Origin of the sequence: Gordonia sp. IITR100, from assembly GCF_002009645.1 — a bacterium.
GTDB lineage: Bacteria > Actinomycetota > Actinomycetes > Mycobacteriales > Mycobacteriaceae > Gordonia > Gordonia hongkongensis.
Genome location: NZ_MVKV01000010.1, coordinates 1 through 57,671, shown reverse-complemented (window position 1 = coordinate 57,671; position 57,671 = coordinate 1). Strand labels below are relative to the sequence as shown.

At 69.5% G+C, this 57,671-nt stretch carries 27 protein-coding genes and 1 rRNA gene (1 of these 28 running past the window's edge); 22 read left to right on the top strand and 6 right to left on the bottom strand.

The features are described from left to right. A protein-coding gene (locus B1818_RS14885) for a non-ribosomal peptide synthetase (RefSeq protein WP_078113166.1) crosses the window boundary here: on the top strand, nt 1-23,746 show its 3' portion. 2,609 nt of this gene lie to the left of the window's left edge; the window shows 23,746 of its 26,355 coding nt (coding positions 2,610-26,355); its start codon lies off the left edge, out of view; its stop codon occupies nt 23,744-23,746. 474 nt (nt 23,747-24,220) lie between these two features. Here B1818_RS14885 and B1818_RS14880 read toward each other — a convergent pair whose 3' ends face one another. The 4 genes from B1818_RS14880 to B1818_RS14865 all read right to left on the bottom strand — a co-directional run bounded on the left by B1818_RS14880 (nt 24,221) and on the right by B1818_RS14865 (nt 29,392). Then, a complete protein-coding gene (locus B1818_RS14880) occupies nt 24,221-26,569 on the bottom strand; it encodes an AAA family ATPase (RefSeq protein WP_078113165.1) in 2,349 nt (782 codons plus the stop codon). Then, a complete protein-coding gene (locus B1818_RS14875; RefSeq protein WP_176455927.1) occupies nt 26,566-27,255 on the bottom strand; it encodes a hypothetical protein in 690 nt (229 codons plus the stop codon). Before B1818_RS14875 ends, B1818_RS14880 begins: the two co-directional genes overlap by 4 nt. A gap of 106 nt (nt 27,256-27,361) precedes the next feature. After that, nucleotides 27,362-28,456, bottom strand: coding sequence for a DoxX family protein (locus B1818_RS14870; protein WP_068971017.1), 1,095 nt, complete (start codon nt 28,454-28,456; stop codon nt 27,362-27,364). Between the two features lie 237 nt (nt 28,457-28,693). Further along, on the bottom strand, nt 28,694-29,392 hold the full coding sequence (locus B1818_RS14865; RefSeq protein WP_078113164.1) for an MBL fold metallo-hydrolase: 699 nt from the start codon (nt 29,390-29,392) through the stop codon (nt 28,694-28,696). Nucleotides 29,393-29,633: 241 nt separating this feature from the next. Between B1818_RS14865 and uvrA the strand changes: the two genes are divergently transcribed. Continuing rightward, the gene (gene uvrA, locus B1818_RS14860; RefSeq protein WP_068971019.1) at nt 29,634-32,516 is read left to right on the top strand and encodes an excinuclease ABC subunit UvrA; all 2,883 of its coding nucleotides are present in this window, start codon (nt 29,634-29,636) and stop codon (nt 32,514-32,516) included. A 113-nt stretch (nt 32,517-32,629) separates the two neighbouring features. Here uvrA and B1818_RS14855 read toward each other — a convergent pair whose 3' ends face one another. Further along, nucleotides 32,630-32,917 carry a PspA domain-containing protein gene (locus B1818_RS14855; RefSeq protein WP_078113163.1) on the bottom strand — a complete coding sequence of 96 codons (288 nt, stop codon included), beginning with the start codon at nt 32,915-32,917 and terminating at the stop codon, nt 32,630-32,632. A 73-nt stretch (nt 32,918-32,990) separates the two neighbouring features. Further along, nucleotides 32,991-33,416: a DUF1844 domain-containing protein gene (locus B1818_RS14850; protein WP_058253854.1), complete on the bottom strand. Its 426-nt coding sequence runs from the start codon at nt 33,414-33,416 to the stop codon at nt 32,991-32,993. 265 nt (nt 33,417-33,681) lie between these two features. On the opposite strand from B1818_RS14850, the gene infC reads away from it, so the two are divergent. From infC to B1818_RS14750, 20 genes are all read left to right on the top strand, one after another. Continuing rightward, nucleotides 33,682-34,323: a translation initiation factor IF-3 gene (gene infC, locus B1818_RS14845; protein ID WP_162540013.1), complete on the top strand. Its 642-nt coding sequence runs from the start codon at nt 33,682-33,684 to the stop codon at nt 34,321-34,323. Nucleotides 34,324-34,469: 146 nt separating this feature from the next. Beyond that, nucleotides 34,470-34,664 carry a 50S ribosomal protein L35 gene (gene rpmI / locus B1818_RS14840; protein WP_012834577.1) on the top strand — a complete coding sequence of 65 codons (195 nt, stop codon included), beginning with the start codon at nt 34,470-34,472 and terminating at the stop codon, nt 34,662-34,664. Between the two features lie 43 nt (nt 34,665-34,707). Further along, a complete protein-coding gene (gene rplT / locus B1818_RS14835; protein ID WP_010844357.1) occupies nt 34,708-35,088 on the top strand; it encodes a 50S ribosomal protein L20 in 381 nt (126 codons plus the stop codon). Between the two features lie 47 nt (nt 35,089-35,135). Continuing rightward, nucleotides 35,136-35,945 (top strand): RNA methyltransferase, encoded by an 810-nt coding sequence (locus tag B1818_RS14830; protein ID WP_078113161.1) that lies wholly within the window; start codon nt 35,136-35,138, stop codon nt 35,943-35,945. A gap of 46 nt (nt 35,946-35,991) precedes the next feature. Then, nucleotides 35,992-38,472 (top strand): Tex family protein, encoded by a 2,481-nt coding sequence (locus tag B1818_RS14825; RefSeq protein WP_078113160.1) that lies wholly within the window; start codon nt 35,992-35,994, stop codon nt 38,470-38,472. Between the two features lie 110 nt (nt 38,473-38,582). Continuing rightward, a complete protein-coding gene (locus tag B1818_RS14820) occupies nt 38,583-39,977 on the top strand; it encodes an acyltransferase family protein (protein ID WP_078113159.1) in 1,395 nt (464 codons plus the stop codon). Between the two features lie 124 nt (nt 39,978-40,101). Continuing rightward, complete coding sequence (pheS, locus tag B1818_RS14815) at nt 40,102-41,154, top strand: phenylalanine--tRNA ligase subunit alpha (protein WP_078113158.1); 1,053 nt, start codon at nt 40,102-40,104, stop codon at nt 41,152-41,154. A 63-nt stretch (nt 41,155-41,217) separates the two neighbouring features. Further along, complete coding sequence (gene pheT / locus B1818_RS14810; RefSeq protein ID WP_078113157.1) at nt 41,218-43,695, top strand: phenylalanine--tRNA ligase subunit beta; 2,478 nt, start codon at nt 41,218-41,220, stop codon at nt 43,693-43,695. A gap of 58 nt (nt 43,696-43,753) precedes the next feature. Then, nucleotides 43,754-44,803 (top strand): N-acetyl-gamma-glutamyl-phosphate reductase, encoded by a 1,050-nt coding sequence (gene argC / locus B1818_RS14805; RefSeq protein WP_078113156.1) that lies wholly within the window; start codon nt 43,754-43,756, stop codon nt 44,801-44,803. Continuing rightward, nucleotides 44,800-46,062, top strand: a complete 1,263-nt coding sequence (argJ, locus tag B1818_RS14800) for a bifunctional glutamate N-acetyltransferase/amino-acid acetyltransferase ArgJ (RefSeq protein ID WP_078113155.1) — start codon at nt 44,800-44,802, stop codon at nt 46,060-46,062. The genes argC and argJ overlap by 4 nt, the downstream gene beginning before the upstream one ends. Then, the gene (gene argB / locus B1818_RS14795) at nt 46,059-46,976 is read left to right on the top strand and encodes an acetylglutamate kinase (RefSeq protein ID WP_078113154.1); all 918 of its coding nucleotides are present in this window, start codon (nt 46,059-46,061) and stop codon (nt 46,974-46,976) included. Before argJ ends, argB begins: the two co-directional genes overlap by 4 nt. Then, nucleotides 46,973-48,166, top strand: coding sequence for an acetylornithine transaminase (locus B1818_RS14790; protein WP_058253844.1), 1,194 nt, complete (start codon nt 46,973-46,975; stop codon nt 48,164-48,166). The genes argB and B1818_RS14790 overlap by 4 nt, the downstream gene beginning before the upstream one ends. Beyond that, a complete protein-coding gene (gene argF, locus B1818_RS14785; RefSeq protein ID WP_078113153.1) occupies nt 48,163-49,086 on the top strand; it encodes an ornithine carbamoyltransferase in 924 nt (307 codons plus the stop codon). The genes B1818_RS14790 and argF overlap by 4 nt, the downstream gene beginning before the upstream one ends. Nucleotides 49,087-49,099: 13 nt before the next feature. Then, a complete protein-coding gene (locus tag B1818_RS14780; protein WP_010844368.1) occupies nt 49,100-49,606 on the top strand; it encodes an arginine repressor in 507 nt (168 codons plus the stop codon). 159 nt (nt 49,607-49,765) lie between these two features. After that, entirely contained in the window at nt 49,766-50,965 is a 1,200-nt protein-coding gene (locus B1818_RS14775; RefSeq protein ID WP_058253842.1) for an argininosuccinate synthase, read from the top strand. Further along, a complete protein-coding gene (argH, locus tag B1818_RS14770; RefSeq protein WP_058253841.1) occupies nt 50,962-52,434 on the top strand; it encodes an argininosuccinate lyase in 1,473 nt (490 codons plus the stop codon). The genes B1818_RS14775 and argH overlap by 4 nt, the downstream gene beginning before the upstream one ends. A 95-nt stretch (nt 52,435-52,529) precedes the next feature. Continuing rightward, nucleotides 52,530-55,526, top strand: a complete 2,997-nt coding sequence (locus tag B1818_RS14765; RefSeq protein WP_078113152.1) for an AMP-binding protein — start codon at nt 52,530-52,532, stop codon at nt 55,524-55,526. A gap of 5 nt (nt 55,527-55,531) precedes the next feature. Next, entirely contained in the window at nt 55,532-55,753 is a 222-nt protein-coding gene (locus B1818_RS14760; RefSeq protein WP_078113151.1) for a Trm112 family protein, read from the top strand. A 59-nt stretch (nt 55,754-55,812) separates the two neighbouring features. Beyond that, nucleotides 55,813-57,147 (top strand): tyrosine--tRNA ligase, encoded by a 1,335-nt coding sequence (gene tyrS, locus B1818_RS14755; protein WP_078113150.1) that lies wholly within the window; start codon nt 55,813-55,815, stop codon nt 57,145-57,147. Between the two features lie 451 nt (nt 57,148-57,598). Then, nucleotides 57,599-57,671, top strand: a 16S ribosomal RNA gene (locus B1818_RS14750); the annotation flags it as partial.

Below are 57,671 nucleotides of genomic sequence, written 5' to 3'. Positions count from 1 at the left end.
CAGTCGTGGTTTCGATCTCGAAGCCGGTGCGCCTGTTCGGGCCCGCCTGATCCGCGTCGCCGACGACGCCGTGATCCTGGTCCTGGTGGTGCACCACATCATCAGCGACGGTGGCTCCGTCGCGCCGATGGTCACCGACTTCGTCACCGCATACGAGGCGCGCGCGGCCGGCCGCGAACCCAGCTGGGCGCCCCTGCCGGTTCAGTACGTCGACTACTCGGTGTGGCAGCACCTTCGGCTCGGGGACGCCGCCGACCCCACGTCTCTCGCAGCACGTCAGCTCGACCACTGGCGAACCCGTCTCGCCGGGGTGCCGGCACTCATCGAGTTGCCGGTGGACCGGCCGCGCACCGCGGTCCGGGACGACTCGGGTGCCGAGCTGTCGGCGACGTTCGACGCCGCCACCTGGAACGCTCTGGGAGACCTCGCCGGTCGGCACGGCGCGACGATGTTCATGGCCGTCCACGCCCTGCTCGCGGTCACTCTTGTCCGGTCCGGCGCCGACGAGGACGTCGTCATCGGGACCCCGGTCGCGGGTCGGGGCGAGCGCGATCTGGACCCATTGATCGGGATGTTCGTCAACACGCTGGCGCTGCGCAGCCGGGTGCGTCGAGCGGCCTCGTTCACCGATCTGCTGGACGACATCCGCGAGATCGACGTGACCGCACTCGATCACGCCGACCTGCCGTTCGAGACTGTCGTCGACGAGGTCGTCGCGGTACGCGACACCGCGCACCCGCCGCTGGTCCAGGTCGCTCTGGCATTCCAGAACGCCGCACGGCCGACCGTCGAGTTGCCGGGGCTCGTCGTCTCCGAGATCGAGGCCCCGGTCACCACCGCGAAGGTCGACCTGCAGATCACGGTCCTCGACGAGCCGGGCCGCAGCCCGGCCGACGACACGCGCGTGATCGTCACCTATGCCACCGCCCTCTTCGACGCCGGCACGGTGGACGCGTTCGTCCGTCGGATGACCGCCATCGCGCGAGCGGTGGTGGACGAGCCGCACACGCCGGTCGGCGACCTGTCCACCGGAGACGATCACTTGGATGCGGTGATCGCGGCACCGGGTCTCGCGTCGGCGAGGTCGACGCTCGCCGACCTGCTGGACGCCGCGATCGCCGTGAATCCCGACGGCATCGCGGTCACCGAGAACGGGCAGCACCTGACGTACACCGAGCTCGACCTCCGTACGCGCCGGCTGGCCGACGTACTCCGTGCGCGTGGCGCCGGGCCGGACGCCGTGATCGCCCTCGCCACACCGAGATCTCTCGAAGGCACGGTCGGGTTCTGGGCGATCGCGCGCACGGGCGCGGCGGTGGCGCCCGTCGACCCCGGCCTGCCCGGGGAGCGCCTGCGCTACATGCTGGACACCGTCGACGCGCGTCTCGGGGTCACCTCGTCCGAGGTCGTCGCCGGGCTGCGACCGGCGGCTGCGGCGGTGGACTGGGTTGTCGCCGAACAGCCCGGCGATCCGGACGAGACCGGAGTCGCGTCCGCCCGACGTCCGCGCCCCGACGAGACGGCCTATGTCATCTTCACGTCCGGCTCGACCGGCCGGCCGAAAGGCGTCGCGGTCACCCACCGCGGGCTGGCCGATCTGATCGCCGATGCCCGTGCGAGATTCGGGCTCACGCCGGCGGCGCGCGTACTCCGCTTCGCGGCACCGGGTTTCGACGCCGCGGTGTTCGAGACGCTGGTCGCGGTGGCGGCCGCGTCGACCATGGTCGTGGTGCCCGGCGGGGTCACGGGCGGCACCGAACTCGCGGCGATCCTGCGGCGGGAGCGTATCACCCACGCGACGATCACCCCGACCGCCCTCGCCACGGTGTCCGAGGCGGTCACCGAATCGGGCGCGGCGACCGGCACCGGGTTCCCCGATCTCGAGGTCATCTCCGTCGCCGGTGACGTCTGTTCGCCGGAACTGGTCCGGGCCTGGTCCGCCGGTCGCTCGATGCACAATCTCTACGGTCCCACCGAGACCACCATCTGGGCGACATCGTCGGCACCGATGCGGCCCGACTCCGCGGTCACCATCGGTGGTCCGATCGCCGGTGTCACCGCCGCAGTTCTCGATCCCCGCCTGCATCCCGTTCCCGCCGGCGTGGCCGGGGAACTGTATCTGGCGGGTTCCGCCCTCGCCGTCGGCTACGTCGGCCAGACCGCGTTGACCGCCGAGCGCTTCGTCGCGGCACCGTTCGGCGCGCCGGGCGAGCGGATGTACCGGACCGGTGATCTCGTACGATGGCGCCGACGGAGCGGCCGCTGGACGCTGGACTTCCTGGGCCGCAGCGACTTCCAGGTCAAGATCCGGGGTTTCCGGATCGAGCTCGGTGAGATCGACGCCGTTCTCGGCGAGCACCCGGGGGTGGACTTCTCGACGACCGCCGGAATCGAGCACCCGACCTCGGGTGAGACGGTCCTCGTGTCCTGGGTCCATGGTGTCGTCGGCGCTGCGCCCGACACCGCAGACGTCGCGACCCACGCGGCTCGACGGCTCCCCGCCCACATGGTGCCCACCGTGATCGTGCCGATCGACGACATCCCGCTGACGGACACCGGAAAGCTCGACAGCAGGGCGTTGCCCACACCGCGTTTCGGTGCACACGTCCACGTCCGTCCGTCGACGGCAACCGAGCAGGCGGTCGCTGCGGTCTACGCAGAGGTCCTCGGACTCGATGCCGCGGAGGAGGTGTCGGCCGAGGCGTCGTTCTTCGATCTCGGCGGCACCTCGCTGTCGGCGACCCGGGTGGTGGCCCGCCTGGGTGGCTCGCTCGGTGTGGAGATCGGAGTCCGCGCGCTGTTCGAGACGCCGACGGTCCGGGCGCTGGCCGCCGCCGTCGATGCGGGGGAACACGGTCGCGGTGCCGATCTGCCCGCGCTCGAGGCGATCAGCCGGCCGGACCCGGTACCCCTCTCGTACGCCCAGCGTCGGATGTGGTTCCTGAACCAGTTCGATCCGCACTCCGCCGCCTACGTGATCCCCATCGTGGTCCGTCTGCGCGGGGACCTCGACGTGTCCGCGATGCGGGCGGCCATCCTCGACGTCGTCGACCGCCACGAGGTGCTGCGCACGATCTACCCGACGACGACGCCCGACGGCGACACCGGCGCGGAATCCATCGCGGCCGGGTCCGCGTCGGCCGAAACGGGCGCTCGCGCCGTCGAACCCGTGGCGCATGCGCCCGACGACTGGGCCGGGCGCATCAAGATCGGGCACACCGTGGTCCCGCCGCGGGCCGCCGCATCATCCGACGAGGTCGTCGACCAGGAGATCCAGGAACTCGTCACGACCACGTTCGACGTGACGACGGACCTACCGGTACGGGTGCGCGTCATCACCGCGTCGGCGGATCACCACGTACTCGTCATCGCGCTGCACCACATCGCCGCCGACGGTGAGTCGGCACCGGTGCTGGCGGCCGAGATCGCGCGGGCGTACGCGGCCCGGCGGTCGGGCCGCGCACCGGACTGGCCGGCCCTGCGCTTCCAGTACGCGGATTACGCGGTGTGGCAACGGCATCGGCTCGGTGACCCCGCGGACGCCGACTCCCTGATCGCGCGCCAGTTGCGGTTCTGGGTCGAGCGGTTGACCGGCCTGCCCGACATCCTCCCGCTGCCGATCGACCGCCCGCGCCCCGCCGACACCGATGGACGCGCGGCCACCGTGCGGTGGTCATTGCCCGCGGCCGTGGTGTCGCGACTGCGCCGACGCGCCGCCGCCCGCCGTGCCACCCTGTTCATGGTCGCGCACACGGCCACCGCCGCGGTCCTCGCGCGCCTGACGTCGACGAACCGGATCGCCGTGGCCACACCCGTCGCGGGACGAGGCCGACGCGAGATCGACCAGCTGATCGGCATGTTCGTCAACACCGTCATCCTGTCGGTCGACGTCGAGCCGCACCTCACCGTCGGCGCGTTGCTCGAGCAGGTCAAGAACGCCGACCTCGCGGCGTTCGACAACGCCGACGTGCCGTTCGAGCGGGTGATCGACGCGGTGAACCCGCAGCGCATCGAGAACGTGGAGCCGCTCGCCCAGGTGCTGCTCGTCCACTCCACGAGCCGCGGACCGGCGCTCGGCACACTGGCCGATCTCGACACCGAGTTCGTCGAGATCGAGGACACCGCCGCGAAATTCGACCTCACCATCGGTTTCCGCGAGACCGCCGACGGTGGGCTGACCGGCTCGATCGCCTATGCCACTGCGCTGTTCGACCCGGCGACCGCGGAGATGATCTCCGCGGCGTTGTCCGCGGCACTCAGCTCGCTCGCCGACGACGCCGACCTGCCGGTCGCCGACCTCCCGATCCTCACCGCAGCCGAAGCCGATGCGCAACAACAGCTCTCGGTCGGTCCCGCGGTCGTCCTGCCCGACCTCACGATCCCGGCCGCGATCGCGGCCGCCGACCATCTGCGAGCGTCGGAGGCGGTTGCGGTGCGTTTCGGGGACCGCACTCTCACCCAGCGCGAGTTCGCGGCGCGGGTGGCCACCCTCGCGCGGGAACTCATCGCGCTCGGGATCGGCCCGGAGGACTGCGTCGCGGTGTGCATGCCGCGGTCGATCGAACTGGTCATCGCGGTCCACGCGGTACTCGCCGCCGGCGGTCAGTACATGCCGGTGGCACCCGACGCTCCCTCCGACCGCGTTCGCCACATGGTCGACACCGCGCACGCGAGGATCGCGCTGATCTGCGACGACCGGGCGCCCGCGGCGCAAGTTGTCGCCCGCGCGATCGTTGTGGACGCCGCGAACCCTGTCGACCTCGACACTGTCCCGGTCGCCGCCGACGAACGTCTGTCGATACTGCGCCCCGACCACGCGGCGTACACCATCTTCACGTCGGGGTCCACCGGCCGACCCAAGGGCGTCACGGTGTCCCATCGCGCCGTACTCAACCGATTGCGATGGGGAGTCGACGAATTCGGGATCGGACCGCACGACTCGATCCTCCTGAAGACGCCCTTCACCTTCGACGTGTCGGTGCCCGAACTGCTGACCCCGGCGCTGACCGGCGCCCGGTTGGTCATCGCGCCCGACGACGCCCATCTCGATCCGCATTCGATGGCTCGGCTGATCGACGCCGAGCAGATCACCACGGTGCACTTCGTACCGTCACTGCTCGCCGTGTTCATCGACGAAATCCGGCCCGTTCGCTCCGCTCCCGACGCCGGTGACATTCGGCCCGCTCGCTCCGCTCCCGGCGCCTGTGACATTCGGCCCGCTCGCTCCGCTCCCGGCGCCGGTGACATTCGCGACGATGCGAGTTCGCCGCTACCGAGCCTGCGACACCTCTACTGTTCCGGTGAGGCCCTGCCACCGGCGACACTGCGGGCGACGCGCGCGGCGCTCCCACGCGTACGCGTCTCCAACCTGTTCGGTCCCACCGAAGCCGCCGTCGAGGTCGCCGTCGCGACTCCGGACCCCGGCGCGGACGTGGTGCCCATCGGGCGGCCGGTGTGGAACACCCAGACGTTCGTCTTCGACGCACGCTTGCGTCCCGTGCCGGCGGGCGTCACCGGCGAGTTGTATCTGGGAGGCGTCCAGCTCGCCCGCGGATATGCGGCACGGCCGGACCTCACCGCCGAACGCTTCGTCGCCGATCCCGCAGGCGGCGGCCGACGCCTGTACCGCACCGGCGACCTCGTCCGGCGTAACCGTGCGGGCGACCTGGAGTATCTGGGACGCAGGGACTTCCAGGTCAAACTCCGCGGACAGCGGATCGAACTCGGTGAGATCGAGGCGGTCCTGTCCGACATCGACGGCGTACGCCAGGCCGTGGTCACCGTCGCGAGCGCCCCGGGCGGTTCGGACCACCTGGTGGGATATCTCATCGGACCCGGCGGCGGTGGACCGGACGGGGACGAGTTCATCGCACGCGCGCGGGAGGCGGTGACCGCGTCGTTGCCGGTGTACATGCGGCCGACACTGTGGGTGCCGCTGACCGAAGCGCCGCTCGGCAGCACCGGCAAACTGGACCGGAAATCGCTGCCGGCGCCGCGCTTCGACCCGTTGTCGGAAGCCGTCCACGCCGACGCCGCACCCGCCGACGACGCGGAACGGACCGTCGCCGCAATCGTTGCATCACTCCTCGGGGTCGAGGACGTCCCGGTGACCCGGTCGTTCTTCGAACTCGGCGGGGACTCCATCGCATCCATCCGCCTCGCGTCGATGCTGCGCGCCGCGGGGCTCCATCTGACCCCGCGCGAGGTGTTCGCGGCGTCGACCATCCGTGAGCTGGCCCGTCGTGCACAGACGGAGGCGATCCGGAAACTCGACGAAATACCGGGCGGGGCAGTCGGTCCGGTTGGGATGACCCCGGGCCTGGCGTGGATGCTCGACCTCGCCGACGACCCGGACGACCTCGCGGACTTCTCGCAGAGCACGGTGCTTGCGCTGCCGGTCGAGGCGGACGAGGCCGCCGTCCGCGCGGTGGTGACCGCGGTCGTCGCGGCCCATCCGATGCTGACGGCATCGCTGCGGACCGACTCCGTCGGGGGTCCGGTCGTCGTGGCGGGCGACGGCGACCCGGGTGACATCACGGTCGAGATCCTCGACCGCTCGGACATCTCGACATCGAGCCGGCCATCGACGCCGGCGCGCTCCGTCGACAGCGCCATCCGGGCAGCCCATGCGCGCGCCCTCGCGACCTTGTCGCCGGCCGACGGACGACTGGTCGCGGCGATCGGCGTCCGCTTCGCCGACGGCACCGGCCGACTCGTCGTCGCCGCCCATCATCTCGGCGTCGACGCCGTGTCGTGGCCGACCATCGTGGCGGGTCTGGGACGCGCGTGGTGGCAGTACCGCAACGGGGAGACGCCGGGCCTCGCGGCCGCGGGTACCTCGTTCCGGCGCTGGTCGGGTGTGCTGGCGGGACTCGCCGATCGCGCAGAGGAGATTGAGTGGTGGTCGCGCCAGCTGCCGCCGACCCCGGCGGAGTGGGAGATCGACCGGGCCCGGGACCGTCTCGCGACCACGATCTCGGTGTCCCGCACCGTCGGAGCCGGCCTGGCAGAGCGGGTCTTGGGCACGGTCGCCGAGACGTTCGGTGCGCGCCCGGACACCGTGGTGGCCGCGGCCGTGGCATTCGCGCTGCGGGATCCGGTCACGGCGTCCGGTCCGGTGTCGATGGTGATCGAGAACCACGGCCGCGAAGAGGGCATCGCACCCGGCGCCGACCTGACCGAGACGGTCGGATGGTTCACCTCGTTCGTACCCGTGAGCGTCGACGTCCCCGGGCCGGTGGAGGCGACCGCCCCGGCAGCACGAGGTGAGGCCGCCGCGGAGGCCACCCCCGGTCATCGTCTGGCGACGATGGTCAAGGCGCTCAAGGACACTCAGTCGCGAATGCCGGACAACGGCATCGCGTTCGGGCCGCTGCGATGGCTGCGTCCCGGCTCGCCGCTGCGAAACCGGCCCCTCCCGCCGATCACGGTCAATTACCTGGGTCTGCTCGGGGGCGGAGGCATCGACGACACCGATTCGACGGCAACGGATTTCGTGCCGATCGGTGACGCGCCGCCGCTTCCGCCGTCGGTTCGGGGAGACATGATCGCGTTGGCGGCGCTGACCGTGACGGCCGCCTCGGTGGCGACCGCGGGTGGTCGGGAGTTGCGAGTGGACCTCACGGCACCCGAGGGGTTGTTGGACGAGCCCGCGCTGGGCGGGATCGCCGATCGCTGGGAATCTGCACTGTCCTCGCTCGCCGCGTATGTGGATGCCGTGGGCGACCCGGGTCCGAGCGAGACCGACGTGATCGGCGGGCTCGACCAGACGGACATCGACCACGTGCTCGCCACCCGGACACGCGCAGCACGGACGCGCGGTCGCTACGCGATCTGGCCGCCGACGCCGCTCCAACAGGGGCTCTTCTACGAAGCCCAGCGGCTGGTCGGCGTCGATCCCTATGTGACCCAGTCGGTCATCGAGTTCGACGGAGCTCACCCCGCCGACATGCTCCTGCCGGCCGTCCGTGAGCTGTTGACCAGGCAACGTGTACTGCGCTCGGGGTTCACCCGCACGCCGTCGGGTCGACTGGTCGTGGTGGTACCCCCGGCCGATCATCCCGCGGTGACCGAGCCCGACTTCCGCGGCGTGGACCTCACCGGTCTGAGCACGGCCGACGCGGCCTCGCGGATCGTGCAGATCGCCGACGAGGACCTACGACGCCCATTTGTCCTGGACGACCCGCCGCTCATCCGGTTCTCCGCGGTGTCCCACGACACGGTGACGGGCCCCGCGTGCACACTGGTCATCACCGCACACCACATCATCCTGGACGGATGGTCGGGGCCGATTCTCGTCGCCGACCTCCTCGCGGCCCACCTCGGCCGCCCGGCGATCACGCCGGCACGTGACTTCGAGTCCTACCTCGATTGGCTCGACCGACGCGACGCCGCGACCACGATCACCGCCTGGCGCGAGCATCTCGCCGACATCGTTCCGACGCTGGTCCGTCCACAGGTGCACCCCGGTGCCGACCGCGAGCCCCGGCGGCACGAGGTGACGGCGCGGGTGTCCGCGACCACCCGGGCCGCCCTCGAACGGACGGTGCGGACGCTGGGCACGACGACGAGCACCGTGCTGAATGCGGCATGGTCGATCGTGTTGTCCCGCTTCACCGGCGAGCAACGAGTCGTCTTCGGTGAGACGGTGTCGGGGCGGCCCGCCGACCTCGACGGTGCCGACGGCATGATCGGCCTGTTCATCAACACCGTGCCGGTCGTTGCCGACGTCGCACCGGGTCGATCGCTGGCAGCTCTCATCGGTGAACTGCACCATGCCCGCGCCCGCATGCTCGACCACCAGTTCGTCGGACTCGGCGACATCACCGCGGCGACCGGCCACCCGCGCCTGTTCGACACCCTCGTGGTCTTCGAGTCGTATCCGGTCGACGTGGACACGGTCGTGGCGGGGTCGCGGACCTCGGGCCTCGAGATCCGCGACGTGAGCACGTCCGACGCCACGCACTATCCGCTCGCGCTCATCGCCGCACCGGAGGGCGACGACCTCTGCCTCACGGTCAAGACGGATCTGTCCGTCGTCGGCGAGGGTGTCGCCGAGACGGTCGCCGCCATGCTGACCGACCTGCTCGACGCGGTGATCGACGACCCGTCCCTGCCGGTGGCCGCGCTCGACCCGATGCCGACTGCCCTGCGCCCGACGGTCGAGGGTTGGTCGCGTGGTGTGGAGGTGGGGTTGGGGTGGTCGGGTCGTTCGGTGGGGTCGGTGGTTGCTGAGCGGGTGGGGTTGTCGGTGGGTTCGGTGGCGGTGCGGGTGGGTGGTCGGGTGGTGTCGTATGGGGAGTTCGGTGGGTTGGTGGGGGGTGTTGCGCGGGAGTTGTCGGGGTTGGGTGTGGGTGTGGATTCGGCTGTGGGTGTGGTGATGTCGCGGTCGTTGGAGTTGTTGGTGGCGGTGCATGCGGTGGTGGCTGTGGGTGGTCGGTATGTGCCGGTGGAGGTGGATGCGCCTGCGGAGCGGGTGGGGTTCATGTTGTCGACGGCGGGTGTGGGTGTGGTGTTGGTGCGGGCGGGGGATGTGGGTGGGGGGAGTGTTGTTTCGGGGGTTGGGGGTGTGCGGCGTGTGGTGGTGGATTGTGGTGAGGGGGTGGGTGTTTCGGTTGATGGTGTGGTGGTTGGTGAGGGGTTGGGTGTGGGTTTGTTGGGTGAGGTGGTGTCGGGTGTGGGGGAGGTGCCGGGTGGTGCGGGTGTGTACACGTTGTTCACGTCTGGGTCGACGGGTCGGCCGAAGGGTGTGACGGTGTCGCAGGCTGCGGTGGTGAATCGGTTGGGGTGGATGCAGTCGTTGTTCGGGTTGCAGGGGCGGGATGTGGTGTTGTGGAAGACGCCGGTGTCGTTTGATGTGTCGGTGTGGGAGTTGTTCTGGCCGTTGATGGTTGGTGCTTCGGTGGTGGTGGCGGAGCCGGGTGGTCATCGGGATCCGTGGTATGTGGCGTCGGTGGTGGAGCGGTTCGGGGTGTCGGTGTGTCATTTTGTGCCGTCGATGTTGTCGGTGTTTGTGGATGCTCTCGGGGAGTCGGTGCCGCAGGAGTCGGTGCTGCCGGGTTCGGGCGGGTTGGGTTCGGGGTTGGGGTCGTTGCGTCAGGTGTTTTGTTCGGGTGAGGCGTTGGGTGTGGGTGCGGTGGAGGGGTTGCGGGGGTTGGTGCCGGGGGTGCGGGTGGTGAATTTGTATGGGCCGACGGAGGCGGCGGTGGATGTGACGTCGTATGTGGTGTCGGGTGGTGAGGTGGTGGTGCCGATTGGTCGGGCGGTGCCGAATGTGTCGGTGTGGGTGTTGGATTCGCGGTTGCGTCCGGTGCCGGTGGGTGTGGTGGGTGAGTTGTATCTGGGTGGTGTGCAGGTGGCGCGGGGGTATGCGTCGCGGGCGGGGTTGACTGCGGAGCGGTTTGTGGCGGATCCGTTTGGTGGGGTGGGTGTGCGGTTGTATCGGACGGGTGATCGGGTGCGGTGGAGTGGTGTGGGTGAGTTGGAGTATGTGGGTCGTGTTGATTTTCAGGTGAAGTTGCGGGGGCAGCGGATCGAGTTGGGGGAGATCGAAACCGTCCTCGCGAGCGCCGACGACGTGGTCTCGGCAGTCGCGGTGGTGCACGACGACCGGTTGGTCGCGTACGTCACCGGACCCGACGAGTCGGCGGTGTCGCGGCTACGAGACCATGCCGCCCGCAGGCTCGCGTCGTACATGGTTCCCGACACCGTCATGGTGCTCGACGCGTTGCCGCTGAACACCGCGGGCAAGGTCGACCGAAAAGCCCTGCCCGCACCGGATCTCTTCTCCACTCGACGGGTGGAACCGGACACGGACACCGAGCGCGCGATCGCCGGCATGGTCGTCGAGGTGCTCGGCCGTGGTGGGGACGCCACGGCGATCTCGGTGACGGACAGCTTCTTCGAGATCGGCGGACATTCACTGTCGGCCACTCGGGTGGCGGCGCGGGTCGCTCACGTGTTCGGTGTGCTGTTCGGCGTTCGTGAACTCTTCGATGCACCGAGCGTGCGCGCGATGGCTGCTCTCGTCGACGCGACCCGTCGCACCGACAGCGGTTCACCCGCCGAGACAGCAGACCTCGGTTCGATCCCGCGTCCTGCCCGCCTCCCGTTGTCGCCGGCGCAGCAACGCATGTGGTTCATCAACCAGTTCGATCCGGGGTCATCGGCCTACAACATCCCGTTCGCCCTACGGGTGCGTGGTCGTCTCGACGTCGTCGCCTTGCGCGCGGCACTCGCCGATGTGATCGACCGGCACGAGGTGCTGAGGACGCGTTACCCACAGGGCCCGGATGGCCGGCCGTGGCAGGACATCGCCGCGGCTGACGACGTCACCGTCGATCAGTGGTGGCGGACCGCCAGGGTGGAGACGCTGTCCGCGGAACCGTTCGACGTCACCCGCGACCTCCCGATCCGTTCGGGCATTCTCGGATCCGATCCCGACGACCACGGTGCACACGACCACGTGCTGGTCGTCGTGCTGCACCACATCGCCGCCGACGGCGAGTCACTGGCGCCCCTGGTCGACGATCTCCTGCACGCGTACCGGTCCCGCGTCGAGGGTCGCGCGCCTGTCCGTCCTCCGCTGCCGGTGCACTACGCGGACGTCGCGCTCTGGCAGGAGCGCGCCCTGGGCTCGATCGACGACCCGGACTCCGAACTCGGCAGGCAGTCGCGCTGGTGGCGCGATCACCTCGCCGGCCTGCCCGAGGTCCTCGAGTTGCCCACCGACCGACCCCGTCCGCCGGTGGCGTCCCTCCGCGGGGCGGTGGTGGACCTCGACCTGCCCGAGGGTCTCGCACCCCGCATCGAGTCGTTCGCCCGCGCACACGGCGTGACCGTGTTCATGGTCGTGCACGCGTCGGTCGCGGTGGTGCTGTCCCGGTTGTCGGGGACATCGGACATCGCGGTCGGTTCACCGGTGGCCGGCCGTGGCCGTGCCGAACTCGACGCCCTGATCGGCATGTTCGTCAACACTCTGGTCCTACGCACGGAGGTCGACGCCTCGGCCACCTTCGAGCAACTGGTCCGGTTGGTGCGCGACACCGACCTCGATGCGTTCGCCGCTGCCGACGTGCCCTTCGAGTACCTCGTCGATGCCCTCGCCCCGGCGCGCAGCGAGGCGTTCGCGCCGCTGACCCAGGTGCTGCTGACCCTAGAACAGACCTCCGTGGGGGAGTTGTCCGCGCCGGGACTGACGATCACGCCCGTCGAGGCCGGTGCGCCCGCTGCCCGGTTCGACCTCATGATCGGGATGTCCGCCGATCGGGACGACGCCGGTGCCCTCGCCGGCCTGGCCGGCCGGATCGTGTACGCCACCGACCTCTTCGACGAGCCTACGGTGCGACGCATCGGTGCGCGGATCGTCGACGTCCTCGACGCGGGCCTCGCCGATCCCGACGTGATCGTCGGCGACATCGACCTCGTCGACGCCATCGAGCGCGCCGCCATCGAGGGTTGGTCGCGTGGTGTGGAGGTGGGGTTGGGGTGGTCGGGTCGTTCGGTGGGGTCGGTGGTTGCTGAGCGGGTGGGGTTGTCGGTGGGTTCGGTGGCGGTGCGGGTGGGTGGTCGGGTGGTGTCGTATGGGGAGTTCGGTGGGTTGGTGGGGGGTGTTGCGCGGGAGTTGTCGGGGTTGGGTGTGGGTGTGGATTCGGCTGTGGGTGTGGTGATGTCGCGGTCGTTGGAGTTGTTGGTGGCGGTGCATGCGGTGGTGGCTGTGGGTGGTCGGTATGTGCCGGTGGAGGTGGATGCGCCTGCGGAGCGGGTGGGGTTCATGTTGTCGACGGCGGGTGTGGGTGTGGTGTTGGTGCGGGCGGGGGATGTGGGTGGGGGGAGTGTTGTTTCGGGGGTTGGGGGTGTGCGGCGTGTGGTGGTGGATTGTGGTGAGGGGGTGGGTGTTTCGGTTGATGGTGTGGTGGTTGGTGAGGGGTTGGGTGTGGGTTTGTTGGGTGAGGTGGTGTCGGGTGTGGGGGAGGTGCCGGGTGGTGCGGGTGTGTACACGTTGTTCACGTCTGGGTCGACGGGTCGGCCGAAGGGTGTGACGGTGTCGCAGGCTGCGGTGGTGAATCGGTTGGGGTGGATGCAGTCGTTGTTCGGGTTGCAGGGGCGGGATGTGGTGTTGTGGAAGACGCCGGTGTCGTTTGATGTGTCGGTGTGGGAGTTGTTCTGGCCGTTGATGGTTGGTGCTTCGGTGGTGGTGGCGGAGCCGGGTGGTCATCGGGATCCGTGGTATGTGGCGTCGGTGGTGGAGCGGTTCGGGGTGTCGGTGTGTCATTTTGTGCCGTCGATGTTGTCGGTGTTTGTGGATGCTCTCGGGGAGTCGGTGCCGCAGGAGTCGGTGCTGCCGGGTTCGGGCGGGTTGGGTTCGGGGTTGGGGTCGTTGCGTCAGGTGTTTTGTTCGGGTGAGGCGTTGGGTGTGGGTGCGGTGGAGGGGTTGCGGGGGTTGGTGCCGGGGGTGCGGGTGGTGAATTTGTATGGGCCGACGGAGGCGGCGGTGGATGTGACGTCGTATGTGGTGTCGGGTGGTGAGGTGGTGGTGCCGATTGGTCGGGCGGTGCCGAATGTGTCGGTGTGGGTGTTGGATTCGCGGTTGCGTCCGGTGCCGGTGGGTGTGGTGGGTGAGTTGTATCTGGGTGGTGTGCAGGTGGCGCGGGGGTATGCGTCGCGGGCGGGGTTGACTGCGGAGCGGTTTGTGGCGGATCCGTTTGGTGGGGTGGGTGTGCGGTTGTATCGGACGGGTGATCGGGTGCGGTGGAGTGGTGTGGGTGAGTTGGAGTATGTGGGTCGTGTTGATTTTCAGGTGAAGTTGCGGGGGCAGCGGATCGAGTTGGGGGAGATCGAAACCGTCCTCGGCACCACGCCGGGTGTCGCCCAGGTGGTGGTCTCGGTCATGGAACTCGCTGCGGGAGAACAACTCGTGGCTCACGTCACCGGAGCGGATGTCGACGTCGAGCATCTGCGCGCGACCGCTGAGCAACTACCCGCGTACATGCGCCCCACGTCCTGGGTCGTCCTGGACACGTTGCCGTTGAACACCGCGGGCAAGGTGGACCGAAAAGCCCTGCCCGCACCGGATTTTGTCGCCGCCGAACGCGTGCTCCCCGAGGCCGACGCCGAAGTCGCGATCACCGGTGTCTTCGCCGACGTGCTCGGGCTGTCTGCCGCGGACTCGGTGTCGGTGACCGACAGCTTCTTCGATCTCGGCGGCAACTCACTGGCCGCGACCCGACTCGCGGCCCGCGTCTCCCGGATGCTCGGCGTCCCGGTACGGGTGCGAGACGTCTTCGACGCCCCGACGGTCCGTGATCTCGCGCGTCGAATCCAGGCGGCAGACATCGCCGGGGCCGGAACCGCAGTCCCGGATCGGTCGGCTGCACCGGCCCGTCCGTCGGTCTTGCCTCTCTCGAGCGCCCAACGCCGCATGTGGTTCATCAACCAGTACGAGCCGACGGTGGCGTCGTACATCATCCCGTTCGCCTTCCGACTCCGCGGCACGGTCGAGGTCGAACAGCTACGCCGAGCGCTCGCCGACGTGGTCGCCCGTCATGAGGTTCTCCGGACCACCTACCCGGTGTCCCGCGACGGACGCCCCGAGCAACGAATCCACGACGTCGATCCGGAGAATACCGGATTCGACTGGGCGGTGGCGGATTCCGAGTCCGAAGCGCTGGCCGTCGCCGCCGAGCCATACGACCTGACCCGTGACCTGCCCGTGCGCGCCCGCGTATACGTCGATCCCGGTACAAGTGCACTGCTGGCCGTCAGCATCCATCACATCGCTGCCGACGGCGAGTCGGGCCGGGCGCTGTCGCGCGATCTGCTCACCGCGTACTCGGCACGACGCGACGGTCGGAGCCCGGACTGGCCGCCGCTCCCGATCCAGTACGCCGATCACGTCCTGCAGGTCGCCGGACGAGCGGACGAGCAGGACGAGCACCGGCAGTGGTGGGCCCGCCGGCTCGACGGCGCCCCGGTCCTCATGGATCTGCCCACCACCCATCCACGCCCGGCCACGCCGACCATGCGCGGCGCGACCGTCGAGTTCGTCATCCCGGGACGTGTCGCGCAGGGGATCGGCATCCTCGCCCGCGCCGGCGACGCCACCGCATTCATGGTGCTGCACGCCGCACTCGCCGCGGTGCTGGGTCGGCTGTCGGGCAGCCGCGACGTCGTCATCGGGACCGCCGCCGCGGGCCGCGACGGCGACACCGACGACTTGATCGGCATGTTCGTCAACACGGTCGCGCTGCGGACCCCGATCGTCCCCGCACAGCCGTTCACCGACCTCCTGCGGGTGGTGCGCGAGGTGGATCTCGACGCCCTCGATCACGCCGGCGTACCGTTCGACGACGTCGTCGACGAACTCGGGGTGGCCCGCACCGCGTCCCATGCGCCACTGGTCCAGGTGCTGCTCACCACGTCCGATCTCGCCGCCCCCGCCGCCCCCGGTGGGCAGTTCGCCGGCCTCGACGTCGAACCCGTTGCCGTCGAGGACAACTCGGCAAAAGTCGACCTGACCCTCGGTGTTCTGACGGACCCGGCCGAGGGGGCTCCGTGGCGCGGTTCGCTCACCTACGCAACGGACCTCTTCGGCGACTCCGACGCGCGCCGGCTCGCGGACCGATTCGTCGGCGTGCTGACGTCCGCGGTCGGCGACAGCACATTGCCGGTCGGGGACCTCGAGCTACTGACCCCTGACGAGGAGATGATCCCGCTCGTCTCGGGCGACCCCGATCCCGCCCCGGAACTCCTCTCGGACCTGCTCATCGACGCGGCGCGGATGCGTCCGACCCACCCGGCCGTCGTCGACCCCGCCGCCGCGGACCCCGAACACGTCTGGAACTATGCCGAACTCGATTCGGCGAGTTCGCATCTCGCGACGGTCCTCATCGGCCGCGGTATCGGTCCGGAGGACGTGGTCGTCAGCGCGTTCCCGCGCTCGACGACCGCGCAGCTCGCCTTGTGGGCAGTGGCCAAGACCGGTGCGGTGTACTGCCCGATCGACCCCCGCTACCCGGCGGAACGCATCGCTCGGGTCCTGGACGCCGCGAACGCCGTGCTGGTGCTCACCGACGGGAGTGTCGAGGGGCCCACCGCCGACACGGCCTCCACGTGGCCGCCGCGACTGCTGCTGGACGCGGCGCTCGTCGCCGACCTGCGCAGACGCCCGGCGCTCGACCCGCCGCGTCGCAACCGGCCGGTGACACCCGATTCCGGCGCCTACATGATCTTCACCTCCGGATCGACCGGGACGCCGAAGGGGGTGCACGTGACGCACCGCGGCCTCGCGGGTGTCAGTACGGTGCTGCGCGACCGGCACCGATCCGGGCCCGACGCGCGCTGGCTGGGGATCAGCTCGCCCGCGTTCGATGCCGCCATACTCGAGGTCCTCGGTGCCTACGGCAGTGCTGCGACGCTCGTCGTCGCGCCTCCCGAGGTGTACGGGGGCCGCGAGCTCGCCGACTTCATCACGACGCACCGCACTACCCACGCCTTCCTGGTGACGTCGGTGGCGGCGTCGTTGCCGGATCCCGGTCGCCTGCCCATGACCGACGTCCTCGTCGGCGGCGAGGCCGTCCCCGACACCGAGAAGGACCGGTGGGCCGCGCACGTGGCGTTCCACAACGGTTACGGACCCACCGAGACCACGATCATCAGCGTCACCTCGCCCCCGATCGGCGTCGACGAGCCGGTCCACCTCGGCAGCCCGGTCCCTGGCGCGAGCGCCCATGTCCTGGACGAGCGGCTGCATCCGGTGCCGCCGGGGGTCGTCGGGGAGCTGTACCTCGCCGGTCCCGAACTCGCACGCGGTTACCACGGACGGCCGGCGCTGACCGCCGAGCGCTTCGTCGCCGCCGTCGACGGGGCACCGGGCACGCGGATGTACCGGACCGGGGATCTCGTGCGGCGGGACCGCAGTGGCGGATTGGTCTACGTCGGCCGCGCCGACTTCCAGGTCAAATTGCGCGGCCAACGGCTCGAACTCGGTGAGATCGAGGCCGTCCTGACCGCACACCCGCAGGTGCGGGCGGCGGCGGTCATCGGGGTCGGGAACCCGGTGACCTCGCTGGCCGGTTACGTCGAACCCGTCGACCCCGGACGGCCGGTCGAGATCTCCGCCCTTTGTGAACATCTCGCGACTCATCTGCCATCGCACATGGTCCCGGCGGCACTCATGGTGCTCGACTCCATCCCGCGCAGCCCGATCGGGAAGATCGACCGCGCCGGCCTCCCCGCCATCGAGCCGTCGAAGGCCGACGCCGAACGCGTTCCGCCGTCGACGCACACCGAGCGGTTACTCGCGGCCATCGTCGGCGAGGTTCTCGGACTCGACGACGTGTCGGTGACCGCTGACTTCTTCGTCATCGGCGGCAACTCGTTGTCGGCCACGCGTGTAAGTGCCCGCGCGGGGGACGCTTTCGGGGTCCGCGTCGGTGTCCGCGACGTCTTCGAGGCGCCGACGGTTCGCCTGCTCGCGCGTCGCGTCGACGCCGCTTACGACGATGCGTCGCGACCGCCACCGCTGCGCCGTGTCGATCCGCGGCCCGCGTACATTCCACTGTCGTATGCGCAGCAACGGATCTGGTTCCTGAACCGGTTGGATCCGAATTCGGGGGCCTACACCATTCCGATGGCCGTCCGCCTCCGCGGCCGGCTCGACCGGGGTGCGCTACGCGCCGCCGTCGTCGACCTGCTGACCCGCCACGAGATCCTGCGGACCGTGTTCCCGGCGCCGGGCGGTGAACCGCGGCAGCACATCCTGCCGATCGACGAGGCCCGGGCCCGCCTGCGGTGGGAGGACATCGCGGCTCCGCGGGAGCTCGCCTACCCGGCCGCACTCGTCGGTGATGCCGCCTTCGACATCACGTCCGAGCTGCCGCTGCGTATTCGCCTGTTCGCGGTCGGTGGCGGTGGGATCGACACCGACGACCACGTCCTCGTCGTCGTACTGCATCACATCGCCGCCGACGGTGAGTCGATGAGGCCGCTCGCCGCCGATCTGTGGGGGGCCTATCTGGCGCGTGCCGGGGGCCATGCGCCAGCGGCGGCCGCGCCGGCGATCCAGTTCGCCGATCACGCACTGTGGCAACGGGAGACGCTGGGGGACATCGACTCGCCGGAGTCCGTTCTCGGTCGCCAGGTCGGCTACTGGGTGAATCGACTGTCGGGGATCCCCGACCTCCTCCCGCTGCCCACGGACCGGCCGCGACCGGCGGTCGCGTCGCAACGGGGCGGTCGCGTCACCGCGGCCATCCCGACCGAACTGACACAGCGGATCACGGACACGGCCCGCGCCCACGGGGCCACCGAGTTCATGGTCGTCCACGCCGCGCTGTCGATCGTGCTGGCCAGGCTGTCCGCGACCCGCGACATCGTGATCAGCACCCCGGTTGCTGGACGGGGCCATGCGCATCTCGACGACCTCGTGGGAATGTTCGTCAACACCGTGGTCCTGCGCACCGACGTCGACCCCCGGACCCCGGTCGGGGAGTTCCTCGAACGGGTGCGCGTCGACGACATTAACGCCCTCGCACGCGCCGATGTCCCGTTCGAGTACCTGGTGGACCGACTGTCCCCGGTCCGGTCGGAGGCGTTCGCCCCGATCAGCCAGGTGATGCTGTCGGTGCTGCACGATCAGGACACCGGAACGGTCGGGACCGACCCCTCGGGATCGGCGGAACTGACCTTCGAACCGATCGAGGCGTCCACCGGCACCACCCAGCTCGACCTGACCGTGGCGGTGACGATCCGTCCCGAAGGCGCGTGGGACGTCGAGATCGTCTATGCCACCGACCTGTTCGACGATCGGACCGCGCGCACCGCGATCACCCGCCTCACCAGGGTCCTCGAGGCGGTCGTCGGTGCCGACGACATGGCTGTCGGTGCCATCGACCTGACCGACGCGGCCGAGCGCGCGCGGATCGCCGAACTGGTCGCGGGCCCCGATCTGTCGGTGCCGTGGTCGACGGTCACCGATGCGATCGAGGCGGCCGCGCGACGCTCACCGGAGTCGACGGCCCTGGTGGCCGGTGCGCGATCCGTGACCTACCGCGAGTTCATGGACCGGATCACCCAGCTGGCCGAGACGGTGTCCGCACACGGCGTGGGTCCCGAAGTGGCCGTGGGCGTGTGTATCCCGCGGTCGGTGGAGCTGGTGCTCGCGATCCACGCGGTGGTGATGGCCGGCGGCAGCTATGTCAGCATCGACCCGTCGAGTCCGCCCGAACGAGTGGCCGCGATGGTCGACGCCGCGTCGATCGCGGTCATTCTGACCGCTGAGGTGACCCCGTCCGCGCTGTCCGGTCTGTCGGTACCGATGCTCGTCGTCGACGGAAACGCCCCGCCGGAGGACCGCTCGGGTCCCCGGCCGGAACTCCGTCGCCCGTGTCCGGGCAACGCCCTCTACACGTTGTTCACGTCCGGCTCTACCGGAACGCCGAAGGGGGTCACGGTCAGTCACGGCGCCGTACTCAACCGACTCGCATGGATGGCGGTGCGTTCCCCGCTGCGTCCCGACGATGCCGTTCTGCTCAAGACGCCGGTCACCTTCGACGTGTCCGTCCCCGAGTTGTTCGAACCGCTGATGGCCGGGGCCCGCCTCGTCATCGTCGAGGACGGCCGTCACATCGACCCGGCTCACGTCCTCGCCGAGATCGAGCGGCATCGGGTCACCTCGGTGCACTTCGTGCCGTCGATGATGGCGGCGTTCGTCGAGTACATCGGCGACCACCCGCAGCGGCGCGCGGCACTGTCGTCGTTGCGGCAGGTCAACGCGTCGGGCGAGGCACTGCCGGCGGCCACCGCCGACACCATGGCGGCGCTCGTGCCGCAGGCGGACCTCGACAACCTCTACGGGCCGACCGAGGCGGCCGTCGAGGTGACGGCGTACCGCTTCGCCCCCGGCGACGTGATCGTGCCGATCGGACGCCCGAACGCGAACACCACCACGTGGGTGCTGGACGACGGGTTGCGCCCGGCGCCGGTCGGGGTGGTCGGCGAGCTGTACGTCGGCGGCGATCAGCTGGCGCGCGGTTATGCCGCCCGGCCCGACCTCACCGCCGAACGGTTCGTGGCCGACCCCACCGGCCCGCACGGAGGTCGCCTCTACCGAACCGGTGACCTGGTGCGCTGGAACGCCTCCGGTGCGCTCGAATACCTCGGCCGGGCAGACTTCCAGGTGAAGTTACGTGGACAGCGCATCGAGCTCGGGGAGATCGAGACCGTCCTCGCCCGTGTCGACGGCATCTCGCACGCGGCGGTCACCGTCCGGAGCGGGCCGGCGGGTGATGCACTGGTCGGATACCTCGCCGGCCGTGTCGATCTCGACGCGATCCGTGAGCATCTGCGGCAGGCGTTGCCGCAGTACATGCACCCGACGCAGTGGGTGGTCCTCGATTCGGTCCCGGTGACCGCGACCGGCAAACTCGACCGCCGGGCCCTGCCCGCGCCGCGGAGCGAGCCGGTCGAGATGGTGCCGCCCGCCGACGCCGTCGAACGGGCGATGGCCGTCGTCGTTGCCGACGTGCTGGGACTCGACGAGATCTCGGTCACGACACCGTTCTTCGATCTGGGCGGCAACTCGCTCGCCGCGATGCGGGTCGTCGCCCGGATCGGCGAGCAGCTCGGGACCGACCTCGATGTGCGCGACCTCTTCCGCACCCCGACGGTCCGCGAGCTCGCGCAACTCGTCACGCGTCGTCGGGTCTCCGACCATCCGCTCGTCGCACGACCCCGGCCCGAGCGCATCCCGTTGTCGTATGCGCAACAGCGACTGTGGTTCATCAACCAGTTCGACGTGACGTCCCCGACGTACAACATGCCGATCGCATTCGACATCCGGGGACTCCTCGATGTCGACGCACTACGCGCCGCGGTCGCGGCTGTGATGACGCGACACGAACCGCTGCGGACCGTCTACCCGCTCGGCGACGGCGGGGTGCCGCTACAGCACATCCTCGATCCTTCGGTGGCGGCGGCCCGACTGCGCTGGGAATCGGCCGGGACGCCCGAGGACGCGATGGCGTTGTGCGCGGAGGGATTCGACGTGACGACGCAGCTGCCGTTGCGTGTGGTGACGTCGCTGGTATCAGCGGAGGGTGCGTCGCCGCCAGTGTTTCGAGTCGTGCTAATCCTGCACCACATAGCCGGCGATGCGGCGTCCCTGGCGATCCTGGCCGCGGAGCTCCTCGGTGGGTACCGCAACGGTCGACGCCCCGAAGACGGGTCGATCGACGTACCGGAGATCGCATACGCCGATCACGCGCTGTGGCAACGCGATGTGCTCGGGGACCTCGACGACCCGACCTCACCGATGGCGGCGCAGTACTCGTTCTGGACCGAGACGCTGGCCGACGTTCCGGCCGCGTTGGAGATCCCCGGTGACCGTCCGCGTCCACCGATCGCCGACCCCACCGGTGGTCGGCTGCCCCTCCAGATCGGCGAGGAGCGCAGCGCGGCGGTGGCGGCGACCGCACGCGTGCACGGGATGACCCCGTTCATGGTCTGTCACGCCGCCTTCGTCGCCGCACTCGCCCGTGTGGCCGATGTGCGGGACATCAGCGTCGGCGCCGCCATCTCCGGTCGCGGGCACGCGGCCACGGCGGGGCTCATCGGGATGTTCGTCAACACCGTGGTGCTCCGCACATCGGTGCACTCCGAGGACAAGGTCGAGGACCTGCTCCGCCGGGTCCGCGACGCCGATCTCGCGGCCTTCGCGCACGCCGACATCCCGTTCGAGACCCTCGTCGAGCACCTCACCCCGGTCCGGTCCACCGCCCACGCGCCGCTCGTGCAGGTCATGATCAACTATCTCGGCGAGTCGTCCGGGACACCGGCGGTGCCTGGTATCGGCGCGGACGCCGAGCCGCTCATCGTGGACGGTCTCGAGGTCGTGGCCCTCGAACCGGGGCCGCCGCCGGCGAAGGTCGACCTCACCCTCGGTCTCGCGGAGCGGTCCGTCGGTGCGGCTGTCGAGTTGGTCGGCGAGATCGACTACGCCGCAGCGCTGTTCGACATCGAGACGGTTGAGTCGATACGCGACGTCTTCCTAGGCATGCTCGACGCCGTGACCGGTGACATCGACATGGTGCTGGACGAGGTCGATGTGACCGGTGCCGTTGACGGTGCGTCGCTGATCCTCGACAGCGCGGGCCGGGCGGTACCGGCGCGGGTGCCGGGTGAGTTGCACGAGCGCACGGCAGACGGTTCGCTGCTCGCGACGGGTATGCGGGCGCGGTGGGTCGACGCCTCGATGACACGACCGGAGATCCTCGGGCCGGTCGAGCGTCACCCCCGGATCGGCGGGCGGCGAGTGGATCTCGATGCGGTGGAGGCGGCACTCAACGCGGTGGCGGGCGTCGTCACTGCAGCGGTCGTGGCGTCGGCGTCCGACGGTCAGCCGACGGATGACGGAGTCGAGGTGGGGGCCTGGGTCGTGGTCGACCGCGACGGCCCCGGCGCCTCCGACCTCCGACGCGAGCTGTCGAGAGTATTGCCCGCACACTGTATTCCGACGGTGATCAGCGTCGTCGACGCCATCCCGGTCGGCGCGGACGGGCGACCCGGACGCCGCGAGGTCGCGTCGCTCATGAACTCAGCCGGTGGGGGACGCGAGGACGCCGAGCCCGCGGCCCCGACCGGCCGCTGGGAAGTGACGGTCGCCGAAGCGATGTCGGAGATCACCGGGACCGCGGTGACCGACGCGGACCAGGGTTTCTTCGACCTCGGCGGGACCTCGCTGTCGGCGGTTCGGCTGGTGTCGCTGCTGCGGCGACGGACCGGACTGCCCGTCGAGGTCGCATGGATCTTCGCCGGACCCACACCGCGCGATCTCGGCGCCCGGCTCGCTGCTCAGGCGACGCACGAGGAATCCACCGACACCGCCGAACCGCGGGGCCAGGTGGTCGTGCCGCTACGGGCGGACGGCAGCCGCGAACCGGTCTTCTGCGTCCACCCCGCCGATGGGTTGGCGTGGCTGTTCGCCGGTCTCACACCGTATCTCGAAGACCGGCCGGTCTTCGGTCTGCAGGACCCCTTCGTGGTGGCCGGCGACACGGCCGCCACGTCGATCCGCGAACTCGCCGCGCGGTATGTGGCCGAGATCCGGGCGATCGTCCCGCAGGGGCCCTACCACCTCGTCGGATGGTCCCTCGGCGGGCTCATCGCCCAGGAGATGGCGGCCGAATTGCGTTCGCAGGGTGCCGAAGTCGGGTTCCTCGGCCTCCTCGACAGCTATCCCGCGACCGGCGGTGAACTCGAGACCGACGGGGCGGCGGCGCGTGCCGAGGTGTCCGCGGAGGATGCGCGAGCCACGGTCGCGGACCTGCTCGGCGGGTGGCGAGCGGTCATCGACATCGACGCGGTGACCGCCTCCGACGATCCGGCCGCGATGGCGGCGGCGGTCCGCGAGCGGGTCGTCGGACTCGGACTCCTCGACGGACCCGCGTTCGACCGCATGCTCCAACGGATGGCGACGTCGGCCCGACGCACCGTCGACCATCGGCCCCGAACCTACGACGGCGACGCGATGCTCGTCGTCGCGGCGGCGGGGGAGGCCGACCCGGACAGCACCGCCGGACGCTGGACATCGTTCCTCGGCGGGCGGGTCACCCGTGTCGACGTCGATGCCGATCACCTCGGGATCGTCGGTACCGACGCGCTCGAGGTGATCGGACCGCGGATCGACGCGGCGATCCGCGAGGCCGAGTCGCGGCGCGCAAGCGACGGCCCCCACCCGCTCCCTGAGTAGGCCGGAGCTTGCGGCGGGCGCGGCCAACCCCCGCTCCCTGAGGAGCGCCCGGAGCTTGCGGAGGGCGCGGCCGACCCCCGCTCCCTGAGGAGCGCCCGGAGCTTGCGGAGGGCGCGGCCGACCCCCGCTCCCTGAGGAGCGCCCGGAGCTTGCGGAGGGCGCGGCCGACCCCCGCTCCCTGAGGAGCGCCCGGAGCTTGCGGAGGGCGCGGCCGACCCCCGCTCCCTGAGGAGCGCCCGGAGCTTGCGGAGGGCGCGGCCGACCCCCGCTCCCTGAGGAGCGCCCGGAGCTTGCGGAGGGCGCGTCACGAAGGGTCTTCGCAACCCGTCTCGCCAAGACCCTTCGTGACGGCCTCCGCAAGCTCCGGCCTCCTCAGGGAGCAGTAATTGGGCCGCTCCGATCACAACGAGTGCTTTCGCAGTAACCGGGTCGGCAGGTCGCATCAACCGGGAGCGGAGCGGGGATCGCGCGCCCTCAGCCGGCCGGCAGATCCGCGAGGGCGTCGGGGAGGTCGTCCCGATGGACGACGACGAGTCGCTGGGTCGCCCGGGTGAGGGCGACGTACAGGTCGCTGAGCCCGCGTGGTGACTGGTCGATGATCGCAGCGGGCTCGACGACGATGGTCGTGTCGAACTCCAGGCCCTTACAGCTCCGCACCGTGTACACCCGGGGTGGCTCCCGGTCGGGGAGCGTGAAGCAATCCGGCGCCAGCGCCGCGTCGATCGCGTCGTGCAGGTGATCGGGGACCACGACGGCGGTGAGGCCGTCGGGTTCGGCGAGCCCGACGGCTCGGAGGACGGCGTCGGCGATGCTCCGCGGGGAGTCGTTGTCCGCCCGCAGCGCCACCGGCTCGATCCCGTTGCTGCGCAACGAGGTCGGGGCCTTCTCGCCGTTGCCGATCTCGTCGAGGACGCGCGCGGCGTACTCCATGATCTCGCTCGGGGTCCGGTAGTTGACCGACAGCTCTTTGAACTGCCAGCGCTTCGCGACATACGGCTCCAGGACCTCGGCCCACGAGCGCGTGCCCGCCTCGTCGGATGTCTGAGCGGTGTCGCCGATGATCGTCATCCACCGATTCGGGATGCGTCGCATCACCATCCGCCAGGACATGGGGGAGAGCTCTTGGGCCTCGTCGACGATGACGTGGCCGAACGTCCAGGTGCGGTCGCCGTAGGCACGTTCGGCCGTCGTGGCGCGTCGTGTCTCGGTCTGGCGGGACGCGAGCTGTTCTGCGTCGATCAGGTCGTAGGCCATCAGGATCTCGGGATCGAGTTCGTCCTCGAGGTCCTGCGGCGCCGAGCCGGTCAGGATGTCCAGTGCGTCCTGCGCCTCGGCCAACTGGCGACGCCAGCGTGCGCGTTCGGCCCGCTCCGCGTCCTCGGTGCCGTAACCGATCAGCTCGGCGAGTTCGTCCAGCAATGGGACGTCGGCAGGCGAGAAGTCCGCGCCCGACGTCGTGGCAGGGCGCGACGGACGGTGCAGCGCCGCACGATCGGCGTCCGTCCAACCCGGGGTGGCCTTGCGGATCGCGCGTTCGTCGCCGAGCAGGTCGCGAAGCAGGGCCTGCGGGGTCAGCGTCGGCCAGTACCGCAGCAACGCGGCACGGATGTCGGGATCGCGGCTCATGTCGTCGCGGATGTCGGCGATGTCGGCGGGGCTGAGCAACTGCGAACCGTCGAGCAGGCTCGATCCGATGGCCGCCGCGTGCCGCGCCGCGAGTTCGGCGAGTCCCGCCTTCAGGAAGGCGTTCTGCGAGAGATTGTGGGCGCGTCGAGTCGCGCGGGCCTTGGCGCGCGCGGCCTTGACCAGGGCCGAGTCGATCTCGACGGTGTAGCTGTCGAAATCGACTGCCTCGGGCCGGGACGGCAGCGACTGTTGGGCACGCACCGCCCGCTTGAGGACGTCGACCATGCGCAGTCCGCCCTTGACCGCGGCGGTCGTCCGCGGGTCGGCGGTGCCCGCGCGGACGCCGGGGAACAGGTCCCCGATGGTCGAGAGGAGCACGCCGGACTCGCCCAGCGAGGGCAGCACCTGGCCGATGTAGTTCAGGAAGTCGTCGTTGGGTCCGATGATGAGAATGCCGCTGCGCGAGAGGTTCTCGCGATGTGTGTAGAGCAGGTAGGCGGCTCGGTGCAGCGCCACGGCGGTCTTGCCGGTTCCGGGGCCGCCCTGGATGACGGTGACCCCGCGATGCGTCGACCGGATGATCAGGTCCTGCTCGCGCTGGATCGTCTCGACGATGTCGGTCATCTCGCCGGTGCGGGCGGCGTTGAGGGCCGCGACAAGAGCCGACTCGTTGACGACGTCGCCGTGTCCGAAGTCGTCGAGCAGCGCATCGCCTGCGGTCAGGGACTCATCGCTCACCCCGCGGACCTTGCGGCTGCGGGTCCGGATATGGCGACGGCGCGCGACGTCCTCGGGCGCGGCGGGCGTCGCCAGATAGAACGGCCGGGCCAGCGGCGCGCGCCAGTCCAGCAGCAGGGTGGCGTCGGTGGCGGTGGCGTCGAGTTCGCCGTCGTCGGCGAAACCGTCGTCGAGGACACCGATGCGTCCGATGCGCCGGATCTCGCCGTCCTCGAGGTCGAGACGACCGAAATACAGATTGTGTTCGGCGGCATCGAATTTGGCGAGATCCTCGTTGTACATCCGCTCGTAGGACTCGCGTTCGGACAGCGCCTGCGGTGTGCCGCCGCGTTCGGAGAGCGTCGACGACAACCGACGCTGGGTGGTCCGACGCATCCGGTCCAGCCTGCCGTACACGCGGTCGAGGTGCCGTTGTTCCTCGTCCACGCGGGGGTCGGCGTCCGGCGAGAGGGCGGTCATCGGCCGTCCCCGATCGACAGCGGTGCGCGGGACCCGTGGGACCGGGCCAGTCCGGCGGCCCGGATGCGGGCGGTCATCGCGCGGGGGTCGGCGGACAAGCGGCGGCAGACCTGTGACGCCGGGTCGGCGAGTGTCTCGTCGTCGAGTCGGCGGGACAGCCACTCGAGAACGTCGGTCTGTGCGCCGAAGGGGACGGGGTCACCGGTGACCGGGTCGGCGAGGACGCCGTGCCGGGACACGTACAGGTCGAAGGTCGCAGGCGGGGTCCACTCGTCCGGAAGGAGGGGAGAGGGACGGCCGAGAACGGGGTGGTCGCGCGTAGTCACTGTCTGTCGATCATAGTTGGGTTCGGTGGCGTCGAGAGCATCGATGTGGGTGGGACCCAGCCAGGCCGCGGTCGTCGTGATCGCGCCCTCACCTGCGAGGATCGGTGCGGCCGGAATGTATCCCCGGGCCGCTACATGGGCGGAATGGCCGACTGTGATGTTCGTGACGCGGACCGTGCGGAGGCAGATCCGGTCCGTCGACGGAACGTGGGCGAGCTTGCGACGGAGAACGTCGGGGGCGGCATTCGACCCGACCGCTACCACGAGCCGCGAGCCCACCGACGGGACCGTCCCGAACGGCGGACCCGCGAGCGTCATCTCGTGCAGCGAGGCCTCTCTCAGCCCCGCGGACGCGGGCACCCAGGGATAATCCTCTGGCGGGTGCACCGCGTCCGTGGTCGTGAGATCGGTTGTGCTCAGGGTCGTGCTCGTATCTGTTGCTCGTGCGCGTGGAGACCCCGAGGGATCAGCGACGTGCCTTGCGCAGACGCTTGCGACTCTGCTCGGCGGAGTCCTCGGCAGCTGCGGCGAGCTGGCGTGCGGTCTCGGCGAGCTCGGCCGACCGTGCGCGGGCGACGTCGGCGAGTTCGGCGGACCGATCGCGTGCCACGTCGGCGAACTCCGGTGCGCGCTTGCGGGCGGTGTCGGCGAGATCGGACGCGCGGTCGCGGGCCGAATCGGCGATCTTCGGAGCCTTCTTCTTCGCCTGCTTCTGCGCCTTCGCGGCCTGCTTCTGAGCCTTCTCGGCTCGCTTCTGCGCTTCCTTCACGAGCTTCGGGCCCCGCTTGCGCGCGGTCTCGGCGAGATCAGACGAACGCGCGAGCGCCGTGTCGGCGAGCTCCGACGACCGGTGGAGAGCCGCGTCGGCGACGACCGGAGCGCGGTCCTTGATGCGATCCGCGACATCGGAGGCGGTCTCGGCGGCCTTGCCGGCCAGCTCGAGGGAGCGCTTCTGCGCGGCCTCGGCAATCTCGGGTGCGTGCTCGCGGAACTTCGCCGCGGCGTCGGCGGACCGCTCGGAGACGATCTCGGCGCCGTCGTGGGTGCGCTCGACGAGGTGCTCCCAGGTCGACGACCCGGCGGCGGCACCGATCGGCAGCGCCGCGGCCACAGCGGATGCCTTCTGACGGCCGCGCCACGCGAGCGACGGCTTGCCCTCGGTGTCGACCGCCGCCAACAGGACTCCGCCGAGCAGGCCGACGTTCTTGATGAACGCGTTGCGCTGGGCTTCCTTCTTGACCGGGTCGGCCTCGTTCCAGAAGTCGGTGCCCGCTGCCGTCGTCGGGATCAGGGTGCCGGCCAGGACGACGGACGCCACGCGCGGGAACTTGCCGGTGGCGAGCAGGATTCCGCCGCCGATCTGGGCGGCGGCGTTGATCTGCACCAGGGTCTCGGTGTTCTCCGGGATCCGGCCGGCCACCTCGGGCGGGAGCGACGACCGGGCCTTGTCCACGACCGGCTCGGCGGACTGCGCGATCGGTTTGGGGCTCCGGATGGCGTCCACGCCGCTGGCGACGAACGCCGAGGCGAGGAGCGGACGGGCTATACGGCGGAGAATCATCGGTCACAACCTTCTTCAGTCGGGTTTGGCTATCGAGATCCGTCGGGTGAAGCGCGTTTCTGGCCCGTTCAACGCTACCCTGTCGCAACGAATCTGCAGGTCACTCGGCGTGCCGTGACCGGTTTGCGTACCTACGGGCATCGCGGGTCACGACTCGCCGAACGATCCGAGGAACAGGTAACCGCCCGCGACGGCGACCAAACACTCGGGAGTCGACCGGCGTCGCCAGCTTCCGGATCACCAGCGGCGCTCACGCCATTCGGGTAGTGACCCGCGCTCGGCGCCCAGAGTGGTGTCCTTGCCGTGGCCGGGGTAAACGATGGTCGAGTCGTCGAAGCGGTCGAACAGCTTCGTCGAGACGTCCGTGAGGAGGGTGTCGAAGTCCTCCGGCTTCCAGGTCTTGCCGATCCCGCCGGGGAAGAGGCAGTCACCGGTGAAGAGGTGCACGGTTCGCTCGCCGCTGTCGTCGACGTCGGTGAGCGCGAGAGCGATCGATCCCGGGGTGTGCCCGACGAGGTGGATGGCCTCGAAACTGAGGTCGCCGACCTCGAGGACGTCACCGTCGTCGACGAGGCGGTCGGGGGTGACGGGCAGTTCATCGGCGTCGAGGCGCCCCGCCGCGGTCGGCACCCCGGTGGACTCGGTGACGGCGGCCAGGGCCTGCCAGTGATCGAAATGCTGGTGCGTCGTGAAGATGAGCTTCGGCGTTCCCTCGACGGCCGACAAGACCTCGGTGATCGTCTCCGCGTCGTTGGCCGCGTCGATGATCAGCTGATCGCCCGTCGCACGCGAGGTCACCAGGTAGACGTTGTTGTCCATCGGGCCGACGGACAGCTTGACGATGGTGGCCGACGACAGCGTGCGGCGCTGTGGGGTCTTCGACTCGGAGAGGTCGCCGGTGTAGTCGTCGCTGATCGGTGTCGCTGGGGAGGTCATGCCGACAGGCTATGACAGCGGGCAGCCGGAATGTGACGGTCGCGACCATGAAACCCGGCGTGGCGCGCGTATCCTGGACCATCGGTTCGGCGATGACACGCGGGCGGCGAGACCGATCGCCCGGTCGTCGGACTCCGAATCTCCCCGGGGCGAGTGCATGGCGACGTTTTTGTCGGTGGCCGTCGGTACTGTGCCCGTGCGCCGTCTGTGCGCCCTGTGACTCGAGAATGTAAGGACTGCAGTGGTTGATCGTCTGATCGTCCGAGGTGCCCGCGAACACAATCTGCGCGGCATCGATGTCGACCTGCCCCGGGACAGCCTCATCGTCTTCACGGGGTTGTCGGGATCGGGCAAGTCATCCCTCGCCTTCGACACGATCTTCGCGGAGGGGCAGCGGCGCTACGTGGAGTCACTGTCCGCCTATGCGAGGCAGTTCCTCGGGCAGATGGACAAGCCGGATGTGGACTTCATCGAGGGCCTCTCGCCCGCGGTGTCCATCGATCAGAAGTCGACCAACCGCAATCCCCGGTCGACCGTCGGCACCATCACCGAGGTCTACGACTACCTCCGTCTCCTCTACGCCCGCGCCGGCAAGGCGCACTGCCCGATCTGCGGCGAGCCCATCGCCAAGCAGACACCCCAGCAGATCGTGGATCAGGTGCTCGCGATGGACGAGGGCACGCGCTTCCAGGTGCTCGCGCCGGTCGTGCGTACCCGCAAGGGAGAGTTCGTCGACCTCTTCGCCGAGCTCCAGACCCAGGGCTTCTCCCGCGCCCGCATCGACGGCGTCGTCCATCAGCTGACCGATCCGCCGAAGCTGAAGAAACAGGAGAAGCACGACATCGAGGTGGTCGTCGACCGCCTGGTCGTCAAGGCCAGCGCCAAGCAGCGCCTGACGGATTCGGTCGAGACCGGTCTGCGTCTGGCCGACGGCATCATCGTGCTCGACTTCGTCGACCTCGAGGAGGACGACCCGGAACGCGAGCGCCGCTTCTCGGAGCGGATGGCCTGCCCGAATGCGCATCCGATCGCGATCGACGACCTCGAACCGCGGTCGTTCTCGTTCAACTCGCCGTACGGCGCATGCCCGGAATGCGACGGGCTCGGCATCCGCAAGGAGGTCGACGAGGAGCTCGTCGTGCCCGACCCGGAGATGTCGCTCGCCGAGGGTGCCATCGCGCCGTGGTCGACCGGGCACAACGCCGATTACTTCCTCCGGTTGATGTCCGGTCTGGCCGATCAGATGAAGTTCGACATCAACACGCCCTGGAAGAAGCTGCCGATCAAGGCGCGCAGGGCCCTGCTCAACGGCAGCGACCACCAGGTCCACGTCAAGTTCCGCAACCGGTACGGCCGCACCCGCTCGTACTACACCGAGTTCGAGGGCGTGCTCTCGTTCCTCGCGCGCCGCATGGACCAGACCGAGTCCGAGCAGATGAAGGAGCGGTACGAGGGCTACATGCGGGACGTGCCGTGTCCTGCCTGTCAGGGTGCGCGCCTGCGCCCGGAGATCCTCGCCGTCACGCTCGACCACCCGGAGTTCGGGCCGAAGTCGATCGCCGAGGTGTGCGCCCTGTCGGTCGCCGATTGCGCCGACTTCCTCGACCAACTGCGGCTCGACTCCCGGCAGGCCGCGATCGCGGGACGGGTCCTCAAGGAGGTCCAGGCCCGCATCCGCTTCCTGCTCGACGTCGGACTCGAGTACCTGTCGCTCGAGCGCGCCGCGGGTTCGTTGTCGGGCGGTGAGGCGCAGCGCATCCGCCTGGCCACCCAGATCGGTTCGGGTCTCGCGGGCGTCCTCTATGTTCTCGACGAGCCGTCGATCGGTCTGCACCAGCGCGACAACCGCCGACTCATCGACACGTTGACGCGGCTTCGGGATCTGGGCAACACACTGATCGTCGTCGAACACGACGAGGACACCATCCGCGCCGCCGATTGGATCGTCGACATCGGGCCCCGTGCCGGGGAGCACGGCGGGCACGTGGTGCACAGCGGCAGTTACAAGGACCTGCTGAAGAACCGGAAGTCGCTGACCGGTGCTTACCTCGCCGGTCGCGACACCCTGCCGGTGCCGGACATCCGGCGGCCGATCGATCGCAAGCGCCAGCTGACGGTCGTCGGCGCACGGGAACACAATCTCCGTGGCATTGACGTGTCGTTCCCGCTCGGCGTGATGACCGCGGTCACCGGTGTCTCGGGGTCGGGCAAGTCGACGCTCGTCAACGACATCCTGGCCACCGTGCTCGCCAACAAGCTCAACGGCGCGCGTCAGGTGCCCGGGCGTCACACCCGCATCAAGGGCCTGGACAACCTGGACAAGCTCGTGCAGGTCGACCAGTCGCCGATCGGGCGCACCCCGCGGTCGAACCCGGCCACCTACACCGGTGTCTTCGACAAGATCCGCACGTTGTTCGCGGCGACGACCGAGGCGAAGGTCCGCGGCTATCAACCGGGGCGGTTCTCGTTCAACGTCAAGGGCGGCCGCTGCGAGGCGTGCACCGGTGAGGGCACGATCAAGATCGAGATGAACTTCCTGCCGGACGTGTACGTCCCGTGCGAGGTCTGTCACGGCGCGCGGTACAACCGCGAGACCCTCGAGGTGCACTACAAGGGCAAGACCATCTCCGAGGTGCTCGACATGCCGATCGAGGAGGCCGCCGACTTCTTCGAGCCCGTCACCTCGATCCATCGCTACCTGAAGACACTTGTCGACGTCGGTCTGGGCTATGTCCGGCTCGGGCAGCCGGCGCCGACGCTGTCCGGCGGTGAGGCACAGCGCGTGAAGCTGGCGGCTGAATTGCAGAAGCGGTCGATGGGCCGGACGGTCTACATCCTCGACGAGCCGACCACCGGTCTGCACTTCGAGGACATCAAGAAGCTGCTCGCCGTGATCAACGGCCTGGTCGACAAGGGCAACACGGTCATCGTGATCGAGCACAACCTCGATGTCATCAAGACCGCCGACTGGGTCATCGACATGGGACCCGAGGGTGGCGCGGGTGGTGGAACCGTGGTCGGCGAAGGTACTCCGGAGGACATCGCCGCGACTCCGGGCAGTCACACCGGCAAATTCCTGGCCGAGATCGTCGACATCGACCACGCGGTGGCGTCGGTGGGCTGAGCCACCGAACGCGAATCGCCACTTCCGTTGCAGGAGCGCCGGTTACCGCGGCAGACGTCAACGGGAGTGGCGATTTGCGTGTTCTGAGGGGGAATGCGCGGCGGGGGAGTGCGCTACGAACCCATCGACTTGCGGATCTCCTCGAGTCGCTTCTTCGCGGCCTCGTCGCGTTTGCGCATCATCTCGTCGACGGACTGGCCTTCGGCGCTCGCCTCCGCCAGCTCCTGCGACCCGATCGCGGTGGTGATGCGGTTCTCGATCTTGTCGCGCACGAAGTCGAAGGTCGGGACGCCGCTGTCGGAGTAATCCGGATCGGGAACCGCTCCGGGCACCGGGCCGGTCGGCACGATCTCCGCATCGATGATCTCGTCGGACCGTCCGGGCTCCTCGGCATTCGTCATGGGTCCAGCGTAGGCCCTCCGCTGGTCGAGCAGCGCCGGCCGAGCGGAGCGAGGCCGCCGCGTGTCGAGGCCACTACCGCCGAGGCGCGCGAACCGGGCCGGTGTACTTCTCGCCCGGGCCCTCGCCGGGCTCGTCCGGGTATGCACTGGCCTCCCGGAACGCCAGCTGCAGCCCTTTGAGGCCGTCGCGGATGGGCGCGGCGTGGATGCCGAGATCGGCTTTCGACGCGTCGACGATGCCGGCCAGGGCGGTGATCAGGGTGCGGGCCTCGGGCAGGTCGATCCGGTCGGCCGGGGTCCCCTCGGCCAGGCCGAGCTTCTCGGCCGCCGCGCTCATCAGCATGACGATGGATCGGGTGATGACCTCGATGGCCGGAATATCGCCCAGGTCACGGACGTTGTCGGGATCGGTGTGCGCCGCATCTCCCAGGTCGGCGCCATCGCCCGTCGCACCCTCCGGGGGTAACGGTGCAGGTGACGAATAGGAGTTCTCGGCCATGGCTGTTAGACTCCCATAGCACGACCGCCCTGGTATGCGCCGGGGTCGTAAGTGGAGTTCCGCTCCCACCGTTCGACGCGAGGTTCTCGCAGTTGCACGGTCCGGTTCACGCCGATCGTCGCAGATCGCATCTCTCGATGCTGAGCTGCATGTCGTCGGCAGCGTGTGTCAGCACTGGCACGCGTGGACGAACCGGTCGGTATCGGAGCCCCGCGGACATCAGTCCCGGGGCTTCCTTGCTGAGGTGTCCCGCAGGTTCTCTTGCATACGTCCCTCGCCACGACGCGACGGTTACCACTGCAGGATTGAACAAGGAGGCCCCATCAGCACTGAGACCCGCATCAACGAGCGCATCCGCGTCCCTGAGGTCCGACTCGTCGGACCCAACTCGGAGCAGGTGGGCATCGTGCGTGTTGAAGATGCGCTTCGCTTGGCCTACGAGGCCGATCTCGACCTGGTCGAGGTGGCCCCGGACGCCCGTCCGCCGGTCTGCAAGATCATGGACTACGGCAAGTTCAAGTACGAAGCGGCCCAGAAGCAGCGCGAATCGCGTCGCAACCAGCAGATGACCGTCATCAAGGAGCAGAAGCTCCGTCCCAAGATCGACGACCACGATTACGAGACCAAGAAGGGTCACGTCATCCGGTTCCTCGAAGCGGGATCCAAGGTGAAGGTCACCATCATGTTCCGCGGCCGCGAGCAGTCCCGCCCCGAGCTCGGCTACCGACTGTTGCAGCGCCTGGGCAACGATGTCGCCGACTACGGCTTCGTCGAGACCTCGGCCAAGCAGGACGGCCGCAACATGACGATGGTCCTCGCGCCGCACAAGGGTGCGAAGACCCGCCAGAAGGCGCAAGAGAGCCGTGAGCGTTCCGGTGGCCCGAAGGCCGCCCCAGACGCGAGCTGATCCGCGAGAACTGAGCGGACGAGAACTGAGTCGATCGGCCGGACGAGAGTCCGAACCGCTCCGGCCGAGATCACGACACGCGAACACGGGTACACACCGGACCTCGCCGGGTCCGGTGCCCGAGTTCGCCCGAGAGAAGGAAGAACATGCCGAAGAGCAAGACCCACAAGGGCACCGCGAAGCGCTTCAAGGTGACCGGCAGCGGAAAGATCGTCCGCCAGAAGGCCAACCGCCGCCACCTGCTCGAGCACAAGTCGTCTCGGCGCACCCGTCGTCTCGACGGCACCACCGTCGTCAGCGAGAACGACGCCCCGCGCATCAAGCGACTGCTCAACCGCTGACGCCAGCGACCCCAGACATCTGACAAGCAAAAGGATCTAACACATGGCACGCGTGAAAAGGGCCGTCAACGCCCAGAAGAAGCGTCGGTCCACCCTCGAGGCCTCGAAGGGCTACCGCGGACAGCGGTCGCGCCTCTACCGCAAGGCGAAGGAGCAGCAGCTCCACTCGCTGAACTACGCCTACCGCGACCGTCGCGCGCGCAAGGGTGAGTTCCGCAAGCTGTGGATCTCGCGTATCAACGCCGCGGCCCGCGCCAACGACATCACCTACAACCGACTCATCCAGGGCCTCAAGGCCGCGGGTGTCGAGGTCGACCGCAAGGTGCTCGCCGACATCGCCGTGACCGATCCCGAGGCCTTCACCGGTCTGGTCGAGGTCGCCCGCAAGGCACTGCCGGCCGACGTCAACGCGCCGGCTGCCTGATTGCGCACCAGCACCCACGACCCGCGAGTCGCGCGGAAGAACCTCCGATGACGGAGGTCCTGTCCGAGCGATCCTCGCGGGTCGTGTCGTATGCGAAGCTTCATCGCGCGGCCGAGCGGCGCGACCAGGGTCGCTTCGTCGCCGAAGGTGCCAATGCCGTCGCCTCGGCGCTGGCCGTCGGACGGGCCGAGGCGGTCCTGGTCGCTGACGACGAGCAGTTCCGTCATCGCGATCTCGCCGAGACCGCCGCGGCGGCTGGCGTCCCGGTGTCGGTGATCACCGGCCGCGCCGCGTCGAAGCTGGCCGAGACGTCCACGCCCGCGGGCATCTTCGCGATCTGCCCGTTGCTCGACGTGCCGCTCGACGCCGTCCTCACCGCCGGGCCGCGACTCCTCGCGATCGCGGTCGAGCCGCGGGAGCCCGGGAACGCGGGCACGCTCATCCGCTGCGCCGACGCGATGGGCGCCGACGCGGTGATCCTGCTCGGTGATGCCGTCGACCCCCACAACGGCAAGTGCGTCCGTGCGAGCGCGGGAAGCGTGTTCACGGTGCCCGTGGTGCGTGAGCGCGCCGTCGACGACGCCCTCGACGCCATCCGGGGGTCCGGCATCAGCCTGTTGGCGACCGCGGCCGATGGCGAGGTCGCCCTGGACGCGGCGGGCGACATCCTCTCCGGCCGCGTCGCATGGCTCTTCGGCAACGAGGCGCACGGCCTGTCGGTCGAGGTGCAGCGGTCCGCCGACCACCGCGTGTCCATCCCCATCCGTGGCCGCGCCGAGAGCCTGAATGTCGCTGCCGCGGCGGCCATCTGTCTGTACGAGAGCGCCCGTGTCCACGGCGCGGCGGGTCGCGTCTGACCGCTGTCCGAGCCGGCCGGTAGGGTCGGCGATCGTGTCAGAAACTGTGTCACCCGACTCCGCGCCCGAACCCGCACCCGCGACCCCCGGCTCGCCGGCCGCGGCACCCCAGACGGTGCCCGCGCCCGATCCCGCGGTCGTGAACTCCCGCATCGCGTCGGCGATCGCGACCGAACTCGGGGTGGGCGCCGGTCAGGTGCGATCGGCGATCGAGTTGCTCGACGGCGGATCGACGGTTCCGTTCGTCGCCCGATACCGCAAGGAGGCCACCGACGGCCTCGACGACGCGCAGCTGCGTACCCTCGACGAGCGTCTCGGTTACCTGCGCGACCTCGAGGCCCGACGCCAGGCCGTCCGCGAATCCATCGCCGCGCAGGGCAAACTCGACGCCGCACTCGATGCGCGCATCCTCGAGGCCGACACCAAGGCGCGCCTGGAGGACATCTACCTGCCCTACAAGCCGAAGCGCCGCACCAAGGCCCAGATCGCACGCGAGGCCGGACACGAGCCGGTGGCCGATGCACTGCTCTCGGACCCGACGACGGACCCGGCGACCTTCACCGCCGAGCAGCTCGACGGCGCCCGCGCGATCGCCGTCGAGCGGTTCGCCGAAGACGCCGACCTCGTCGGCGAACTCCGTGAGCTGATGTGGCAGACCGGAGTGTTGCGCACAACGGTTCGGGACGGCAAGGAGTCGGCCGGCGCCAAGTTCGCCGACTATTTCGAGTTCTCCGAGCCGTTCACCTCGCTGCCGTCGCACCGGGTGCTGGCCGTGCTGCGCGGCGAGCGCGAGGAGATCCTGTCGGTCACCCTCGACGCCGATCCGGCAGCGGCCGACCGGCCCGCCGGCCCCGGACCGTACGAGCAGCGGATCGCCGCCCGGTTCGGCATCGCCGATCAAGGGCGTCCGGCCGACCGCTGGCTCACCGACACGGTGCGCTGGGCATGGCGTACCAAGCTGTTCGTCGGGCTGTCCCTCGACGTCCGGATGCGGCTGCGTCAGGCCGCCGAGGCCGACGCGGTGGCGGTGTTCGCGACGAACCTCAAGGACCTCCTGCTGGCCGCGCCCGCCGGGTCCCGTACGACGATGGGGCTCGACCCCGGTCTGCGCACCGGCGTGAAGGTCGCAGTGGTGAACGCGACCGGCAGGGTCGTCGACCACGCGACGATCTATCCGCACGAGCCCCGGCGCGACAAGTCCGGTTCGCTCGCCGTGCTCGGCGCACTCGTCGAGAAGCACGGCGTCGAACTCATTGCCATCGGCAACGGCACCGCCTCACGCGAGACCGATGCGCTCGCCGGCGAACTCCTGTCGGCGATCAAGGAGGCCGGCAAGAAGCCGCCGACGAGCGTCGTCGTGTCCGAGGCGGGTGCCTCGGTCTACTCGGCGTCGGCGTACGCGTCGAAGGAATTGCCGGACCTCGACGTCTCCATCCGCGGCGCGGTCTCGATCGCCCGCCGGTTGCAGGATCCGCTCGCCGAGCTCGTGAAGATCGATCCGAAGTCGATCGGCGTGGGGCAGTACCAGCACGACATCTCCGAGACCCTGCTCGCGCGCTCACTCGGGGCGGTCGTCGAAGACGCGGTGAACGCGGTCGGCGTCGACGTGAACACCGCGTCGGTGCCGCTGCTGTCCCGCGTGTCCGGCATCACCGCGGGCCTCGCGGAATCGATTGTCGCGCACCGTGACACCAATGGCGCGTTCCGGGATCGCAAGCAGATCACCGCGGTGCCCAGGCTCGGCCCCAAGGCATTCGAGCAGTGCGCCGGCTTCCTGCGCATCGCCGAGGGCGACAATCCGCTCGACGCGTCGAGCGTGCACCCGGAGGCGTACCCGGTCGTCACGCGCATCCTCGACAAGGTGGGCACCGATGTCCGGTCGCTGATCGGCGACACCGCGACCCTCACCAAGTTGCGACCCGAGGAGTTCGTCGACGAGACGTTCGGTCGTCCGACCGTGGTCGACATCATCGCCGAACTCGACAAGCCCGGGCGCGACCCGCGGCCGGAGTTCAAGACCGCGACGTTTGCCACGGGCATCGAGAAGGTCTCCGACCTGACCCCGGGGATGGTCCTCGAAGGTCAGGTCACCAATGTGGCCGCCTTCGGCGCGTTCGTCGACGTCGGCGTGCACCAGGACGGCCTCGTCCATGTCTCGGCGATGGCACACCGCTTCGTCTCCGATCCCCACGAGGTCGTCAAGTCCGGCGACATCGTGAAGGTCAAGGTCATGGACGTCGACATCGACCGCAAACGCATCGGGTTGTCGCTGCGGCTCGACGACGAACCGGGCAGTGACGGCAAACCCTCCCGCGCGCCGCGCGGGCAGGGGCGGGAGGACAGTGCTCGTGGCGGCGGCAATCAGCCGCGGAGGAACGATCAGCGTGGCGGCGGACGGGGCAACCCGGGCGGCCAGGGCCGGGGCGCTCAGGGACAGGGCAACCGAGGCGGGAACCGGAACGATCGACGCCCGGCACCCAGCGGGGCGATGGCCGACGCGCTCAAGCGAGCCGGCTTCGGCAAGTAGGGTCGCGGCCCGGGCGGGCCGGTTGTGTGTTCGCGGGTGCGGGGATTGCCGACCCCGAGCGAGTAGTTTTCCTCAGGCCGTGCCGGTCGCCGCGGCCGAGACTCGACGCCATGCCCAGCATCGTCTCGCGACGGTCGGCGTCGACCGGCCTGCCCACGCCCCGTGAACTCTCCGCCCTCACCGGGGACCGCGACCGCGTCATCGACCTGATCCGCATCATGTCGCTGGCGGTCGTGGTCGCCGGCCACTCGATCATGCTCACCGTCGAGGCGACCGACGATTCGATTCATCTCGGCAACACACTCGGCGACGTGCCCGCTCTGCAGCCGGCAACCTGGCTGCTGCAGGTGCTGCCGCTGTTCTTCTTCGCCGGTGCCGCCGCGGCGACCCGCGGCTGGACCTCGCGCGGCGACGGTGCCACACCGACCGCCGGGCAGTGGCTCGTCGCCCGGACACAACGGTTGATGCGCCCGGTGTTCTGGTACCTCGGGGCCGTCGCGGCCGTGTATGCCGTCCTGTCCGGTACCGGTGCCACGGTGGCGGCCGACGTGGTCGCGCGTCTCGGGGTGCAGTTGCTGTGGTTCCTCGGCGCCTACCTGCTCGTGCTGGCGGTGGTCCCGTTCCTGCAGCGCCTCCGGTCCGTCGGTGGTGTGCTGGCCGCCCTGGCGGTGTGTTGGGGGAGCACGGCGATCGTCGACGCCGTCCGACTGACGGACGGCCCCGCAGCGCTCGGCTACCTGAACTTCCTCGCCGTGTGGACGATCCCCGCGGTCCTCGGGGTCGCGTACGCCAAGAAGATCCTGCGGCCCGGGCTCGCCGTCCTCGCGGCCGCCGGTGCGCTGGCAGCCGACCTCGTCCTCGTCACGTGGGGACCCTACGAGGTCTCCCTCGTGACGGTTCCGGGCCAGCACCTGTCCAACATAAGTCCGCCGAGCCTGCTGCTCGCCGGCCACGCGATCGTGTTGTGCGCGGGCGCGATCGCGGTGCGCCGATTCCTCGCGGTCGTGGCCGACCGTCCGCGCGTCTGGTGGTGGGTGGTGCTGGGCAACCGGGGCGCGATGACGCTGTATCTCTGGCATCTGCCGGTGCTCGCGGCGATCATCGGTCTGTGCGCCGCGGCCGGCATCGACCGCGGCGACGTCGGCGCGGCGTCCTTCCCGATGATCGTCGGGGCGCAGACCGTGTTGCTCCTCGCGGGCATGGTCCCGGTGGTCGCGATCCTGTCCCCACTCGAGAACCGGTCCCTGCCGTGGTGGGACGAACCGGTCGCCCGGCGCAGCGGACCGGTGCGGAACGCGGCCCTGCTGACGGCGCTGGCCGGGCTCGGCGTGGCAGTGCTGATGCTCGCGCGCGGCGGTCTGACCGGCGACGGTGTGTGGTGGCTGATCATGGGCCTTGCCTGTGCCACCTGCTCGCGTTGCCTCGCGGTTCCCGCCGGTCGTCCGACGGCAGCGCCAGGGCTTCCCGGTGACGACGCCTCCCTGCAGGTCAGCGCCCCGCGGTAGTCGACTACCCTCGACGGGAGTCATCGTCGGCGCCGGAGGTGTCCGCCGGCCCGTTGGGTCGGCGTGCACAGCGCGACGACGATGCCGACCATCCATCGATCGACGCACGAGGAGCACGCCCACCGTGGCCACTTCCGCCGACGCAACGGCATTCCCGGGACCCGACGACCTCGAGGCGGCCGCGACGTCGGCCATCGAGGACTTCGAGGCGGCGGCCGACCTCGATCAGCTCGCCGCGGCCAAGTCGGCGCACCTCGGTGATCGCTCGCCGATCGCACTCGCCCGGCGCGCGCTTGGTTCCCTCCCCAAAGAGGAGCGTTCCGAAGCCGGCAAGCTGGTCAACCAGGTGCGCGGCCGGGTGTCGGCGGCCCTGGAGGCGCGCACCGCCGTCCTCGACGCCGAACGGGACGCGGCGGTCCTCGTCGCCGAATCGATCGACGTGACCCTGCCGAGCGGCCGGCGTCCGGTGGGTGCGCGACATCCCATCACCGTCATCGCCGAGCAGGTGGCCGACGTGTTCGTCGGTATGGGCTGGGAGATCGCGGAGGGCCCGGAGGTCGAAACCGAGCACTACAATTTCGACGCGCTCAACTTCTTGCCCGACCACCCCGCCCGGTCGATGCAGGACACCTTCTACATCGCGCCCGAGGGATCGCGGCAGGTCCTGCGGACGCACACCTCGCCGGTGCAGGTGCGCTCGATGCTGAGCCGCGACCTGCCCATCTACGTGGCGTGCCCGGGCCGGACGTTCCGGACCGACGAGCTCGATGCCACCCACACCCCGGTCTTCCATCAGATCGAGGGACTCGCCGTCGACAAGGGACTCACACTGGCGAACCTGCGGGGCACCCTGGAGACCTTCGCGCGGGCACTCTTCGGCCCGGAGACGACGACCCGCATGCGGGCGAGCTACTTCCCGTTCACCGAACCCTCCGCCGAGGTCGACGTGTGGTTCCCCGCCAAGAAGGGCGGACCCGGCTGGGTCGAGTGGGGCGGCTGCGGCATGGTCAACCCGAATGTGTTGCGCGCCAGCGGTATCGACCCGGATGTGTACTCCGGATTCGCGTTCGGGATGGGCCTGGAACGCACCCTGCAGTTCCGCAACGACATCTCCGACATGCGGGACATGGTCGAGGGGGACATCCGGTTCACCCTCCCGTTCGGTCCGGCCGCCTGACCGGCACCGCGCAGATCCCGCCCCGACGACTCCTCACGACGCGACGAAAGTAGTTGATACACAGTGCGTGCACCACAGTCCTGGTACACCGAGGTCCTCCGCGCCGGCGACCCGCAGTGGTCGGCGACCACCGATGAGATCGACGCCGGTTTCGTCCGTGTCGGGTTCGAGATCGAGGACATCGAGGCGTTCCCGGAGATCACCGGACCGCTGGTGATCGGTCGCGTGGAGACGATCGAGGAGCTCACCGAGTTCAAGAAGCCGATCCGGTTCTGCACGGTCGCCGTCGGTGAGGACGAGCCCCGCGGAATCGTCTGTGGTGCACGCAACTTCACCGAGGGTGACCTGATAGTCGCCGCGCTGCCGGGGGTCGTGCTCCCCGGTCCCTTCGAGATCGCCTCGCGCAAGACCTACGGCCGGGTGTCCGACGGCATGATCTGCTCGGTCTCCGAGCTGGGTATCGGCACCGATCACAGCGGCATCCTCGTGCTCGCGCCCGGGACCGCCGAACCGGGCGCGGACGCCCGCGAGGTGCTGGGACTCGCCGACGCGGCGATCGACGTCAACGTCACCCCCGACCGCGGCTACGCGTTCTCGGTTCGCGGCCTGGGCCGCGAGCTCGCGGGCAGCTTCGGGGTCCCGTTCGTCGATCCCGGACTCCGGGCCGCGGACCTGGCGGACGACGGGTCGGCCCCGGCGTGGCCGGTCGCCATCGACGAGAACTCCGGCGCGACGCGTTACACCGCTCGGGTCATCACCGGTGTGGACCCGACCGCGATCTCCCCGTGGTGGATGCAGAAGCGGCTCATGGTCGCCGGTATCCGCCCCATCTCCGCGATCGTCGACATCACCAACTACGTCATGATCGAACTCGGTCAGCCGCTGCACGCCTTCGACGCCGACCGTGTCACTGGAGCCGTCACGGTCCGGTCGGCCCAGCCGGGGGAGAAGCTCACCACCCTCGACGACACCGTTCGCGTCCTCGACCCCGAGGATGTGCTGATCGCCGACGAGACCGGACCGATCGCCCTCGCCGGTGTCATGGGCGGCGCGAGCACCGAGGTGGGTCCCGAGACGACGACGGTGCTGCTGGAGTCGGCGACCTTCGATCCGGTTCGGGTCTTCCGCACCGCGAAGCGCCACAAGCTGACCTCCGAGGCCAGCAAGCGGTTCGAGCGGATCGTCGACCCCGAGATCACCGCGGTGGCCTCCGACCGCGCCGCCCGGCTGATCGTCGAGATCGCCGGCGGACGCATCGCCTCACCGCTGTCCGAGACCCATGTCCAGACCCCGATCCGGTCGACCATCGCCATCGCTGCCGACGAACCGGACCGGGTCGCGGGCGTCAGCTATCCGCCGGGAACCACCCTGACGCGGCTGACCGAGGTCGGTTGCGTGGTGACCGGGACCGACGAGCTGGACGTGTTCCCGCCCTCGTGGCGACCCGATCTGCGGCAACGCGCCGACCTGGTCGAGGAGGTCCTGCGTCTGGAGGGCTTGGAGGACATCCCCGCCGTGGTTCCGCGCGCGCCCGGCGGCACCGGACTCACCCCGGTTCAGCGACGCAGGCGCAGCGTGGGACGCACCCTCGCGCTCGACGGCTACGTCGAGGTCCTGCCGTATCCGTTCATGCCGGCCGGCGTGTTCGACCTCTGGGACCTGCCCGCCGACGATGAGCGCCGGCGCACCGTGAAGGTCCTCAACCCACTCGAATCCGATCGCCCCGAGCTCAACACGACGTTGCTCCCGGGTCTCCTCGAGATGGCGGCCCGCAACATCGCACGCGGTCAGCGGGATCTGTCGCTGTTCACCATCGGTCAGGTCGTCATCGCCGGCGATCACGTCGCCGCGGTGGACGCGCTCGACGTCACGCGCCGCCCGACCGACGAGGAGATCGCGGCGCTCGACGCCTCGCTGCCCCATCAGCCGCTGCACGTCGGCGTCGTCCTCACCGGACTGCGCGATCCCGCGGGCCCCTGGGGTCCGGGACGCGCCGCCGACCACCTCGATGCCTTCGAGGCGGCGCGCACGATCGGTCGCGCGGCGGGGGTGACCGTCGAGCTCACCGCCGACGATCAGCGCCCATGGCATCCCGGCCGCTGCGCGCGGCTGACGGTCGACGGCCGCACGGTCGGTTACGCCGGCGAACTCCACCCCGCGGTGCTCGAGCGGGCCCATCTGCCGAAGCGGACCTGCGCGGTGGAGATCGACATCGACGCACTGCCCTTGGACGCGCGACTCCCGGCGCCGTCGGTGTCGGTGTTCCCCGCGGTCCTGCAGGACGTCAACGTCGTCGTCGGAGGGGAGGTCCCGGCTGCGGACGTCCAGAAGGCGCTTCGTGAGGGGGCCGGCGACCTGCTCGAGGACATCGCACTGTTCGACGTCTTCACCGGTGAACAGGTCGGCGCGGGCAACAAATCGTTGACGTTCTCGCTGCGGTTCCGCGCCCCGGACCGTACCCTCACCGAGGACGAGGCCAACGAGGCCAAGCTGGCCGCCGTCGACGCAGCCGCAGCGCGGGTGGGGGCCCGTCTCCGCTGACCCCAACGGCGTGTCACCCCGCCGTGAATTGATTTGCATCCTGCTGCATAATGATCACATGGCTTCGACAAGCAAGGTGAGGGTGGCGGTGGCCGGCGCGAGCGGCTACGCGGGTGGCGAGATACTCCGGTTGCTGTGCGGGCACCCCCGTCTGCGATCCGGCGAACTCGAGATCGGCGCACTCACCGCGGGTGGCAACGCCGGGACACTCCTGGGTGCACATCATCCCCATCTGCTCCCGCTGGCCGACCGGGTCCTGCAGGACACGACACCGGAGATCCTCGCCGGACACGACGTCGTCTTCCTGGGCCTGCCGCATGGCGCATCCGCGGTGATCGCCGATGCCCTGCCGCCGACGACGCTGATCATCGACTGCGGGGCCGACTTCCGATTGCGCGACGCCGGTGAATGGACGTCGTACTACGGCGGAGACCACGCCGGGACCTGGCCGTATGGTCTGCCCGAGTTGCCCGGCAACCGGGAAACGCTCCGGGACGCGAGCCGGATCGCGGTGCCCGGTTGCTATCCGACGGTCTCGATCCTGTCGTTGCTCCCGGCCATCGCCGCGGGCATCGCCGATCCGCACGTGACCGTCGTCGCGGTGAGCGGGGCATCGGGTGCCGGTCGGTCGCCCAAGGTCGACCTGCTGGCGTCCGAGGTCATCGGGTCCGCGCGGGCCTACGGCGTCGGCGGGGTCCACCGGCACACGCCGGAGATCTCCCAGGCGCTCTCGGTTGCCGCGGAACAGCCGGTGACCGTCTCCTTCACGCCCATCCTCGCCCCGATGGCCCGCGGCATCCTCGCGACGTGCACCGCGCGCACCGGGGCCACCGCGGAGGAGGCCCGCGCGGTCTACGAGAAGGCCTATGCCGACGAGGAATTCGTGCACGTGCTGCCGGAGGGGCGACTGCCTGCCACCGGTTCGGTGATCGGCTCCAACGCCGTCCAGCTCGGCGTGACCGTCGACGAACGCGCACAGACCCTCGTGGTCGTCGGCGCAGTCGACAACCTGACCAAGGGGACCGGCGGCGCCGCGGTCCAATCGATGAACCTGGCGCTGGGCTGGACCGAGAACGAGGGACTGAGCACCGTGGGAGTGGCACCGTGACCGGATCACAGGGCAGCGCGGAAACAGAGCAGGACCGGATCGAGGGCGGCGCCCCCGGCGATCACCCGCGGCTCGTGCGGAACCAGGGCGTCACCGCGCCCCTGGGTTTCCGGGCCGCCGGAATCGCGGCGGGCATCAAGGCATCCGGTGCGCTCGACCTCGCACTCGTCTTCAACGAGGGCCCTGACCATTCCGCCGCCGGCGTCTTCACCCGCAACCAGGTGAAGGCAGCACCGGTGCTGTGGTCACAGCAGGTCCTCACCACCGGCCGGCTGCGCACCGTGATCCTCAACTCCGGCGGCGCGAACGCCTGTACCGGACCGGGTGGCTTCCAGGACACCCACAAGACCGCGGAGGCGGTGGCCGACGCGCTGAGCAACTGGGGGACCAGCACGGGCGCCGTGGAGGTCGCGGTGTGCTCCACCGGACTGATCGGCGACCGGCTGCCGATGGACAAGGTCCTCGCCGGGGTCACCGAGATCGTCCAGGACATGGGCGGCGGCCTGTCCGGCGGCACCGACGCGGCCCACGCGATCATGACCACCGACACCGTCCCCAAACAGGCTGCGCTGCACCACCCGCAGGGGTGGAACGTCGGCGGCATGGGCAAGGGCGCCGGAATGCTGGCGCCGTCGCTGGCGACGATGCTGGTCGTGCTCACGACCGACGCGGTGGCCACCGCCGAGCAGCTCGACACCGCCTTGCGCAGGGCGACGGCACGCACCTTCGACCGGCTCGACATCGACGGCTCGTGCTCGACGAACGACACGGTTCTGCTGCTGAGTTCGGGCGCCAGCCAGATCCCGGTCGAGCAGACCGATCTCGATGACGCGGTGTTCGCTGCCTGCGACGATCTCGCCGCCCAGATGATGGCCGACGCCGAGGGGGTCACGAAGCGGGTCGTGATCACGGTCACCGGCGCGCACACCGAGGACGACGCGCTGACCGTCGCCCGTGCCGTCGCGCGAGATTCGCTGGTGAAGACCGCCCTGTTCGGGTCGGATCCGAACTGGGGGCGGGTACTCGCCGCGGTCGGCGCGTCGCCGGTGACCGTCGATCCCGACCGGATCGCGGTGTCGTTCAACGGCAACCCGGTGTGCGAGAACGGTTTCGGGGTCGAGGGCGCGCGAGATGTGGACCTGTCCGGCCCCGACATCGCCGTCGTCGTCGACCTGAAGCTGGGAGAGTCGGCGGCCAGTGTCCGGACCACCGACCTCTCCCATGCGTACGTCGAAGAGAACTCGGCGTATTCGTCATGAGCGAGACGACATCGGGCGTCCACCCGATCGACCCCGCGGCCGGCCTGGCCAAGGCGAAGGTCCTCGCCGAGGCCCTGCCCGCGCTGCAGCGACTCGCCGGCGCGACCGTCGTCGTCAAGTACGGCGGCAACGCCATGATCGACGATGAGTTGAAGAAGGCGTTCGCGGCGGACATGGTCTTTCTGCGCGCCTGCGGCATGCATCCCGTGGTGGTGCACGGTGGTGGCCCGCAGATCTCGGCGATGCTGAAGCGACTGGGACTCTCGGGTGAGTTCAAGGGCGGTTTCCGGGTGACGACCCCCGAGGTCATGGACGTCGCCCGCATGGTTCTCTTCGGTCAGGTCGGGCGGGAGCTCGTGGGCCTGATCAACTCGCACGGACCGTATGCCGTCGGCATCACCGGCGAGGATGCCCACCTGTTCACCGCGACGCGGCGCACGGTGCTCGTCGAGGGTGTTCCCACCGACATCGGCCTCGTCGGCGACATCGCGTCGGTCAACACCTCGGCGGTGCTGGATCTGGTTGCCGCCGGCCGCATCCCGGTCGTCTCGACGATCGCGCCGGACCGCGACGGGGTGGTGCACAACATCAACGCCGACACCGCGGCCGGTGCTCTCGCCGAGGCGTTGGGGGCGTCCCGGCTGGTGATGCTGACCGATGTCGAAGGCCTGTACACGGACTGGCCCGACCGCGGATCCCTGGTCTCCCAGATCGACACCGACGCACTCACCGCGCTGTTGCCGTCGCTGGATTCCGGCATGGTCCCCAAGATGGAGGCCTGCCTGCGCGCCGTCACCGGCGGCGTCGACCGCGCACACGTGATCGACGGGCGTGTCGCCCATTCCGTACTGGCCGAACTGTTGACCGAGAGCTCGACCGGCACCACCGTCGTCGTGCCTGAGGAGGACGCATGACCGCGCCACTGCAGCAGCGCTGGGCACAGTCGCTGATGAACAACTACGGCACACCCCCGATCGCCCTCGTGGAGGGCTCGGGAGCGTATGTCACCGACGCCGATGGCAAGCGCTACCTCGACCTGCTCGGCGGGATCGCGGTGAACGCCCTCGGCCACGCCCACCCGGCGATCGTCGACGCGGTCACCCACCAGCTCCAGACGCTCGGGCACGTGTCGAACCTGTACATCGCCCCGCCCGTCGTCGAACTCGCCGAGGCATTGCTCGGCCGGTTCGGCCATCCGGGTCGCGTGTTCTTCTGCAACTCCGGCACCGAGGCGAACGAGGCCGCGTTCAAACTGGCCCGACGGACCGGACGGCCCGAGATCGTCGCGGCGGAGCAGGCCTTCCACGGACGCACCATGGGTGCGCTCGCGATGACCGGTCAGCCCGCCAAACGCACTCCGTTCGAACCGATGCCGCCGGGCGTCCGGTTCGTTCCCTACGGTGACGTCGACGCGCTCGACGCCATGGTCACCGACCAGACCGCCGCGGTGATCCTCGAACCGATCCTCGGCGAGGCAGGCGTCGTCGTGCCCCCGGCCGACTACCTGGCGGCCGCTCGCCGGATCACCGAGGAGCGCGGCGCGCTGCTGATCCTCGACGAGGTGCAGACCGGCGTCGCGCGCACCGGTACGTTCTTCGCCCATCAGCAGGTGGGCGTGGTCCCCGATGTGATGACGCTTGCGAAGGGATTAGGCGGTGGCCTGCCCATCGGCGCGTGTATCGCCACCGGTCCGGCGGCCGACCTGTTCGGGCCGGGCCAGCACGGCACCACTTTCGGTGGCAATCCGGTCAGTGCGGCTGCCGCGCTGGCCGTCCTGGGGGTCATCGAAGCCGACGGTCTCCTCGATTCCGTTGCCGCGGTGGGGAAGTCGATCGCAACCGGCATCGAGGACCTGCAGCATCCGCTGGTCTCGCATGTGCGTGGATCCGGCCTGTTGCTCGGTGTCGTGCTGACGCAGCCGCTCTCGCAGCGCGTCGAGGCCGCCGCCCGGGACGCGGGGTTCCTGATCAACGCACCCGCGCCCGACGTCCTGCGCCTGGCCCCGCCGCTGATCCTCACCGAGCAGCAGGGACAGGATTTCGTGCGCGCGCTACCGACACTGCTCGACACCGCCGCCACATCGAACGAGGGGGACAAGCCATGACCAGACATTTCCTGCGCGACGACTACCTGACCCCGGCCGAGCAGGCCGAGGTGCTCGCACTCGCGGCCGAGGTCAAGGCGAAGCCGTTCGACTTCCGGCCGCTGGAGGGCCCCCGCGGGGTCGGGGTGATCTTCGACAAGAACTCCACCCGCACCCGGTTCTCGTTCGAGGTCGGCATCGCCCAGCTCGGCGGTCATGCGGTCGTCGTCGACGGCCGGACGACACAGCTCGGCCGCGAGGAGACCCTGGAGGACACCGGCCTCGTCCTGTCCCGCTTCGTCGACGCCATCGTGTGGCGGACGTTCGGGCAGGACCGGCTCGAGGCGCTGTCCTCGACCGCCACCGTCCCGGTCGTCAACGCGCTGTCCGACGAGTTCCACCCCTGCCAGGTGCTCGCCGACCTGCAGACGATCGCCGAGCACAAGGGCCAGCCGGCGGGCCTGACGATGACGTACCTGGGTGACGGCGCGAACAACATGGCGCATTCGCTGGCGCTCGGCGGCGTCACGGCCGGCATGCACGTCGTCCTCAGCTCGCCGGACGGCTTCCAGCCGGACCCGGCGGTGATCGCCGACGCCGAGAAGCGTGCCGCGCAGACCGGCGGCTCGGTGACGCTCGAGACCGACCCCGTCGCCGCCGCGACGGGGGCCGACGTCCTGGTGACCGACACCTGGGTGTCGATGGGGCAAGAGGACGACGGAAAGGACCGCACGGCGCCGTTCCGGCCGTACCAGATCAACGATGACCTGCTCATGCATGCCGCCGATGATGCGATCGTGCTGCACTGCCTGCCGGCTCATCGTGGCGACGAGATCACCGCCTCGGTGATCGACGGACCCCGCAGCGTCGTGTTCGACGAGGCGGAGAACCGCCTGCACGCGCAGAAGGCCCTGCTGATCTGGCTGTTGGACCACCAGTGAGCGGACACCCACGATGACCGCCGGAGCCGAACCCTCGGAAAGCCGCCTCGCCGCCACCCGGGCGGGTCGTCATGCGCGCATCATCGAGATCTTGTCCACGCATCAGGTACGCAGCCAGTCGGAGCTGCAGCGGTTGCTCGCCGAGGAGGGCGTCGACGCCACCCAGGCCACCCTGTCGCGCGACCTCGACGAACTCGGGGCCGTGAAGCTGCGGGCAGCGGACGGCGGCGCCGGGGTCTATGTGGTGCCCGAAGACGGTTCGCCCGTCCGCGGTGTGTCCGGCGGCACCGACCGGCTCGGCCGGCTCGTGTCGGACCTTCTGGTCTCGACCGACAGCAGTGGCAACCTCGCGGTGTTGCGAACGCCCCCGGGCGCCGCGCACTACTTGGCGGCTGCGCTCGACCGGGCGCGCCTGCCCGACGTCGTGGGGACGATCGCCGGGGACGACACGATCTTCGTCGTCGCGCGCGAGCCGCTCGACGGAGCGGAACTCGCCCGCCGGATCGAGGGCCTCGTGTAACCCTCGCCGCATCGACATTCTCGGTTCCGCCTCCGCGGAACCGGCAGACCACACCAAACGAACAGCCGAGACACCGCCAACCGGATACCCGGGCGGTGTCGTCGGAACACCGGGGCCGATGATGGACTCGGTCATCGCGCAGAACAGGAGCTTCACCTCATGGCAGAACGTGTCGTACTCGCATACTCAGGCGGCCTGGACACCTCGGTCGCGATCAGCTGGATCCAGAAGGAGACCGGCAAAGAGGTCGTCGCCGTGGCACTCGACCTCGGTCAGGGCGGCGAGGACATGGAGGTCATCCGCCAGCGCGCACTCGACTGCGGCGCGGTCGAGGCCGTCGTGGTCGATGCCCGCGACGAGTTCGCCGACGAGTACTGCCTCGGCGCGATCACCTCGAATGCGCTCTACATGGATCGTTATCCGCTCGTCTCGGCGCTGTCGCGCCCGCTGATCGCCAAGCACCTGGTCACCGCCGCCCGTGATCACGGCGGCACCGTCGTCGCCCACGGATGCACCGGCAAGGGCAACGACCAGGTCCGCTTCGAAGTCGGTTTTGCCACCCTGGCGCCCGATCTGCAGGTGCTCGCGCCGGTCCGCGACTACGCCTGGACCCGCGAGAAGGCGATCGCCTTCGCCGGGGAGAACGACATCCCGATCAACGTGACCAAGAAGTCGCCGTTCTCGATCGACCAGAACGTGTGGGGACGCGCGGTCGAGACCGGCTTCCTCGAGGACCTGTGGAACGCGCCGACGAAGGACGTCTACGACTACACCGAAGACCCCACCGTCAACTGGAACTCGCCCGACGAGGTCATCATCGGCTTCGACAAGGGCCGCCCGGTCAGCATCGACGGCCGCCCGGTGAGCGTCCTCGAGGCGATCCAGGAACTCAACCGTCGGGCCGGCGCCCAGGGCGTCGGACGCCTCGACGTGGTGGAGGACCGCCTGGTGGGCATCAAGAGCCGCGAGGTCTACGAGGCGCCCGGCGCCATGGTTCTCATCCGCGCACACGAAGAACTCGAGCACGTGACCATCGAGCGCGAGCTCGGCCGCTACAAGCGCGGCACCGACCAGAAGTGGGCCGAGCTGGTGTACGACGGTCTCTGGTTCTCGCCGCTGAAGCGGTCGCTGGACGCGTTCGTCGCCTCCACGCAGGAGCACGTGACCGGCGAGATCCGGCTGACCCTGCACGGCGGCACGATCGCCGCGACCGGCCGCCGCAGCTCGGAGTCGCTCTACGACTTCAACCTCGCGACCTACGACGAGGGCGACACCTTCGATCAGTCCGCGGCCCGCGGCTTCGTCGAGCTGCACGGCCTGTCGTCGAAGATCGCCGCGAAGCGGGACCTGAATCTGTGAGTGCGGGCACCGGCGGCGGCAGCGGCCCGGAGACCGGCGGGACGACCAACCAGGGTTCGCTCTGGGGCGGTCGCTTCGCCGGTGGACCGGCGGAGGCGATGGCCGCGCTGAGCAAGTCGACCCATTTCGACTGGGCCCTGGCCCCGTTCGACATCGAGGCGTCCAAAGCGCATGCACGGGTGCTGAACAAGGCCGGGCTGCTCACCGCCGAGGACCTCACCGGCATGCTCGACGGGCTCGATCGCCTGGCCGCCGATGTCGCCGACGGCAGCTTCGGGCCGGCCGAGTCCGACGAGGACGTCCACGGCGCCCTCGAGCGTGGCCTGATCGAGCGCGTCGGTCCCGAACTCGGGGGCCGGTTACGCGCGGGGCGCTCACGCAACGACCAGGTCGCGACCCTGTTCCGGATGTGGCTGCGCGCCGCCATGCGGCGGGTCGCGTTGGGCCTGCTCGACGTCGTCGACGCGCTCACCGCACAGGCGGCGGCCCATCCCGACGCGATCATGCCGGGCAAGACGCACCTGCAGGCCGCACAGCCGGTCCTGCTGGGGCACCATCTGCTGGCGCACGCGCAACCACTCCTGCGCGACATCGACCGGCTCGCCGACGCGGATCGTCGAACCGCGGTGTCGCCCTACGGTTCCGGCGCCCTGGCCGGCTCCTCCCTGGGCCTCGATCCGGCGGCGATCGCCGCCGACCTGGGCTTCGACGCACCCGCGGAGAACTCGATCGACGCCACCTCATCGCGCGACTTCGCTGCGGAGGCCGCGTTCGTCTTCGCGATGATCGCAGTCGACCTCTCCCGGTTGTCCGAAGAGGTGATCATCTGGAGCACACCGGAATTCGGCTACGTGACGCTGGCCGACGCGTGGTCCACCGGCAGCTCGATCATGCCGCAGAAGAAGAACCCGGACGTCGCCGAACTGATGCGCGGCAAGGCCGGTCGTCTCATCGGCGACCTCACCGGATTGCTCGCCACACTGAAGGCGCAGCCGCTGGCGTACAACCGGGACCTGCAGGAGGACAAGGAACCGGTCTTCGACGCGGTGGCCCAACTGGAGCTGCTGCTGCCCGCGGTGACCGGCCTGGTCGCCACGCTGGAGTTTCACACCGATCGCATGGCGGAACTCGCGCCGGCGGGTTTCACCCTGGCCACCGACATCGCCGAATGGATGGTCCGACAGGGCGTGCCGTTCCGGGTGGCGCACGAGGCCGCGGGTGCGTGTGTCCGCGAGGCCGAGTCCCGGGGCGTCGGCCTGGACGAACTCGACGACGCGACGCTGGCCGGTGTCCATCCGGCGCTGACGCCGGCGGTGCGTGACGTCCTGACCGTCCGCGGTTCGGTCGAGTCGCGCAACGCGCACGGCGGCACCGCACCCGGACAGGTCCGGCGGCAGATCGACGTCGTCACGGCCCAGACCGCCGATCTCCGGACACGCTGGACCGCTGGGCACGGCGGGCGCCACTGATCCCGGACGACTGGGTACAGTGACCTGTGTCACCGACGCCGCGTCAATCAACGCGCTGGTGAGGCCGGTACACCGACGACGGGAGGATCGACACGATGGCGGTGTGGGACGGGGGCCCCGATCTCGTGGGGGTGGTCGGCAGGGTGTTGGCCACTGCGCAGAACGGCCTCGAGGTGCTGCGGTTCGGTGGACTGGAGACCGGCACCGAACCGGCGCCCTTCGCGGTCGTCGAGACACACAAGATGTTCCGGCTGCGTCGGTATTTCCCGAACGATCCGTCGACCGGTCCGAACATCGTCCTGGTGCCGCCGATGATGGTGTCGGCCAACGTCTATGACGTCACCGAGCACAACGGTGCGGTGTCGATTCTGCACCGCAACGGCATCACGCCGTGGGTCGTCGACTTCGGTTCACCCGACTCCGAAGAAGGCGGGATGGAACGCAATCTCGCCGACCACGTGGTCGCGATCAGCCACGCGATCGACCTGATCGTCGAGGCGACCGGCCGTGATATCCACCTCGCCGGGTATTCGCAGGGCGGGATGTTCGCCTACCAGACCGCGGCCTACCGCCGGTCCAAGGGGATCGCGAGTCTGATCACGTTCGGCAGCCCCGTCGACGTCCTCGCCGCACTGCCCCTGGGGCTGCCCGCGGGACTGGTGGCCCCGGCGGCCGAGTTCCTGGCCGACAAGGCGTTCTCACGCAACCTCTGGGTGCGGGATTGGATGGCGCGCACCGGCTTCCAGCTCCTGGATCCGGTGAAGACGGTGCGCAGCCGCATCGACTTCCTGCGCCGTCTGCACGATCGTGAGGCGCTGCTGCCACGGGAGGACCAGCGCCGCTTCCTGGAGGCCGACGGCTGGGTCGCATGGTCCGGCCCGGCGATCGCGGAGCTGCTCCGGCAGTTCGTGGCGCACAACCGCATGGTCTCCGGCGGCTTCGTGATCAACGGCGATCTGGTGTCCCTCGCCGAGATCACCTGCCCGGTGCTCGCGTTCGTGGGCGATGCCGACGACATCGGGCAACCGGCGGCGGTACGGGGCATCGTCCGCGCCGCGCCCGACGCGGAGGTGTACGAATCCACCTTGCCGGCCGGACATTTCGGACTCGTGGTCGGTAGCGCGGCCGGTGAACACACCTGGCCGACGACCTCCGACTGGGTGAACTGGCTCTCCGACAACGGTCCGCGGCCCGAACTCGTCTCCGAGATGTCGCTCGTCGAGCCGGGTCACGGCGGCGGGGTCAGCCTGTCGTCGCGACTCACGCACGGGGTGGGGTCGGTGGCCGACGCCGGCACCGCCGCCTCGCGCGAATTGCTCGGCCTGGCCAACTCCCTGCAGCGCACCTCGCGAGCCGTCGCCTCGGAGTCGGTGCGGACCGTCCCGCGATTGTTCCGGCTGGGACAGATCCAGAGCGGGACGCGCATTTCCCTGTCGAAGCTGATGGCCGAGAACACCAAGCGCGGCGGCGACAAGGAACTGTTCCTCTTCGAGAACCGTGTGCTCACCCACGCCCAGGTGAACACGCGTATCGACAACGTGGTCGCCGGGCTGGTCGACTGCTGCATCCGCCCCGGCCAGCACATCGGCGTCCTGATGGACACCCGGCCGAGCGCCCTGGTCGTCATCGCGGCGCTCTCGCGTCTGGGCGCGGTGGCGGTGCTGCTCGCCGCGGACGCCGACGTCCGCGAGATGATGCGGCTCGCCGACAGCTCGGTCATCGTCACCGACCCCACCAATCTCGATCTCGCCAGTACCGCCTCCGACCGCGTCCTGGTACTCGGCGGCGGCAGTGGCGACTCCCGGGCGATCGACGGTGCGGACGGCACGTCGATCGTCGACATGGAACGCATCGATCCCGACGAAGTCGTGATGCCGACCTGGTACCGGCCCGACCCCGGTCTCGCGGGCGACCTCGCGTTCATCCTGTTCAGCCGGGCTTACGGCAAGCTCGTCCCGTGGCCGGTGACCAACCACCGGTTCGCGATGTCGGCCTTCGGCGCCGCGGCCGCGGCGGCGCTCACCGACCGCGACACCGTGTACTGCCTGCCGCCGCTGCACCACGCGTCGGGGCTGCTCACGACCCTGGGGGCGACGGTGGTCGGGCGGTCGAGGATCGCGCTGTCGAACGGCATCGATCCCAAGAACTTCGCCGTCGAGGTGCAGCGCTACGGCATCACCGTCGTGTCCTACACCTGGTCGATGCTCAGCGGCATCGTTCGCGACCCCGACTTCCACATCAACCAGCACAACCCGATCCGGTTGTTCATGGGCTCGGGTATGTCGGCGGGACTCTGGGAGGACGTGTGCTCGAGTTTCCCCCGCGCGCGCATCCTCGAGTTCTTCGCGACCGCCGACGGCTCGGCGATCCTCGCGAACGTCTCCGGGGACAAGTTGTCCTCCGTCGGCCGGCCACTTCCGGAGACGAACCCGGTCGAGGTCGCGGCCTACGACATCGTCGGCGACCGGTTGCTCATCGACGACTCGGGCTTCGTCCGCCGGGCGGAGACGGGGGAGCCCGGTCTGCTCCTCGCCAAGGCCAAGCACAAGTTCGACACCAACGGGACGGTGCTCCGCGACGTCTTCACGACGCGTGATCGGTGGGAGGTGTCGGGTCACTTGTTCGTGCGCGACGCCGACGGCGACCTGTACTTCCTCGGAGCGACCGACCGCGTGCTCCGGACCGCGGACGGCCCGGTGTTCATCCCCCCGATCGCCCACGCCCTGTCCCGACTGAAGAGCGTCGACCAGGTCGTCGTCTACGGGGTCGGCGAACCCGGCCACCAGGTCGTCGTCGCGGCGATGACCCTCCGGCCCGGGGTCACGCCGGACTCGCTCACGGTCACACAGCTGCGGATCGCGCTGGGGGAGTACCGGGCCGAGGAGCGCCCTCATCTCGTCCACGTCGTCGACGAGATCCCGCAGTCGGCGTCGTTCCGCCCGCTCAGCACCGGTCTGGTCGAGGAGGGACTTCCGAAACCGGGTGCGCGCGTCTGGTATCGCGACGACGAAGGGCGCTATCGCAGGTACACGAGGACCGTGGCGGAGAAGCTGGACTGGAGCGGGACCTCGACGCGCAATGCCCTAGGCTGATCCGGGTGACGACACGCGCTGAGGCCATCGACCCGATCGTGCGCGAACGCCTGGCCTGCCCGCAGGACCACGGTCCGCTGGTCGACGCCGGCGACGAGCTCTACAACCCGCGGCTGCATGTCGCCTACCGCATCGACTCCGACGGCATCCCGGTGATGCTCGTCGACGAGGCGCGCACGGTCGACGACGCCGAGCACGTGCGCATCGTCGGTTCTCAGCCGGAGTAGCCCGCCTGCGGGCGTCACCTCGACCGCACCTCGATCTCGTCGGATGACAAGATCGAGGGGTGAGTGCTGACAACGTCGAACCCCCCCGACCGGCCGAGTCCTTCCGGCCGACTGCCGTCCCCGCCACCGTCGACATCCTCGACGAACTGCAATGGCGCGGGCTGATCGCCCAGTCCACCGATCTCGGTGCACTGGGGGAGGCGCTCGCCAACGGACCGGTCACGTTGTACGCGGGCTTCGACCCGACGGCGGCGAGTCTGCACGCCGGTCACCTCGTCCCGTTGCTGACCCTCAAGCGTTTCCAGTTGGCGGGTCATCGTCCGATCGTCCTCGCGGGCGGCGCCACCGGTCTGATCGGTGATCCTCGCGACGTGGGCGAGCGGACGATGAACTCGGCCGACACCGTGGCCGAGTGGGCCGCGCGTATCGATGCGCAGCTTCGGCGGTTCGTCGACATCGACGACACCCCTACGGGCGCCGTGGTGGTGAACAACCTGGACTGGACCGGCAAGCTGTCGGCGATCGAGTTCCTCCGCGACCTGGGTAAGCACTTCTCGGTGAACGTGATGCTCGCGCGCGACACGGTGAAGCGACGCCTCGAAGCCGACGGCATGAGCTACGCGGAGTTCAGCTACCTGCTCCTGCAGTCGAACGACTTCGTGGAACTGAACCGCCGGTACGGATGTGTGCTGCAGATCGGTGGTTCCGACCAGTGGGGCAACATCGTCGGCGGCGTGGATCTGGCCCGTCGACTCGACGGCTCGGCGCTGCACGGGATGACGGTTCCGCTCGTGACCTCGTCGGACGGCAAGAAGTTCGGCAAGTCCACGGGTGGGGGCAGTCTGTGGCTCGACCCGGAACTGACGAGCCCCTACTCCTGGTACCAGTACTTCGTGAACACGGCGGACGCCGATGTCATCCGTTACCTGCGCTGGTTCACCTTCCTGGGGCGCGAGGAGATCGACGAACTCGAACGTGCCACCGCCGAGACCCCGCACCTGCGGCGCGCACAGCGCACACTCGCCGCCGAGATGACGACCCTCATCCACGGTCAGGCCAACACCGATGCGGTCCAACTGGCCAGCCAGGCACTGTTCGGTCGGGCCGAGCTCGATGAACTCGACGAGGCGACCCTCGCGGCCGCGGTCGGGGAGACCTCGATCGCCGAGTACAGCGAGACCCGTCCGACGATCATCGAGTTGCTGGTCGACACGAAGCTGTCGGAGTCCAACAAAGCTGCTCGCCGTGCAGTGTCCGAGGGCGGCGCCTACGTGAACAACACCAAGATCACCGACCCGGAGTGGCAGCCGGCCGACGCCGATCTGCTCCACGGGCGGTGGTTGGTGGTGCGTCGCGGCAAGAAGAGTTTCGCCGGCGCCAAACTGGGCCTCTGACCTGGCGATTTGACGCGTTGTTCGCGCCTGTGTAACTTAATCGACGCACCGCAGAGAGCAACTCCCCCGGAGCCGCAAGCCCCGGGGAAGTAACAGCGCCCGAGCCACTCGCTCGGGCCGCCTGTGCGGGCCACTCCCGAGAAGAAGAGCGTGAGTATTTCTCGCGCTCTGGGAAAGCTCATCGGAGCCGGCTTCACATCGAAGGCGTCTGGTGGGTGTGTGTTCTTTGAGAACTCGATAGTGTGTTGGCGGATTGTTTGATGCCATATTGTGGTGTCAGATGGTTTGCTTGGATGATGTGTCCGCGGCTTTGATGTCGCGTGACGCTGATGAGTTTATTTTTTGATGCCAGTTTTTTTTGAGGATTATTTTGGTCAGGTTTTGCTTTCCTGGTTGAAGATTTTGTGTTGAAACGTCGGCCCTTTTGGGGCTGGTTTGGTTTCTACATTTTTTCATGGAGAGTTTGATCCTGGCTCAGGACGAACGCTGGCGGCGTGCTTAACACATGCAAGTCGAACGGAAAG

What these genes read in the sequence shown, in the direction of transcription:
- B1818_RS14880 (WP_078113165.1), bottom strand. Translation starts at nt 26,569, where the DNA reads ATGACCGCCCTCTCGCCGGACGCCGACCCCCGCGTGGACGAGGAACAA.
- B1818_RS14870 (WP_068971017.1), bottom strand. Translation starts at nt 28,456, where the DNA reads ATGATTCTCCGCCGTATAGCCCGTCCGCTCCTCGCCTCGGCGTTCGTC.
- B1818_RS14865 (WP_078113164.1), bottom strand. Translation starts at nt 29,392, where the DNA reads ATGACCTCCCCAGCGACACCGATCAGCGACGACTACACCGGCGACCTC.
- B1818_RS14855 (WP_078113163.1), bottom strand. Translation starts at nt 32,917, where the DNA reads ATGACGAATGCCGAGGAGCCCGGACGGTCCGACGAGATCATCGATGCG.
- B1818_RS14850 (WP_058253854.1), bottom strand. Translation starts at nt 33,416, where the DNA reads ATGGCCGAGAACTCCTATTCGTCACCTGCACCGTTACCCCCGGAGGGT.
- rpmI (WP_012834577.1), top strand. Translation starts at nt 34,470, where the DNA reads ATGCCGAAGAGCAAGACCCACAAGGGCACCGCGAAGCGCTTCAAGGTG.
- rplT (WP_010844357.1), top strand. Translation starts at nt 34,708, where the DNA reads ATGGCACGCGTGAAAAGGGCCGTCAACGCCCAGAAGAAGCGTCGGTCC.
- B1818_RS14830 (WP_078113161.1), top strand. Translation starts at nt 35,136, where the DNA reads ATGACGGAGGTCCTGTCCGAGCGATCCTCGCGGGTCGTGTCGTATGCG.
- B1818_RS14820 (WP_078113159.1), top strand. Translation starts at nt 38,583, where the DNA reads ATGCCCAGCATCGTCTCGCGACGGTCGGCGTCGACCGGCCTGCCCACG.
- argC (WP_078113156.1), top strand. Translation starts at nt 43,754, where the DNA reads ATGGCTTCGACAAGCAAGGTGAGGGTGGCGGTGGCCGGCGCGAGCGGC.
- argB (WP_078113154.1), top strand. Translation starts at nt 46,059, where the DNA reads ATGAGCGAGACGACATCGGGCGTCCACCCGATCGACCCCGCGGCCGGC.
- B1818_RS14790 (WP_058253844.1), top strand. Translation starts at nt 46,973, where the DNA reads ATGACCGCGCCACTGCAGCAGCGCTGGGCACAGTCGCTGATGAACAAC.
- argF (WP_078113153.1), top strand. Translation starts at nt 48,163, where the DNA reads ATGACCAGACATTTCCTGCGCGACGACTACCTGACCCCGGCCGAGCAG.
- B1818_RS14780 (WP_010844368.1), top strand. Translation starts at nt 49,100, where the DNA reads ATGACCGCCGGAGCCGAACCCTCGGAAAGCCGCCTCGCCGCCACCCGG.
- B1818_RS14775 (WP_058253842.1), top strand. Translation starts at nt 49,766, where the DNA reads ATGGCAGAACGTGTCGTACTCGCATACTCAGGCGGCCTGGACACCTCG.
- B1818_RS14765 (WP_078113152.1), top strand. Translation starts at nt 52,530, where the DNA reads ATGGCGGTGTGGGACGGGGGCCCCGATCTCGTGGGGGTGGTCGGCAGG.